This window comes from Pseudomonas sp. PDM17 (assembly GCF_014851985.1).
Lineage (GTDB): Bacteria > Pseudomonadota > Gammaproteobacteria > Pseudomonadales > Pseudomonadaceae > Pseudomonas.
Window position 1 is genome coordinate 113,066 of record NZ_JACVAT010000012.1, and the last position, 42,585, is coordinate 155,650.

General features: G+C 66.9%; 36 protein-coding genes (1 of these 36 running past the window's edge). 18 read left to right on the forward strand and 18 right to left on the reverse strand.

Going from position 1 to position 42,585, the window contains the following annotated elements; genetic code table 11:
- A protein-coding gene (locus tag IB256_RS29825) for an SDR family NAD(P)-dependent oxidoreductase (protein ID WP_192295305.1) crosses the window boundary here: on the forward strand, positions 1–269 show its final stretch. 481 nt of this gene lie to the left of the window's left edge; only the last 269 of its 750 coding nucleotides appear in the window; its start codon lies beyond the left edge, outside the window; its stop codon occupies positions 267–269.
- Positions 270–320: 51 nt separating this feature from the next.
- Here the strand turns inward: IB256_RS29825 and IB256_RS29830 are convergent, their stop codons facing one another.
- Positions 321–1,298 carry an alpha/beta fold hydrolase gene (locus tag IB256_RS29830; protein ID WP_192404945.1) on the reverse strand — a complete coding sequence of 326 codons (978 nt, stop codon included), beginning with the start codon at positions 1,296–1,298 and terminating at the stop codon, positions 321–323.
- A 720-nt stretch (positions 1,299–2,018) separates the two neighbouring features.
- On the opposite strand from IB256_RS29830, the gene IB256_RS29835 reads away from it, so the two are divergent.
- The 3 genes from IB256_RS29835 (at position 2,019) to IB256_RS29845 (ending at position 5,623) form a co-directional block, all read left to right on the forward strand.
- The gene (locus IB256_RS29835) at positions 2,019–3,398 is read left to right on the forward strand and encodes an APC family permease (protein ID WP_192404946.1); all 1,380 of its coding nucleotides are present in this window, start codon (positions 2,019–2,021) and stop codon (positions 3,396–3,398) included.
- A gap of 99 nt (positions 3,399–3,497) precedes the next feature.
- Positions 3,498–4,391: a LysR family transcriptional regulator gene (locus IB256_RS29840; protein ID WP_192295308.1), complete on the forward strand. Its 894-nt coding sequence runs from the start codon at positions 3,498–3,500 to the stop codon at positions 4,389–4,391.
- Positions 4,392–4,489: 98 nt separating this feature from the next.
- On the forward strand, positions 4,490–5,623 hold the full coding sequence (locus IB256_RS29845; protein WP_192404947.1) for a M14 family metallopeptidase: 1,134 nt from the start codon (positions 4,490–4,492) through the stop codon (positions 5,621–5,623).
- Here IB256_RS29845 and IB256_RS29850 read toward each other — a convergent pair.
- The 9 genes from IB256_RS29850 to IB256_RS29890 all read right to left on the reverse strand — a co-directional run bounded on the left by IB256_RS29850 (position 5,617) and on the right by IB256_RS29890 (position 16,268).
- The gene (locus IB256_RS29850) at positions 5,617–8,010 is read right to left on the reverse strand and encodes a TonB-dependent siderophore receptor (RefSeq protein WP_192295310.1); all 2,394 of its coding nucleotides are present in this window, start codon (positions 8,008–8,010) and stop codon (positions 5,617–5,619) included. The two genes, IB256_RS29845 and IB256_RS29850, sit on opposite strands and share 7 nt — an antisense overlap.
- A gap of 75 nt (positions 8,011–8,085) precedes the next feature.
- A complete protein-coding gene (locus tag IB256_RS29855; protein WP_081518412.1) occupies positions 8,086–9,000 on the reverse strand; it encodes a FecR family protein in 915 nt (304 codons plus the stop codon).
- Positions 8,997–9,509, reverse strand: coding sequence for an RNA polymerase sigma factor (locus tag IB256_RS29860; protein ID WP_081518411.1), 513 nt, complete (start codon positions 9,507–9,509; stop codon positions 8,997–8,999). The genes IB256_RS29855 and IB256_RS29860 overlap by 4 nt, the downstream gene beginning before the upstream one ends.
- A gap of 257 nt (positions 9,510–9,766) precedes the next feature.
- Positions 9,767–10,348 carry a DUF3237 domain-containing protein gene (locus IB256_RS29865; protein ID WP_081518410.1) on the reverse strand — a complete coding sequence of 194 codons (582 nt, stop codon included), beginning with the start codon at positions 10,346–10,348 and terminating at the stop codon, positions 9,767–9,769.
- A gap of 58 nt (positions 10,349–10,406) precedes the next feature.
- Entirely contained in the window at positions 10,407–12,278 is a 1,872-nt protein-coding gene (locus tag IB256_RS29870; protein WP_192404948.1) for a CocE/NonD family hydrolase, read from the reverse strand.
- A 61-nt stretch (positions 12,279–12,339) separates the two neighbouring features.
- Positions 12,340–13,164, reverse strand: a complete 825-nt coding sequence (locus IB256_RS29875; RefSeq protein WP_192404949.1) for a TorF family putative porin — start codon at positions 13,162–13,164, stop codon at positions 12,340–12,342.
- A gap of 242 nt (positions 13,165–13,406) precedes the next feature.
- A complete protein-coding gene (locus IB256_RS29880; protein WP_081518407.1) occupies positions 13,407–13,883 on the reverse strand; it encodes a DUF3237 domain-containing protein in 477 nt (158 codons plus the stop codon).
- Positions 13,876–14,991, reverse strand: coding sequence for an extracellular solute-binding protein (locus IB256_RS29885; RefSeq protein WP_192404950.1), 1,116 nt, complete (start codon positions 14,989–14,991; stop codon positions 13,876–13,878). The genes IB256_RS29880 and IB256_RS29885 overlap by 8 nt, the downstream gene beginning before the upstream one ends.
- Before the next feature lie 44 nt (positions 14,992–15,035).
- Positions 15,036–16,268 (reverse strand): serine hydrolase domain-containing protein, encoded by a 1,233-nt coding sequence (locus IB256_RS29890; RefSeq protein ID WP_081518405.1) that lies wholly within the window; start codon positions 16,266–16,268, stop codon positions 15,036–15,038.
- Positions 16,269–16,421: 153 nt separating this feature from the next.
- Between IB256_RS29890 and IB256_RS29895 the strand changes: the two genes are divergently transcribed.
- From IB256_RS29895 to IB256_RS29915, 5 genes are all read left to right on the forward strand, one after another.
- Positions 16,422–17,024 carry a TetR/AcrR family transcriptional regulator gene (locus IB256_RS29895; protein ID WP_081518404.1) on the forward strand — a complete coding sequence of 201 codons (603 nt, stop codon included), beginning with the start codon at positions 16,422–16,424 and terminating at the stop codon, positions 17,022–17,024.
- A 78-nt stretch (positions 17,025–17,102) separates the two neighbouring features.
- Positions 17,103–17,534: an acyl-CoA thioesterase gene (locus tag IB256_RS29900; protein WP_081518403.1), complete on the forward strand. Its 432-nt coding sequence runs from the start codon at positions 17,103–17,105 to the stop codon at positions 17,532–17,534.
- 66 nt (positions 17,535–17,600) lie between these two features.
- On the forward strand, positions 17,601–18,431 hold the full coding sequence (locus IB256_RS29905) for a p-hydroxycinnamoyl CoA hydratase/lyase (RefSeq protein WP_081518402.1): 831 nt from the start codon (positions 17,601–17,603) through the stop codon (positions 18,429–18,431).
- Positions 18,432–18,487: 56 nt separating this feature from the next.
- A complete protein-coding gene (locus IB256_RS29910) occupies positions 18,488–19,939 on the forward strand; it encodes an aldehyde dehydrogenase (RefSeq protein WP_192404951.1) in 1,452 nt (483 codons plus the stop codon).
- Between the two features lie 116 nt (positions 19,940–20,055).
- The gene (locus IB256_RS29915) at positions 20,056–21,912 is read left to right on the forward strand and encodes a feruloyl-CoA synthase (RefSeq protein WP_192404952.1); all 1,857 of its coding nucleotides are present in this window, start codon (positions 20,056–20,058) and stop codon (positions 21,910–21,912) included.
- Between the two features lie 103 nt (positions 21,913–22,015).
- On the opposite strand, the gene IB256_RS29920 is transcribed toward IB256_RS29915, so the two are convergent.
- From IB256_RS29920 to IB256_RS29935, 4 genes are all read right to left on the reverse strand, one after another.
- Positions 22,016–23,269 carry a thiolase family protein gene (locus IB256_RS29920; RefSeq protein WP_192404953.1) on the reverse strand — a complete coding sequence of 418 codons (1,254 nt, stop codon included), beginning with the start codon at positions 23,267–23,269 and terminating at the stop codon, positions 22,016–22,018.
- A 50-nt stretch (positions 23,270–23,319) separates the two neighbouring features.
- Complete coding sequence (gene mhpT, locus IB256_RS29925; protein WP_192295315.1) at positions 23,320–24,534, reverse strand: 3-(3-hydroxy-phenyl)propionate transporter MhpT; 1,215 nt, start codon at positions 24,532–24,534, stop codon at positions 23,320–23,322.
- A gap of 169 nt (positions 24,535–24,703) precedes the next feature.
- On the reverse strand, positions 24,704–25,186 hold the full coding sequence (locus IB256_RS29930; protein ID WP_081518397.1) for a MarR family winged helix-turn-helix transcriptional regulator: 483 nt from the start codon (positions 25,184–25,186) through the stop codon (positions 24,704–24,706).
- A gap of 71 nt (positions 25,187–25,257) precedes the next feature.
- The gene (locus tag IB256_RS29935; RefSeq protein ID WP_192404954.1) at positions 25,258–26,166 is read right to left on the reverse strand and encodes a LysR substrate-binding domain-containing protein; all 909 of its coding nucleotides are present in this window, start codon (positions 26,164–26,166) and stop codon (positions 25,258–25,260) included.
- Positions 26,167–26,336: 170 nt separating this feature from the next.
- Between IB256_RS29935 and IB256_RS29940 the strand changes: the two genes are divergently transcribed.
- The 6 genes from IB256_RS29940 (at position 26,337) to mrdA (ending at position 33,608) form a co-directional block, all read left to right on the forward strand.
- Positions 26,337–27,635: an NAD(P)/FAD-dependent oxidoreductase gene (locus tag IB256_RS29940; protein WP_192404955.1), complete on the forward strand. Its 1,299-nt coding sequence runs from the start codon at positions 26,337–26,339 to the stop codon at positions 27,633–27,635.
- 82 nt (positions 27,636–27,717) lie between these two features.
- The gene (locus tag IB256_RS29945; protein ID WP_192404956.1) at positions 27,718–28,824 is read left to right on the forward strand and encodes a polyamine ABC transporter substrate-binding protein; all 1,107 of its coding nucleotides are present in this window, start codon (positions 27,718–27,720) and stop codon (positions 28,822–28,824) included.
- Entirely contained in the window at positions 28,821–30,089 is a 1,269-nt protein-coding gene (locus IB256_RS29950; protein ID WP_192404957.1) for an NAD(P)/FAD-dependent oxidoreductase, read from the forward strand. The genes IB256_RS29945 and IB256_RS29950 overlap by 4 nt, the downstream gene beginning before the upstream one ends.
- Before the next feature lie 51 nt (positions 30,090–30,140).
- Positions 30,141–31,040, forward strand: a complete 900-nt coding sequence (locus IB256_RS29955; protein ID WP_192224472.1) for a DMT family transporter — start codon at positions 30,141–30,143, stop codon at positions 31,038–31,040.
- Between the two features lie 51 nt (positions 31,041–31,091).
- A complete protein-coding gene (locus IB256_RS29960) occupies positions 31,092–31,490 on the forward strand; it encodes a heme-binding protein (protein ID WP_192295320.1) in 399 nt (132 codons plus the stop codon).
- Between the two features lie 225 nt (positions 31,491–31,715).
- Positions 31,716–33,608, forward strand: a complete 1,893-nt coding sequence (mrdA, locus tag IB256_RS29965) for a penicillin-binding protein 2 (RefSeq protein ID WP_192295321.1) — start codon at positions 31,716–31,718, stop codon at positions 33,606–33,608.
- 48 nt (positions 33,609–33,656) lie between these two features.
- Here the strand turns inward: mrdA and IB256_RS29970 are convergent, their stop codons facing one another.
- The 4 genes from IB256_RS29970 to IB256_RS29985 are packed head-to-tail and all read right to left on the reverse strand — an operon-like array spanning position 33,657 to position 38,840.
- Positions 33,657–33,875: a formate dehydrogenase subunit delta gene (locus tag IB256_RS29970; protein ID WP_192224475.1), complete on the reverse strand. Its 219-nt coding sequence runs from the start codon at positions 33,873–33,875 to the stop codon at positions 33,657–33,659.
- Positions 33,872–36,808: a formate dehydrogenase subunit alpha gene (gene fdhF, locus IB256_RS29975; protein WP_192404958.1), complete on the reverse strand. Its 2,937-nt coding sequence runs from the start codon at positions 36,806–36,808 to the stop codon at positions 33,872–33,874. The genes IB256_RS29970 and fdhF overlap by 4 nt, the downstream gene beginning before the upstream one ends.
- Positions 36,805–38,364 (reverse strand): formate dehydrogenase beta subunit, encoded by a 1,560-nt coding sequence (locus IB256_RS29980; protein ID WP_192404959.1) that lies wholly within the window; start codon positions 38,362–38,364, stop codon positions 36,805–36,807. Before IB256_RS29980 ends, fdhF begins: the two co-directional genes overlap by 4 nt.
- A complete protein-coding gene (locus IB256_RS29985) occupies positions 38,358–38,840 on the reverse strand; it encodes a formate dehydrogenase subunit gamma (protein WP_192404960.1) in 483 nt (160 codons plus the stop codon). The genes IB256_RS29980 and IB256_RS29985 overlap by 7 nt, the downstream gene beginning before the upstream one ends.
- Before the next feature lie 384 nt (positions 38,841–39,224).
- On the opposite strand from IB256_RS29985, the gene IB256_RS29990 reads away from it, so the two are divergent.
- From IB256_RS29990 to IB256_RS30000, 3 genes are all read left to right on the forward strand, one after another.
- The gene (locus IB256_RS29990; RefSeq protein WP_081518385.1) at positions 39,225–39,593 is read left to right on the forward strand and encodes a c-type cytochrome; all 369 of its coding nucleotides are present in this window, start codon (positions 39,225–39,227) and stop codon (positions 39,591–39,593) included.
- Positions 39,594–39,609: 16 nt separating this feature from the next.
- A complete protein-coding gene (locus IB256_RS29995; protein WP_412547980.1) occupies positions 39,610–41,004 on the forward strand; it encodes a D-arabinono-1,4-lactone oxidase in 1,395 nt (464 codons plus the stop codon).
- A gap of 84 nt (positions 41,005–41,088) precedes the next feature.
- On the forward strand, positions 41,089–42,297 hold the full coding sequence (locus tag IB256_RS30000; protein WP_192295334.1) for a DSD1 family PLP-dependent enzyme: 1,209 nt from the start codon (positions 41,089–41,091) through the stop codon (positions 42,295–42,297).
- The last annotated feature ends 288 nt before the right edge of the window (positions 42,298–42,585 follow it).

The window sequence follows — 42,585 nt, forward strand, 5'->3', positions numbered from 1 at the left end:
CCCGCAGCTGGGCGGCGGAACTCAAGGGCCGCAACATCCGCGTCAACTGCCTGAGCCCCGGCCCGGTGCTGACCCCGATCATTGGCAAGATGGGCATCGGCGAGGCGCAGTTCGGCGCGTTCGAACAGCAGTTGGCGGGGTTGATTCCTCTGGGCCGCCTCGGCCGCCCGGAAGAGCTGGCGAACGCTGCGCTGTTCCTCGCTTCGGACGACAGCAGCTTCATCACCGGCGTCGACCTGTGTGTCGATGGCGGGCTGTCACAGCTCTGAACGGAAAAAGGCCCGGCGCGTCATGCGCCGGGCCTTTGTCTTCCAGCGGTTTCAGCCCTTGATGAAGGCCAGCAGGTCCGCGTTGATGGTGTCGGCGTGGGTCGTGCACATGCCATGGGGCAGGCCGGGATAGGTCTTCAACGTGCCGTGGCGCAGCAGCTTGATCGAGAGGCGCGCGGAGTCGTCGATGGGGACGATCTGGTCGTCTTCACCGTGCAGCACCAGGGTCGGCACGGCGATCTGCTTCAGATCATCGGTGAAGTCGGTTTCCGAGAAGGCCGCAATGCAGTCGTATTGGGCCTTGGCGCCGCCGTTCATGCCCTGGCGCCACCAGTTGTCGATTACCGCTTCGGAGACCTTGGCGCCCGGCCTGTTGAAGCCGTAGAAGGGGCCCGCCGCGACGTCGCGGTAGAAGTTCGAGCGGCTGGCGGCGAGCGCCTCGCGAAAGCCGTCGAACACCTTCAGCGGCAGGCCGCCGGGGTTCTTCTCGGTTTGCAGCATGATCGGCGGCACCGCGCCGATCAGCACCGCCTTGGCGACGCGGCCGGCACCATGGCGCGCGACGTAGCGGGCGACCTCGCCACCGCCGGTGGAGTGGCCGATGTGCACGGCGTTCTTCAGGTCCAGGTGCGCCGCCAGTTCCGCAAGGTCGGCGGCGTAGGTGTCCATGTCGTTGCCTTTGTCGGTCTGCGTGGAGCGACCGTGGCCACGGCGGTCATGGGCAATCACGCGATAGCCCCTGGCGAGGAAGAACAGCATCTGGTTGTCCCAGTCATCCCCCGAGAGCGGCCAGCCGTGGTGGAACACGATGGGCTGCCCGCTGCCCCAGTCCTTGTAGAACAGCTCGGTGCCGTCGCGCAGGGTGAGGTAGCCCGACCCTTGCTCCTTGCGGCGCGCACCCGTTGCGGCCGGGGCCTGGGCAACGCTCGCCTGGCCCGCCAGCAGGGGGACGGCCACTGCCAGGGTGGCGGCAGCTACACCGGCGCTCATCAGGGCGCGGCGGGTGGTTCCTTGGGTCTCGTCGGTCATGGTGAAAGCTCTCGTCAGGGGACCGCTAGCGCGGCGAATGGGGACCGGTCCGATGCGGCGCTCGAAGCGACCTGGCGGTCGTTTCGAAGACCGGATTGCCGGTAGACAAACCCTATTCGCTGGCCGGGGACTCTCACCATCGTCCATGGGTATCGCACCACCATACTTAGGTTTCGCGGGACTGCACCGGAGTGTGTCGGAGCCGATTCGAGCGCCTGTTTCGAGAGGTGGCGATAGGGGTTGAGGCAATCTCGCGCGACAGCCGGCCGGGTCGTCGGGTGCGCTCCGCACGGCCATTTTTTTCATTGGGCTCGAAGATATTTTTACTAATTTTCCTCGGCGACGAGCTGAAGCACCATGCGCCCCCATTCGAACAACAACGTCCTTCGAGGCGGCCAGCAGGAGTGCCCAGGTGCAAGCGTTCAACGAGTGGCGGCAGTGTTTTGCAGCGCAGACTTTCATCGACGACGCAGTGAACGGCGACTCCGGTTCTGCCACGCGGGAGGGCGTGCGTTCGGCGCAATGCCTCCCGGTTTTCCCGGCCCCGCATACCTGCCGGGGCGCCCCGAACGACCTACGCTGAATTCCTCCCGCAGCGGCTGCCCGAAGCTTCGCTCCGGCTGAATCGCCGGGCGCCCGTCCGCTGCCCAGGAAGCCTCGACCGGCATCACGCCGTTCCAGTCCAACGAGCGCCCGTCGCTCGCCGTCCATGAGTCAGCCATGAAAAAAACAACAAGCACGTCCGCTACTTCCTTGCCTGCCCATAAAACCCACGAACCGTCTGCACGGTCCTTCCGCAAATCGCTGGGCATCCCGGCGCTGGTGCTTTTCGGCCTGGCCTACATGGTGCCGCTGGCGGTGTTCACCACCTACGGCCTGGTCACCCGCATGAGTCAGGGCCACCTGCCGACGGCCTATCTCTTCACGCTCGCCGCGATGCTGCTGACCGCCTACAGCTACGGGCGCATGGTGCAGGCGCACCCTTATTCGGGCTCGGTCTACAGCTACACGCGCAAGACCTTCGGCGCAGCGTTCGGCTTCCTCGCCGGGTGGACGCTGCTGCTGGACTACATCTTCCTGCCGCTCTTGAGCTACCTGCTGATCGGCATCTACATGACCGACTATTTCCCCTCGGTGCCGCTGTCGGTATGGATTCTCGGATCCATCGTGCTGGTGACCCTGCTCAACCTCGTCGGCATCGAATCCATCACCCGCGTCAACTGGGTGCTGATCGTCGCGCAGATGGTCTTCGTGGTGGTATTCATCGCGCTGTCGCTGAGCCATCTGGGGGCCCAGGCAGAACCCGTGCCGCTGGTCCAGCCCTTCTATGACGAGCACTTCAGCCTGCCGCTGGTGATGTCCGGCGCGGCGGTGCTGTGCCTGTCGTTCCTCGGCTTCGACGCCGTGTCGACCATGGCCGAGGAGACCCCCGAACCGCGCCGGCAGATTCCCGCGGCGATCATGCTGGTGACCCTGATCGGCGGCGTGCTGTTCATCGTCATGGCCTACTTCGGCCAGCTGGTATTCCCCGAGTGGCAGGCGCTCACCGATGCCGACTCGGCTTCGCTGGACGTGCTGCGCCGCATCGGCGGCGAGTGGCTGGTGACCTTCTTCACCGCTACCTACGTGGCCGGCTGCTTCGCCTCGGCGATGGTGTCCCAGGCCAGCGTTTCCCGCGTGCTGTTCGCCATGGGCCGGGACGGTGCGCTGCCCCGCGTGTTCGGCAAGCTGGTGACGAAGAAGCGCGTGCCGGCCACGGCGATCCTGCTGATCAGCCTGCTGTCGCTGATCGCCCTGTTCGTCACCCTGGATACGGTCGCCAACATGATCAGCTTCGGCGCGCTGTTCGCCTTCTCTGCAGTGAACCTGGCCGTGATCAAGCACTATCTGGTCGACCAGCGCCTCACCGGCAAGGGCAACTACCTGCGCTACGGCGCGCTGCCGGCGGTGGGCTTCCTCAGCACCATCTGGCTCTGGTCGAGCCTGTCGGGGATGTCCTTCATGATCGGTTTTGCCTGGATGGGCCTGGGCCTCGTCTGTCTGGCCAGCGCCACGCGGATGTTCCAGCAGCCGCTGCCGGACCTGAACATGGCGGAGTGATCGACGGTCTGCACGAAGCCGGGCGTTGCCCGGCTTCTTTCATGCAGGCCCGATACTGGTTAAGGTGGCGCGACTTCGAGGAACTGGTCGGATCTCGCCATGAAACTGCATCAATTGCGCGCCCTGCGCACCATCGCCGAGAGCGGCAGCATCCAGGAAGCCTCGCGGCTGCTCGACGTCACCCAGCCGTCGCTGTCCAAGGCGGTGAAGGAGCTGGAAGGTGAGCTGGGTGTGCCGCTACTGGTCCGCTCCAATCGTGGGGTGACGGTCACGCCTTATGGCGAGCGGCTGGTGAGCATGGCCCGACTGGTCACCGAGGAAGTGCGCCGCGCGCGTGACGAGATCGATACCCTGAAGGGCGAGATGGCCGGCCGCGTGGCCATCGGCGTGTCGCCGGTGACGCCCAATCGCGCCTTCGCCAACTGCTTCCGGCGCTACCGCGAGCTGTACCCCAACGTGCAGCTGCAGATCTTCGAGCTGCGTTCGCTGCAGTTGTTCGAAGGGCTGAAGGAGGGCCGGCTGGACCTGGTGCTGACCACCCAGCCAGTGGCGGAGCAGGCCGACGGGCAGGTCTGGTGCGAGCTGGCGCCGCAACCCTCGGCGCTGGCGGTGCGCAAGGGCCATCCGCTGGCGGGGGCGCAATCGCTGCACGAGCTGCTCGACCTCGAATGGCTGCTCTCCGACCCGCTGGAAGTCGCCCTGGCCGGGCAGTTCTTCCGTGAACGGCAGGTGGCGCCACCCAAGCGCATCACCGAATGCTCCTCGTCGCTGCTCTATCTGGAGCTGGCGGCCAACACCGATGCGGTAAGTTTCTGGTCGCAGCGCATGCTCGGCCTGCCGATGGTGGCCCAGGTGCTGGAGCCCTTGCGGATCGCCGAGGCTACGCCGGTGGCGAGCATCTCGTTGGTCACCCGGCCGCAGGAGCTGATGACCCGCGAAGCCCAGTTGCTGGCCGAGGAAATGGTCGCCGCTTTCCGCGCGGAGCAGGCATAACCAGCCTCAATGCTCATGTGTAGAGATCATTACTCCGCGCTTTCGCGCTGATGCATCCTGCCGGCCGCCATCTGCCCCAGGAAACGGCCGGAGTTCCCATGAATGCATCGTCGTATTTCTCCCAGAGCTACGCCCAGGCGCGCGGCAAGTTCCTCGACGCCTGCGCGGCCGCCAGCCTGCTGGTGGAGTCCCACGTCCACCCGCTCACCGGGCGCGACGGCGAGACGCTGGCGGTGGACGTCGTCCGTGAAGGACCGCTGGATGCCAAACGCCTGCTGATCATCAGCAGCGGTTGCCATGGCGTCGAAGGCTTCTGCGGCTCGGGCGTGCAGAGCGCCCTGCTCGCCGATGCGGCATGGCGCGAGCACGCGCGCCGCAACGACTGCGCGGTGCTCTACCTGCATGCCGCCAACCCCTACGGGTTTTCCTGGTGGCGCCGCTGGACCCAGGAGAACGTCGACCTCAATCGCAACTTCCGTGACTTCACCCAGGCGGCGCCGCAGAACCCCGGCTACGCGCAGCTGGACCCGGTGCTCGCGCCGCGTCGCTGGCCCAGCCCGCTCGGGCGCCTGCGTCTGCTCGGCTACGCGCTGCGCCATGGCCGCTGGGAGTTGCAGAAGGCTATCTCATCCGGCCAGGCCAGCCATCCCGATGGGCTGTTCTTCTCCGGCTCGCAGCCGACGTGGAGCAACCGCACCGTGCGCGAAGTGCTGCGCCAGCATGGCCGGCAATGCCGCGAGATGGCCTGGATCGATGTGCACACCGGCCTCGGCCCGAGCGGCTACGGCGAGTACATCTACTCGGGAGATCCGCGCCCGGAAGCGCTGGTCCGTGCCCGCGCCTGGTGGGGCGACGAGGTGCGCTCGACGGAGGAGGGCAACAGCGTCTCGGTGAAGCTCAGCGGCAAGCTGGTGCATGCGGCGTTCGAGGAATGCCCGCAGGCGCTGCTGATTTCCATGAGCCTGGAGTTCGGCACCGTGCCCGGCCCGCAGGTGCTCGAAGCGCTGCGCGCGGACCAGTGGCTGCACCGCACGCCCGATGCGCCGGCGGCCAAGGTGCGGCGGATCAAGCAGCAGCTGCGCGATGCCTTCTACATCGACACGGACCAATGGAAGAGCGCGGTGCTGAGGCGCGCTCGGGACACGGCCTGGCGCGCGGTGGAAGGGTTGCGCAGTGAAGTTCCGGCGGAGTTGCGTTCCCACCCTGAAGGTGGGAACGCCAGCGCTCAATAGGTGCCGCGCAGGGTCAGCATCAGGTTGCGCGGCTCGCCGTAGAAGTTCGAACCCCAGGCACTGTCTACTCGCTCGTAGTACTTGCGGTCGAAGAGGTTGTTGGCGGTGAGCGTAGAGCTCAGGTGCTCGTTGAACCGGTAACCGAGCTGGGCGGTGGAGACCGCATAGCCGGGCTGCACGAAGTCGGTGTTGTTGCGGGTGTAGAGCGTCTCGCTGACCACGCGGGTGCCGCCGGCCACATGGAAGCCCTTCAGCGTGCCGTCGAGGAATTCGTACTTCGACCACAGGTTGAAGTTGTGCTTCGGCGTGATGGTGCTGAAGGTGTCGCCGGAGCTCAGGCCGTTGTTCGGATCGTCGTCCAGCAGGCGGGTCATGGTGAAGGCATAGCCGGTGACGATGCTCCAGTTGTCGGTCAGGTTGCCGGTCAGCTCGGCTTCCCAGCCCTGGCTGCGCACCTTGCCCTGCGCCTCGTAGGCGTTCACCGGGCTGCCGGACCACTGGGCGCGGTTCTCGTCGTAGATGCGGAACAGGGCGACCGAGGCATTCAGGCGGCCGTCCATCAGCTCCTGTTTCAGGCCGACTTCGTACTGCTTGCCCTTGTGCGGCGCGATCATCTTCTCGCCGCTGGCGTCCGTCTCGCTCTGCGGCTTGAACACGCTGGTGTAGCTGGCGTAGGCGGCCAGGGTCGGGGTGAGCTTGTAGATCAGCGCGCCGTAGGGAATGACCTTGGCGTTGGTCTGGGTCGAGGGCGAACCGAAGTTGTTGAAGAAGGTGTTGGCGTTCTTCGCATCGGCGTCGTACCAGGTCACGCGGGAGCCGAGGATCACGTCCAGCTCGTCGGTCACGCTGAGCTTGGTGCGGCCGTAGAGGCCGTATTGGCGGCTCTTGGTGTAGTTGAAGTTGGTGTGCGGCATGTCCAGGCGCGGCAGGTCGTTGGCGCCGTCGATGCCGATCGGTACCTCGTCGGCATAGCCATCGTTGTCCAGGTCCACCGAGCCATAGGTGAAGGCCTTGTCCAGGTGCTGGTACTCGCCGCCGAGGGTGAGTTCGTGGGTGCGGCCGGCCAGGCTGAAGGGCGTGGTGACGAAGCTGTCCAGGCCCAGCGTCTTGATCCGCTCGTAGTACGAATAACGTGCCGCGTCGGCGGTCTGGGTATCGGGATTGACCACCCAGGTGGTCCAGCTGAATTCGCGCTGGGGCAGGCGTGCGTCGCGATAGGTCAGTGAGGTCTTCCACTGGCCACCGTTGTCAAGGGTGTGGTCGAGCTCGGAGAAGGCCTCCCAGGTCTCTTCCTTCATGCGGTTCCACTTCGCATCGACGTAGGTGGAGCGCGGCACGTCGAGCAGGGTGCCGTCGGCATAGGCCGGCAGGCCGAAGGCCGGAGTGGAATTGTTCTTCTGGTAGGCACCGCCCAGCGACAGGGTGGTGCTTGGGTCCAGGTCCATTTCCAGGCGCCCGTAGAACATCGGGCGTTCGTTCTGCACGTAGTCGACGAAGGACTTGTTGTGCTCATAGGCCATGACCGAGCGACCACGGATCGTGCCTTCGTCGTTCAGCGGACCGGTGACGTCGACCATGCTGCGGTAGCGGTCCCAGGAGCCGGCGGCCATTTCCCCGCTCAGGCCGAACGTTCCCAGCGCGCGCTTGCGCACCAGGTTGATGGTGCCGGCCGGCTCGCCGGACCCGGCGTACAGGCCACCCGGACCACGCAGCACTTCGACGCGGTCGTACATGGCCAGGTCGAAGCTGGTTGCCATGTCGCCCTGGCCGGTGATCTGCGACACCCCGTCGACCTGCACCTGATCGACCAGGAAGCCGCGCATGTACACGTCGTTGAGGCTGGAGCCGGTGTTGTAGGTCTTCACCGTGGCGCCGGTGACCTGACGCATCGCGTCCTGCAGGTTGTTCATGTTCTGGTCATCCATGCGCTGGCGCGTGATGACGGTGACCGACTGCGGGGTTTCCAGCAGCGACTGCTCGCCCTTTCCGATGGTGATGGCCCGGGTGGCATAGGAGTGCGAGCCTTCGGTGGTAGAGCCCAGGCTGCGACCGCTGACGGTAGTGGAGGAGAGGTCCAGTACGTCGGAGGAACCGCGGCGGACGATCAGCCATGCACCGCCCTGCTGACGGACGCCCAGGCCTGAGCCAGCGAGCAATTCGTCCAGTGCGCTGCTGAATTCGTAGTCGCCTTTGATGGCGGGGGCGGTGCGCTCCGCCACCAACTGGTCATCCATCGCCAGGGTCACGCCGGCGAGGTTCGCCAGTTGCTTGAGCGACGTCGCCAGGGACTGCCGGGGAAGGTCCAGCGCTACCGGCGCGGCGAACGCATTGAGGGAGATTGCCAGGGCGCTGGAGACCGCCAGGGACTTGAGGGAAATGGGCTTCATGGAAAAGCTCGTCAGGGACTGGGATAACCAATGACGGAGCTGCGCGAAGAAACCCCTACCTGGTGCGGATGAAAATCAGCGAGGAAGTAGCAGCGTGGCGCCGCCGCTTTGCTCGATGCGGATATCGGCCAGCTCGGGCAGCAAGGCGAGGAAGCTCTCCACATCGGCCAACTGGACCACCGCAGTGATCGATTGCGTGGCCGGCTGCAGTGCCTTCACCGGTGTTTCCCGGTAGCGCGACAGCGTGATGGCGATCTCGCCCAGGCTGGCTCGCTCGAACTGCAGATTGCCTTTGGCGAAGCTGAAGGCACTGATGGCCGAACGCTGCAGGGGATGCAGTTTTCCCCCAGCATCGAGCTCACCCACCTGGTCACGCTCGAGCACCATGCGCTGGCCGGCACTGGAGAACTCGACCCGTCCCTCGGCGACGCTGACGCGCACCTGCGGCTCCAGCCGCTCGACGACGAATCGCGTGCCGAGTACGCGTACCTGGGCGGCGCCGGCATCGACCACGAAGGGGCGCGAGGGGGCATGCTGCACGCTGAATATCGCGCGGCCTCGCAGCAGGAAAACCTGGCGGGTCGATTCGCTGAACAGGACATGTAGCCGGGTGTCGGCGTCGAGGAAGACGTCGCTGCCATCCTCCAGCGTGATGTGGCGTTGCTCGCCGATGCCGGTCATCAGCATCTGTTCACCCTGGCGGCTGCGCATCGACACCAGCCAACCGGCGGCGACGGCCAGCAGCAGGCCGCCCATTGCACCGTTGCGCACGAAGCGCCGGCGGCTCAGGTTCTCCATGGCGCCGGCCAGCGCCTGGGTTTGCGGGGTGCTCGAGAAGTTGCCCCAGAGCTCGCTGAAGGCCTGGTACTCACGGGCGTTCTGCGGGTCGGCGGCAAGCCAGCGGGTGAAGGCCTGGCGCTCGGGATGGTCGCCGGGCAGGTCCAGCAGACGGGTGAACCAGCGCGCAGCCTGGTGTCGGCTGCTGGTCATGAGGCCAGTTGCTCGCGGGCATCGCGCAGATTCAGCAAGGCACGAACGAGGTGGCGCTCCACCATGGAAATATTGATGCCCAGCATGCGGGCGACTTCCACCTGGCGGTGACCTTCGATCCGCACCAGCCAGAAGACTTCCCGGCAGCGCGACGGCAGGCACTCGAGAATGCGCTGGATGGCTACCAGACGCTGCTGCAGATCGGCCAGGTGTTCGGCGGAAGGCGCGAACTCGGCATCCTCACGGGTATCCATCCAGGGCTCGAGGTCCCCCTCCGGCAGGGGGTAGAAGCGCGAGGCGTCACGGTAGTGATCGATCAGGACGGAATGTGCGACTCGCCGCAGGTAGGCATTGGGCTGGTCGATGGCGGTGCGTTGGCTGGCAAGGACGAAACGGATGAAGGCGTCGTGCAGCACGTCATAGGCGAGCTGCATGCATTGGGTCTTGCGGCTCAGGCCCAGCAGGAGGTCGGTATAGGCCCAGCGCAGATTGATTCCGTTCCATTCCATGCTGCAGGCCTCATCAACCGTGGCTTCCAGTGTCTGGCGGCGGAGTCTACTGATTCATCCTGAGGCTGTAAATGCAATTGATTAGCATTTGATGTGATCGCGGCGAGCGGTCTGTGTCTCGCACCCGGTTACTTCTGGCAGGCGCAGGGCTGAGTTGGCTGCGTCCGCAGTGACAGCGACCCCGCCCCTGGCGCAGGTCGGGATGGAAAATCGGGCGCAAGCCAAAGGAGCTGGGGAACGCTTGCGCCCTGGCGGCATCAGGCGCCGCCGACCTTGTAAACGCTGATCAGCACTTCATGTTCGCTGACGCCGTCGATGGTGCCGACGAACACGTAGTCGTTGAGCCAGGCGTGGGCGCCGGGCTGGGTCCTGAACCTGGGCGAGGTGCGGCAGTAGAAGTCGCTTTCCTTCATATCGCGCAACTCCAGGCCCTTGGCCTTTTTCGCCAGTCCCGATTCGTTGAGGCGCCAGATGCCGCCGTTGTCGATGATGATGATCTGGCCGTCGTCGGTCTTCAGGCGGTACAGCGCGTTGATCAGCGTTACGCCGTCCTCGCGGGTCACCGACATGTCGGCGCCGCCGGGCACCACGCTGCCCTGCATACCCTGGCCGTTGAAGGTGCCGCCGATGATCGGGTAGTTGATGCGCTGGCCGTCCGGACCCTTGCCCATGTCCTCGCGCGGGCCGAGCTGGACGTCGATCTGCATGACCAGTTCGTGGGTCAGTCGATTGGGGATCTTTTCCTTGAGCTCGGCGGCCTGGGCGAGGGGCAGGGCGACGGTCAGCACCGCCAGGAAGAGGGCTTTCTGCAGACGTGAAGCGGCGTGTCGAATGGTCATCGATTCGAATCCTTTACGTGAGTGGTGCCGCCCCCGCCGGGCAGGGGCGGCGTGTCAATCAGAAGGGCGGGAAGGACGACAGCGGGTCATGTCGGCAGGGCTGCTTGAGCAGCGTGCCGCACTGGGGCAGGTCTTCCGGGATCTTCACGCCGCTCAGCTCGCCCAGGACCAGGCGCGAGGGATGCTGGGCGTCGTGGTAGACGCTGTTGCGGCTGGCCAGCGAGTAGTAGACGAAGCCGTAGCCGCCGGTGTTGGACGGGGCGTCGATCCAGATGCGCAGCTTCGAGCCCTTGCGGAACGGGTGGGAGAACGGTGGGATCTCCACCCGGCCCAGCGCCGGCACGTTGGGCAGCATCGGCTGGATGCCGTCCGGGTCGTTGAGTTGCTGCGGGCGCAGTTCGCTGGACTTGCTCTCGTCCAGCTGGCGGTTGGACATGCGCAGCCAGCCGCGCTGGACGAAGACTTCCTGCTCGTCCGGGCGGACCTCGGTGATGGTCACCTGCAGGTCGGTATCCGGGGCGAGGAAGGTGGACAGCCAGATGTCCGCGCTGGCGCTGCCATAGCTGAGGAAATCGCGCTCGAACTCGTCGCTGGTATAGGCAACGCTGCCTTGCTTCCACAGCGGGTGCTGCCAGCCCCAGGCGTGGTCCTTGAGGTAGGTGTTCACCTCCGGGCCGGGGATCGGGTAGATATACGCATCCGGCGCACCGGTTCCTTTGCCACCCTCGATCAGCTTGCCGTCTTCGCTCAGGGCGAAGCTCACCGGTTTCACCGGCAGCGGGTAGTGGTCACGGGCGATGCTCCAACCCGGACGCGCGGTCTCGTTGGGCTGGTGGCGGCCCTCGCGGTTGTCGGCGACGGTTTCCTGCCAGATCTCCAGGTGTTTGCTCTGTTCGAAGCCGTTCTGCTCGCCCTTCACGAAGTGGTCGAGGAAGGGGTAGAGCTTCTCCTGGCGGAAGCGCTCGGACTCATACAGGTTGTGCCCGCCGCTGGTCTGCAGCATCCACAGCTGCTTCGGGTCCAGGCGTTCCTGGTAGAAGCCTTCGCGCGCCAGTACGGCCTCGTCCTGCCAGGCCTGCATGGACAGCACCGGGACCTGCACCAGCTGCGCACGGTCGCGCGGTGCGCGCTGCTTCATCCACTCGTCATGCTGGGGGTGGCGGATCAGGTTGTACATCAGCGAGGACTTGACCACCTTGGCCTTGTTTTCCTCGACCTGCGCCAGGCAGCGCTGGTCACCTTCGCTCTGCGCGCTGGCCTTTACCGCGTCCCAGCGCATGTCGACGAACCAGTGCCACGACGTGGTGAAGCCCTGGTTGGGGACGCCGCCGAGGGACCAGCTGTCGGTGTAGGCGTCACCCAGGATCATGCCGGGGGCGATGGCCTTGAGGCCCTGTGGGCGCTCCGAGGCGGTCATCAGTTGCGACATGCCCGCCCAGGACCAGCCGAACATGCCGACGCTGCCGTTGGACCAGTTCTGCTGCGCGGCGAATTCCACGGCGCTGCGGCCGTCGGTGCCGTATTCCGGGCCGAGGAAATCGAAGGTGCCCTGGGAGCATCCGGTGCCGCGGGCCTGTACGCCCATCACGGCGTAGCCACGCTCGACCAGGTCCTTGTCCATGGCGACCGAGAAGGTCTCGTTGTCGGCCAGGTAGGCCGAGCCGCCGATGCTGCCGGAGTCGTAGCCGCTGTAGCGGACCAGCACCGGGAACTTGCCGTCGCCCTTGGGCAGCAGCACGGAGTAGCGCAGTTCGGTGCCGTCGGCGGTCTTGATGTAGCCGGTCAGGCGTTTGCCCCAGAAGGGCTGGAAACTGCGGTCCGACGGTGGCGGGCCGTCGCCCATGGGCGGCTGGGTGCTGCAGCCGGCCACCAGCAGGGCCAGGCTCAGGACGCCCAGGCTCAGGGGGCGTACGAGGGCTTTCTTGTACATGTCTAACCTCGGATCGTGGTTCGCGTCGGGGCGTGCCGTGGCACGCCGGGTTCAGTCGGGTTCAGAAGCGCTTGCTGGCGGAGAAGACTACGGTGGCCTGGCAGTCGCCGCCCTTGCCGAAGTTGTTCTTGCACTCGGCTTCGGAGAGATCGGTGTCGATGTAGGCGGCCTTCCACTCCAGGCCGTAGGCGCGTTTGATCAGTGCCACGCCCCAGTCGCTGTAGCCACTGCGGTAGTCGCCGCTGCCCGAGCGCCAGGCCTGTTCGTCCGACGTCCAGGTGTGGCCGTAGCGTACGTTGAGCTTGGTCTGCCAGGGCAGGTAGAAGTCGTACTCGGCCCAGCCGATGGTGCGCTCCTTCGGCCGCGTGGTGATGGCTGCGGTCCTGGGCAGCACGCCCCAGTCGATCAGCTGGTCCACCTGCTTCGCAGCGGCGGCGCGGGCGGGTGGGTTCTGCAGGTCGTCGGCGTATTTGATGCCGATGGTGGCGTTGCGGTAACCCAGGGTGCCGATCCACTCGCTGAAGTTGATCCAGCTGTCGCCGGGGTATTCGTAATTCACCCAGGTCAGCGAGAAACGCGTGTTCTCAGTGATCGGCCGGGCGATGCCGACGTAGTAGTCCCACTCGCGGTTGCTCTGGGTGCCCATCTCGACGTTGGTGGTGAAGACGCCGGCATACAGGCCGCTGATCTTGTGCACCAGGGTCACGGAGGTCAGCAGGACGGGGCCTTCGTCCTGATCCAGGGACAGGCCGCCGACGCGGTAGTCGCTGGCCAGGCCGACGTTGACGTCGAGGAAGGTTTCCGGGGTCAGGTCGATCGCCTGGGCCTGCAGGGCCAGGGCCAGCAAGGCGATGCCGGACAGGCCCGATACGACGGGGTGGTTCATGGCTGGTTCTGCTCCGTTGTTGTGATTGAAATGGCAGAAGTAAGCGGTGCTCTGCTTTGTTGTTCTTGTGGGGAGCACCCGCGCGGTGGCGCTTTCTCCGGGCCGCACGAAGCCGCTGGCGCGAACGATACGGTTCGGCCCGGGAGCGTCGTGGTTGGGGAGGGGGTGACTCGGCGTCGCTTTTTTACGGGGTCACGCTCGGGTTTTCGGTTCTCCTGTTCGGGTGCCTTGTGTGGAATGGGTCAGTGGATACGGAAACACTCGATCTGTACGCGGTTGGCCGCCGGGTAGCTGACCTGCCCGACAAACAGGTGGCGACTCATCCAGGCGTAGCGCGCATCCTTGCTGTGAAAGCGCGGCGCGCAATGACAGCGGTAGTGCTGCGGGTCGATCGGCCAGTGTTGCGCGGCCAGTTGCACGCCGGCTTCGCTCAGCACCAGCAGGCCGGTGTTATGCACCTCGATGAGCGTGCCGTCGTTGCACAGCAGGCTGTAGCGGGCGTCCAGTTCGCCGCAGCCGTCGTGGCGCTCCAGGTAGTAATCGGCGCCGCCGGGCGGGATGCATCCGGCGAAGCCTTTGCCATCCGGATTGCTGCCGGTGAAGCGGCCGCCCAGTATCGGATAGTCGATGCGCCGGCCCTGCGCGGTCGCACCGCGCAGCAGCTCGTCGCCGATCTCCACGTCCAGATGCAGCGTCGGGTGCAGTCCTGGTTCAGACACTGGAGCGAATCCGGTTCCAGATCCGCGTCAGCTGGCGCAGCGCCTGCTTGTGCGGCGGCTCGGCCTGGAACAGCAGGTGGCGCTGGTCATCGGGCACGAACAGGTCGTGGTCACCGAGCAGCTTCGGGTCCACCAGCGGCAGGCTCGCTGGAGTCGGGTTGGGATAGCCGATCTGGTTGGTGACCCGGGCGATCACCTCCGGGCGCAGCAGGAAGTCGATGAAGGCGTGGGCCTGGGCAACGTTCTTCGCCCCCTTGGGGATCACCATGTCGTCGGACCACATCAGCGTGCCCTGGCGCGGCAGGGCCAGGCGGATGTCGTTGCCGTTGTCCGCCGCGTGGGCCATGTTGCGCGCCGCGAGCATGCCGCCGGACCAGCCCAGGGCCACGCAGATGTCGCCGTTGGCGAGGTCCTGCGGGTACTTGGCGGAGTTGAAGTAGCGCACGTAGGGGCGGATCGACTGCAGCACCTTCTCGGCCCTGGCGTAGTCCTCGGGGTTGCTGCTGTTCGGGTCCAGGCCCAGGTAGTGCAGGACGATGGGGATGACCTCGTTGGCGCTGTCGAGGAAGGCCACGCCGCACTTGGACAGCCTGGCGATGTTCTCCGGCTTGAACAGCAGGTCGTAGTCGCGCATGTCACTGTCGCTGCCCAGGGCGGCGTCCACCTTCGCCTTGTTGAAGCCGATCAGCGTGGTGCCCCAGAGGTAGGGCACCGAATAGCGGCTGCCCGGGTCCAGGGGTTCGCGCTGGCGCATGAAGCTGGCGTCGAGGCCGGAAAAGTGCGGCAGGCTCTGGCGCTTGAGCGGCTCCAGGGCGCCGGCGGTGATCAGCTGCGGCACCTGGCTGCTGCTGGGGAAGGCCAGGTCGTAGCCGGCGGTGCCGGTGAGCAGGCGCGCCTCGAGGGTCTGCGGGCTGTCGAAGACGTCGTAGATGATCTCCACGCCGGTCTCGTCCCTGAACTGCTGCAGCACGTCCTTGGGCAGGTATTCGATCCAGTTGTAGATGCGTAGCTGGCCGCCCAGTTTTTCGGCTGTCTCCTGGGCCTGGGTCCCGGCGGCGAGGCTGCCGAGCAGCAGGGCGGCGGCGCAGTTCTTCAGCAGGCGGTGCATGGTGGTCTTCCGTGTGAGCTGGGTTGGGCGCATGGCGTCGGGCCTCAGAGAGCAGCGGCGAGGGCGCGGATCAGGCGCAGGCTGTCGAGGTCCAGCACGCTCTCTGCTTCGGGAAGCGAGGACTGCTTGACGATTACCACCTGGCGCTCGAAGTCGATATACAGGGACTGGCCGTGGATGCCTACCGCCAGCAGCGCTTCGCCCGGATACACGTACCACTGGCTCTTGTAGGTGGCGCCGGGGCTCCACTGCGAGAACACCTCGTTGGCGGCGTAGATGGCCGGGTCGCCACCGGCCAGCACGGCCTCGATGGCCTTCCCGGAGAGCAGCTGGCGGCCGTTGGCGCGGCCGCCGCGCAGCACCATCTCGCCGTAGCGCGCCATGTCGCGCAGGGTCGCGTTGAAGCCAGCGCCGGCAACGTTGCGGCCCCAGGGGTCGGCGACGAAGAAACCGTCGCGTTCGCAGCCCAGGCCCTGCCACACATCGCGCAACTGCTCGGCGCAACTGCTCCCGCTGGCCCGCTCCATCACCCAGGCCAGCGCCTCGGTGGTGGCGGTCACATAGTGGAAGAAGCCGCCGTGCTCGCCGCTCTTGCGGGTGGCGGGGAGGTATTCGTAGAGCGAACCGAAAGCCTGCACGCCGAGCGGCGGCGGGGTCAGGCCGCAGGCGTAGCCGAACTGCGAGCTGCCGGATGCGGGGTCGTCGTAAACCTCCTGGTAATCGATGGCCACGGCCATGTCGAGCAGCTGGCGCACGGTCGCGTCGCCGAAGGCGCTGCCGCGCAGTTCGGGCACGTAGTCCAGCGCCAGGCGACGATCGTCGAGGCGGCCGTCTTCCACCAACTCCTGGGCCAGCAGGCCGACCAGCGACTTGGTGACCGAGAACATGATGTGTCGTTTGTGCGCTTCGTGGCCGTTGAAATAGCGCTCCTGCACGACCTCGCCGTCCTTCATCACCAGCCAGCCATCGGTGCAGGTGGCCTGCAGATGTTCCTCCAGGCTCACACGGCGGCCGCTGGCGCCTTCGAAGTGGAAGTCATCGAGGCGTACCGCGCCGCGCTGCAACGCAGAGGGTGCCTGATCCCCGCGCTCCACACTGACGCTCGGGCGGATGCGCCCCAGGTTGTGGAAGGCCCAGCGGTTGTACGGCGGGCGCATGAAGTTGTGCCAGGTGACGAGTTGCTCCGGCGCCGGCGGAAAGCCCTGCATCAGCGTGGGTTGCGCAGGATCGGCGGCGGCGTAGGCGCTGGCCAGTGCCTGGTCGAGTTCGGCGGTCATGGACTGATCTCTTGTTGTCGTGGTGCGGTGTGGTGGTACAAGTTTTTATCGATGTAAAAACTTATAGTCAAATAAAATATTTGATCGGAATTGAAAATATCCTAGAATCAGCCACTTGCAGCGTGACGGTCACCGACAGAGGGAGGAGGGCAGTTGAGCGGATTGCGGGAAAGGCAGAAGGAACAGCGGCGCGATGCGATCACCGCAGCGGCGCTGGCGCTGTTCGAGGCACAGGGATTCGCGGCCACTACCGTGGAGCAGATCGCCGGTCAGGCCGGGGTGTCGACGCCTACGGTGTTCAACTACTTCGGCAGCAAGCAGGACATCCTCCTGGCCGTTGTCGAGCGCGCCGACCGCCAGGCAGTGACCGAGGCCCGGCTGCAGATGCCGGCCTTCGACAATGCAGTGGACGCCATGTGCCACCTGGAGTCGCTGATCGTCCGCCACGAGCTGCAGGTGCTGCCGATCTCCATCTGGCGCGAATTGCCTCCGCTGGGGCTGATGGCCACGCGGCCGGAGGCGGTGGCTACGCTCAATGCCCATCTCGCCGGCGAGATCGCCGTGCTGCTGCGTGACTTGCAGGCGCGCGGCCTGCTCAGTGCGAAGGTGGACGTGGAGTTCGTCGCCTGGTTCCTCAACGACTACTCCTCGATGCTGTTCATGCGCCTGGTGCAGGACGAGAAGCCCGACCTCGCCGCCCACAGCGCACGGGTGCGCCAGCTGACCCAGACCCTGTTCGACGGCCTGGCACCCTGATTCGACGTTGACGCTGCCGTGACTCGTCCATATCGTTAATCGTGTTAATTAACTTTCACGCGGAACGAGACTGAACATATGGCCAGCGTCATCCACCTCGAAGTCAGCTGGGGCGATTGCGACCCAGCGGGCATCGTCTTCTATCCGAACTATTTCGCCTACTTCAACCGTGCCACCGATGCCTTCTTCGGCGGCCTCGGCGTGCCCCTGGGCGAAGCCATGAAGCGCCACGGTATACTCGGCTGGCCGATGCTGGAAACCCGCTCGAAGTTCCTCAAGCCCAGTAGATTCGCTGATCTTCTGTCCATCGAAACCGACCTGGTGCGCCTCGGGCGCAGCAGTTTCGCGTTGCGCCACCGGCTGCGCGGCGCCGATGGCGAACTGCGTGTGGAAGGGCATGACGAGCGTGTCTGGGCGCGGGACGAAGCGGGCGTACTGCGCGCTGAACCGATTGCTCCCGCCGTCCGCGAACGGCTCATGGCGGTGTTGGCGGTTTGTGAAAATAGTTAATTGACATAACTATATTTCCCGCATAGCTTGTTTTCCACCAAGCACAACAAGAGCAAAAGGTGAGACATGAACAAGTACGAAGGCCGCTGGCAGACCGTCACCGTTGAAGTGGATGCCGGCATCGCCTGGGTCACCCTGAACCGTCCGGAGAAGCGCAACGCCATGAGCCCCACGCTCAACCGCGAGATGCGCGACGTACTGGAGACCGTCGAGCAGGACGCCGATGCCCGTGTGCTGGTGCTGACCGGTGCCGGCAGCGCTTGGACTGCGGGGATGGACCTCAAGGAGTACTTCCGCGAAGTGGACGCCGGCCCGGAAATCCTCCAGGAACGCATTCGTCGCGACGCCTCCGAATGGCAGTGGAAGCTGCTGCGCCTGTATTCCAAGCCGACCATCGCCATGGTCAACGGCTGGTGCTTCGGCGGTGGCTTCAGCCCGCTGGTGGCGTGCGACCTGGCCATCGCCGCGGACGAGGCGGTGTTCGGCCTGTCGGAAATCAACTGGGGCATCCCGCCGGGCAACCTGGTGAGCAAGGCCATGGCCGACACCGTGGGCCACCGCGAGTCGCTGTACTACATCATGACCGGCAAGACCTTCGACGGCCGCAAGGCAGCGCAGATGGGCCTGGTCAACCGCAGCGTGCCGCTGGCTGAATTGCGCGACGCGGTGCTGGAACTGGCCGCCGACCTGCTGGACAAGAACCCGGTGGTGCTGCGCGCGGCGAAGAACGGCTTCAAGCGTTGCCGTGAGCTGACCTGGGAGCAGAGCGAGGACTACCTTTACGCCAAGCTCGACCAGGCCCAGCTGCGTGATCCGGAGCATGGCCGCGAGCAGGGGCTCAAGCAGTTCCTCGATGACAAGAGCATCAAGCCGGGCCTGCAAGCCTACCGCCGCTGAGCAGCCGCCGCGGGGCCCGTGCCCCGCGGCCAGAACAACGACAAGAGGAACGCTGCATGAACCAAGTCTCGCTGTTGATCGGCGGCCGCGCCTTGCCGGCCAGCGATGGTCGCACCTTCACCCGGCTCGACCCGCTGAGCGGCACCCCCGCCAGCGTCGCTGCCGCTGCCACCGTCGACGACGCCGATGCCGCCGTAGCTGCAGCCGCTGCGGCCTTTCCCGCCTGGTCGGCGCTCGGCCCCGGCGAGCGCCGCACGCGCCTGCTGGAAGCCGCGCGGCTGATGGAGTCGCGCAGTGCCGAGCTTATCGCCGCGGGCGCACGGGAGACCGGCGCCATGGCCAACTGGTATGGCTTCAACGTGCATCTGGCGGCTGGCATCCTGCGCGAGGCCGCTGGCATGACCACGCAGATTCTCGGCGAGGTGATCCCCTCCGATGTGCCCGGCTCGCTGTCCATGGCCATGCGCCAACCGGCCGGCGTTGTGCTTGGCATCGCCCCCTGGAACGCTCCGGTGATCCTCGCCACGCGTGCCCTGGCAATGGCGCTGGCCTGTGGCAACACCGTGGTGCTCAAGGCTTCCGAGCAGTGCCCTGCGGTACACCGGCTGATCGGCCAGGTGCTGCACGACGCGGGACTGGGCGACGGCGTGGTCAACGTCCTGAGCAACGCCCCGGCAGACGCCGCCGTGCTGGTGGAAAGGCTGATCGCCAACCCGGCGGTGAAGCGCGTCAACTTCACCGGCTCGACCCGCGTCGGCCGAGTCATCGGCGAGCTGTGTGCGCGCCACCTCAAGCCGGCACTGCTGGAGCTGGGCGGCAAGGCGCCGCTGCTGGTGCTGGACGACGCTGACCTGGATGCAGCCGTCGAGGCGGCGGCCTTCGGCGGCTACTTCAACCAGGGGCAGATCTGCATGTCCACCGAGCGGCTGATCGTCGACCGGAGCGTCGCCGACGACCTCGTCGCGCGCCTGGCGAAGAAGGCCGCCAGCCTGCGCGCCGGCCATCCCGCCGACCCGGCTTCGGTGCTCGGCAGCCTGGTGGACGGCGCATCCGCGTTGCGCATTCGCGGGCTGATCGACGATGCCGTGGAGAAGGGCGCACGCCTGCTCTGCGGTGGCGACTTCGAAGGCGCGGTGATGCAACCGGCGCTGCTCGATGGCGTGACCGCGCAGATGCGCCTGTATGCCGAGGAATCCTTCGGCCCGGTGCTCTCGGTAATTCGTGTGGACGGCGACGAAGAGGCCCTGCGGGTGGCCAACGACAGCGAGTATGGCCTGTCGGCGGCGATCTTCAGCCGTGACCAGGCGCGTGCGCTGAACCTGGCGCGGCGCGTCGAGTCGGGCATCTGCCACATCAACGGGCCGACCGTGCACGACGAGGCGCAGATTCCGTTCGGCGGGGTCAAGGCCAGCGGCTACGGCAGCTTCGGCTCCCGTGCCGCCATCGACCACTTCACCCAGTTGCGCTGGATCACCCTGCAGACCGCGTCGCGCCACTATCCCATCTGACCGGCTGATTCGGGCTGCGGATACCAATGCCCGGCAGGACGCCGGGCAGAACAAGAACAATATTCCCGCCACCGCGCCGTTGGGCGCGGTGGCGTGCCTTTACGGAAGACGCTCTCATGAATGTCGCATCCAACTCCCCTGTGGGCTACCGGCGGGTCGCCATCGGCCATCCGCAGGTGGAGGTCCGCCGCAAGGCTGACGGCACCCTCTACCTGCGTGCCCGCGAAGCCCTCGCGCCGCTGCCCGAACGCCTGCTGGAACGCCTGCAGCACTGGGCTGCCGAGCGCCCGCAACAGACTTTCGTTGCGGCCCGTGATGACGCTGGCCAGTGGCGCCGCATCAGCTATGCGCAGATGCTCGACAGCACCCGGCGCATCGCCCAGAACCTGCTGGCATACGGGCTTGGCCCGGAGCGGCCGCTGCTGATCCTCTCGGGCAACGACCTGGAACACCTGCAACTGGCCTTCGCCGCGATGTACGCCGGGATTCCCTATTGCCCGGTGTCGCCGACCTATTCGCTGGTGTCCCAGGACTTCGCCAAGCTGCGCCACATCGTCCAGTTGCTGCAGCCGGGGCTGGTGTTCGCCGCCGATGCCGGGCCCTACGCCCGCGCTATCGAAGCGGTGCTGGATGCCGAACTGCCGCTGCTGTTCGGTCGCGGTGATGTGCCGGGAAGGCGTTGCCGACCTTTCGCCGAGCTTCTGGACGCGGACGATTGCAGCGAGGCGGATGCCGCCTTCGCCGCCACCGATGGCGAGACGATTGCCAAGTTCCTCTTCACCTCCGGTTCGACCAAGCTGCCCAAGGCGGTACCGACCACCCAGCGCATGCTCTGCGCCAACCAGCAGATGCTGCTGCAGACCTTCCCCGAGTTCGCCCGGCAGCCGCCGGTGCTGGTGGACTGGCTGCCGTGGAACCACACCTTCGGTGGCAGCCACAACCTGGGCATCGCGCTGTACAACGGCGGCAGCTTCTACATCGACGGCGGCCGACCAACACCGCAGGGCTTTGCCGAGACCCTGCGCAACCTCAAGGACATCTCGCCGACGGCCTACCTCACCGTGCCGCGCGGCTGGGAGGAACTGGCCAGTGCGCTGGAAAGGGATGCCGACCTGCGCGAGCGCTTCTTCGCGGATATCCGCCTGTTCTTCTTCGCCGCTGCCGGGCTGTCCCAGGACATCTGGGATCGCCTCGACCGACTGGCTGAAGCCCACTGTGGCGAGCGCATCCGCATGATGGCTGGCCTAGGGATGACCGAGGCCGCACCGTCCTGCACCTTCACCACCGGGCCGCTGTCGGTGGCCGGTTATGTCGGCCTGCCGGCACCCGGTTGCGAGGTCAAGCTGGTGCCGGTGGAGGGCAAGCTGGAAGCGCGCTATCGCGGGCCTAACCTGATGCGCGGCTACTGGCGCAACCCTGAGCAGAATGCCGAAGCCTTCGACGAGGAGGGCTACTACTGCTCCGGCGATGCGTTGCGTCTGGCGGATGAAAGCAACCCGCAGCTGGGGCTGATGTTTGACGGCCGCCTGGCCGAGGACTTCAAGCTGTCCTCCGGGGTGTTCGTCAATGTCGGGCCGCTGCGTACCCGCGCTGTGCTGGCCGGGTCGCGCTATGTTCAGGACGTGGTGGTGCTGGCGCCGGACCGACCGGGCCTGGCGCTGCTGGTGTTTCCGCGTCTGGCCGAGTGTCGTTCGCTGTCCGGTCTGGGTCGGGAGGCCAGCGATGCCGAGGTGCTGGGCAGCGCGCGGGTGCGTGCCTGGTTCGCCGACTGGCTGGCGCAGCTCAACCTGCAGGCCACCGGCAACGCCAACTACTTCGGCTGGGTGGCGCTGCTGGACGAGGCGCCCTCGATCGACAAGGGTGAAATCACCGACAAGGGCTCGCTCAATCAGCGCGCGATCCTCGCTTCGCGTGCGGAGCTGATCGAGCATCTGTACCGCGGCGAAGACCCGAGGGCGATCAGCGCTTCCTGAGCCGGCGACAATCGAACGGGCCACCCTGTGCAAGCAGGGTGGCCCGTTGTCGTTTCGGGGAGAAAACCGCCGCGCCATGGGGCCCGACGGTTGGGGTTGCGGGTCAGTTGAACGCGGCGGGGCGCGGGTTTTCCAGCAGCACGGCCATACCCTGGCCACCGCCGATGCAGGCCGAGGCGATGCCGTAGCGCTGGCCGCTGGCGGCCATCTGGCGGGCCACGGTGTGTGCCAGGCGCAGGCCGGTAGCGGCCAGCGGATGGCCCAGGGCAATGGCGCCGCCGTGCCGGTTCAGGCGCTCGTCGTCCAGTTCCAGTTCGCGCTGCACGGCGAGCACCTGGGCGGCCTGGGCCTCGTTTATCTCGATGTGGCCGATCTGATCCAGGCGCAGCCCGCTGCCCTGCAGCAGGAGGCGAATCGCCGGGGCCGGGCCGATGCCCATCACCGCCGGGTCGACACCGATCACCGCTGCCGCGCGCAGGTGTGCCAGCACGGGGCGGCCCGCTGCGGCGCTGGTCGACATCAGCAATGCGGCCGCCGCGCCATCGACCACCGCGCAGCTGTTGCCGGCGGTCTGCACGCCTTCGGGATAGATCGCGCCCAGGCGCGCCAGGGCCTCGGCGGAGGTTTCGCGGATATGACTGTCCTGGGCGGCTTCAGCGTTGCGTCCGAACAGCTTCAAGTGGCGCGGCGCCAGGCCCGCCTGCTCGAAGGTCTGCTCACGCACCTCCTCGATCTCGCCGGCGAACCAACCGTCCGCCTGCGCCTGCAGGGCGCGCTGGAAGCTGCGCAGGGCGTAGGCGTCCACCTCCTCGCGGCGCAGGCCGTGGCGGCGAGCGAGGTTCTCGGCGGTCTGCATCATGCTCAGGCCGACGGCCGGGTCGAACAGGGCTTCCCAGAGGAAGTCCTTGAACTCCACCGGCTGGCCGAGGGCGAAACCGCCGCGATGGCTGTAGCTGGCGATGGGATTGCGCGACATGGATTCGCCGGCCACGCAGAGCACGCTGGTGGCCTGACCGCGCTGGATCTGCTCGGCGCCCTGGCGCAGCAGCTCAAGGCCGGTGCCGCAGATACGCTGCACGCCCAGCGCTGGCACCTGCTGCGGCACGCCGCAGTACAGGCCGATGTGGCGCGGCAGCATGTAGGCATCAAAGCTGGCCTGGGCCATGTTACCGGCCAGCACGCTGTCGATGTCGGTCGGGTCCACCGCGCTGCGGCGCAACAGGCTGCGCCCGGCGAAGATGCCCAGGTCGGTGGGTGAGACGGCGGCGAGGGCGCCGCGATAGTCGATCCAGGGAGTGCGTACGGCTTCGACGAGCAGGGCATCGTCGAAGGCGCTGAAAAGTCCGGGCAGGCTCATGGGGTTTCCTAGGGCAATGTGGCCCGTGGGCGCGCCCACGGGCGTGGGGGTTATTCGTGGGTCGGCCGGTGGCGCAGCAGCAGGATGATTCCCGCTGCGGCGATCAGTACGCCGGGCGCGGCGAGGCCCATCAGGCCGGCAGTGCCGCTGCCGCTGGCGAGCATCTGCCCGGCCAGCAACGGGCCGCCGATGGAGCCCAGGCGGCCGACGGCAACCGCCGAGCCGACGCCGGTGGCGCGGATGCCGGCGGGGTAAAACTGCGGCGCCAGGGCATAAAGCACCAGCTGCGCGGCCAGCACGAAGAAGCCGGCGGCGAAGCCCGCCAGCAGCATGCCGGCGAAGCCTTCGAAGGAACCCAGCGCGGCCAGGGTCAGCAGGATGCCGCCATAGATCAGCGCCACCAGCAGGGCCGGTCGCCAGCGATCCAGCAGCACGCCGGCCAGCACCGAGCCCAGCGCCATGCCCAGGTTCAGCAGCAGTTGTACGCTGCCGGCCTGGGGGCGGCTGAAGCCCTGGCCGATCAGCAGCGAGGGCAGCCAGTTGAGCAGCAGATAGACCACCATCAGGGTGAAGAAGCAGCTCAGCCACAGCAGCAGTGTCGGCACTGCCTGCCCGTTACCGAACAGGCCCTGTGCCATGCCCGTGCGTTGCCCCTCATCGACCTGATGCTGGTAAGCCGCCGATTCCGGCAGCCGCAAGTGGAGCAGCGGCGCTACCAACAAGGGCGCCCAGCCGCCAAGGTGGAACACCAGTTGCCAGCGCTCCGGCGTGGCGAACATGCCTGCCAGCGAGGCCAGCGCACCTCCCAGCGGCACGCCGCAATACATCAGGCTCACCGCCGTGGCCCGGCGGTCATTGCTGGCGGACTCGGAGGTGAGGGCGATCAGGTTGGGCAGCGCGGCGCCCAGCCCCAGGCCGGTCATGAAGCGCGCCAGCAGCAGGCTGTCGAGGTTCCAGCTCTGGGTGGTGAGTAGCGAGAACAGCCCGAACAGTGCGACGGCAACGGTCAGTACACGCTTGCGGCCGATGCGGTCGGCCAGCCAGCCGCCGGCGAAGGCGCCGGGCAAAAGGCCGAGGATGCTGGCGCTGAACACCCAGCCGAGCTGCGCCTTGTCCAGCCCGAAGTGGGCGGCGATGCCCGGGCCGGCAATGCCCGCCGACTGGATGTCCATGCCCTCGAGCAGGGCGACGATGAAGCACAGCAGGATGGTGAGTGGTGTGGCGGCGCTCGGGCGCGCTGCGGAAGCGGGTGTGGTATCGCTCATGCCGGGGATGCTCTTCTAGTTGTTGTTCGGCGGAAACTAGTTAATGAAATTAACTAGTTTTGCGATGCTAGGAGGCTTGGCGACATTCGTCAACGGCACGCTCCGCCCTCCGGCAGGGCCGGTGAACGGAGTCGGGCAAATAGAGGCGGGGAGTAGAGTGCCGGCTGGATCAGTCGGCGCCGTGGATCTTCTGCAGCAGAGCGAGCAGCTGTTCGCGCTCGGACTCGGAGAGGCGGGAGGTGGCGGCGAAGTCGCTTTGCAGGGCGACTTCCTTGAGCTGCCTGAGCAGCGTTTCGCCGGCCTTGCTGAGGAACAGGCCGTAGGAGCGCTTGTCCGGCTTGCAGCGCACGCGCACCGCGAGGGCCAGGGTTTCCAGCTTGTTCAGCAGCGGCACCAGTTGCGGTGGCTCCACGCCCAGCGCGCGCGCCAGGTCGGCCTGCATCAGCCCCGGGTTGCTGTCGATTATGGCCAGGGCGGTGAACTGCGCCGGGCGCAGGTCGAACCTTGCCAGCTCGTCCACCAGGTGCTGGAAGACGATCAGCTGCGCACGACGCAGGGCGTAGCCGACGTAGTTGTCCAGCGGAGAGGCCGGCGCGACGGCGCCTGCGCCCTGATCTTCGTCGCCCTCGGGGGCGCGGCTCTTCTTCGTCATGGCAATAAGGTTTCTTCTGTTAACTAATTTGGGCGATTGTCGCACCACTTCTGCCGGCAGGCCAGAGCGCTTCAGTATTCCAGTTGATTGCGCTGCTCCTCGAACCAGTCGAGCACCGGCTGGCAGGCCGGGTGCGCGGCGCCGCTGTCGCGCAGCCAGAGGGCATAGCGGCCGCCAGTTTTCAGCGCCTCGCCGAAGGGCACGATGAGGTCGCCGCGCTGCAGGGCGTCGTGGGCCAGCAGGCGGTCGGTCATGGCGACGCCCAGTCCGCGGGTGGCGGCGTCCAGCGCGAGGTCGTCGAGGTTGAACAGCATGTGCTTGAACGAAGTTGGCGGCGGTGCGGCCTGGGCGCGCAGCCACTGCGGCCATTCAAGGCCGCCGCTGGAGGCGTGGATAAGCGGGTGGCGCGCCAGCTCTTCCAGCGAACGCGGCGGCGCCTGGCCGTCATCCAGGCGTGGGGCGCAGACCGGGATCAGGTATTCGTCATACAGCGGCATCAGCGTGCGGCCCTGCGGGTCGCTGCCGCTGGGCAGGTAGAGCACGTAGGCGTCGCAGTCGCCGCCGTCGTCCACCACTTCGCCGCCCACCGTCTCGATGGACAGGCATAGCTCCGGGTGCCGCGAGTAGAAGGAGCTCAGGCGCGGCAGCAGCCAGCGCACCGCCAGCGAAACGAAGATGCGGATGCGGAAGGGCCGCTCCGCCGAGGCCGGGGCGAGGCGCTCCTCCAGGCGCAGCAGTTGCTGGAGCATGCCCTCGGCCACCGCGTGCACTTCGCGGCCGGCGTCGGTCAGCGCCACCTTGCGGCTGGTGCGATCGAACAGCGGCACGCGGTAGTACTCCTCCAGTTGCTGCACCTGTCGGCTGATGGCGCTCTGGGTCAGGTGCAGCTGTTTCGCGGCGGCCGTAAAGCTGCCGGAGTCGGCGACCTGTACCAGGGCCTGCAGTGCCTGCAGGGAGGGAACGCGAAGCAGTTTGTCCATGACCCTTCCGTGCGCGATCTATGCGCCGATCTATGCGAGATGGGAATACCAGGATGAAAAATGAGCGTTGGTGCCTCCAGCGTAACTGCCCGTAGATTCTGGGCATGACGCGCCGTCAGGGAAATCGCTTGGATACGCCCGGCGCATGGATTGTGAAGGAGTGCCGGGCAATGAACAATCACTGTGGCTGGATCGCCCTGGCGGGCGAGTTGCCCGCACGGCCGACGCTCAGCGGCACCGAGCGGGCGGACTGGCTGATCATCGGTGGCGGCATCACCGGATTGTCTGCTGCCCATGCACTGGCGGCGCGATTCCCGCAGCGGCGCGTGGTGTTGCTGGAGCGCCAGCGCATCGCCCAGGGCGCCTCGGCGCGCAATTCCGGGTTCGTCGTGGCCCATGAACTGCCTGCCGCCAGCGAACGCCTCGGGCAGCCCGGCCACGCCGCGTACCAGGTCGCCTCGCGCATCGGCATCGCAGCGGCGCAGGAAGTCCGCCAGCACATCGCCGCGCTGGGTATCGACTGTGAGCTTTTCGAAGACGGCTATCACTTCGCCGCCCACCAGCCCGAGCACCTGGGCGATGTCGACGGTATCCTCGCCACGCTGGCCTCGGTCGGCGCCAGCGCTCGCTACTACGAAGGTGCGGCGCTGGAGCAACGGCTCGGCAGTGGCTTCTATGCGCGGGCCATTCATTGCTCCGGCGGTAACGCGCTGTTGCAACCGGGGCGCTATGTGAAGGGCCTGGCGGAGAACCTGCCGGCGTCGGTGGAAGTCTTCGAGCAGAGCGGCGTGACCGACCTGCGCCGCAGCGGCCAGGGTTGGGTGGCGCGTACCGAGCAAGGCGAAGTGCATGCGCCACAGGTGCTGGTCTGTCTGGGCGCCTTCATCGCCCGCGCCGGTCTGCACGACAGCGGGGCCTTCCCGCTGGAACTGAGCGCCAGTATCACCCGCCCGCTGGACGAGCCGCGCTGGCAGTCGCTGTTCGGCGAGCGCCAGTGGGGCGTGCTCGCGCCGTTGCCCGGCGGCGGTACCGTGCGCCTGCTGCCGGGCCGCCGGCTGCTGATCCGCAACACCGTCGAATACCGTCATCGCGACCTCGACAACCACGCGCTGGCCGAGCGCCGTCGCCGTCATCTGAGCGGTTTGCAGAAGCGTTTCCCCGGCATCATCGAAGCCGACATCGCCTACAGCTGGACCGGCCACCTCAGCGGCACCCGCTCTGGCGAGCCGTACTTCGCCCGCGTCGACCAGGGCTTGCACGCGGTGGCCGGCTGCAATGGCTCGGGCGTGGCGCGCGGCACCCTGTGGGGCCGCCTGCTGGTGGAAATGGCCGTGGGCGACAGCTCGCCCGTGATGGCCGACGTGCTGGCGCAGGCAAGCCCCGGCTACCTGCCGCCCAGCCCGTTCTTCGATATCGGCGCCTCGCTGCGCATGGCCTGGGAAGTGCGCCGCGCACGCGCCGAGGCCTGATTCATCGCTTTACCCCCGCACGACAATCCATGAAGACCATCTCCAGAAAACTATCGCCAAGAACAAAAAAACCGAGGGCAGCATGATCAATCGTTCCAAGACTCCGGCCAGCTTCACCCTGGCAGGCCTCGCACTCGCAGCAGTGACCGGCACCACCCAGGCGGCGCAGACCGTCACCATCGCCAACTGGAGCGGCTACATCGCCGAAGACACCCTGGCGAACTTCACCAAGCAGACCGGCATCCAGACTACCTACGACCTCGTCGACAGCAACGAGACCACCGAAGCCAAACTGATGACGGGAGCCAGCGGCTACGATCTGGCCAGTCCGTCCAACCACTTCCTGCCGCGCCTGATCAAGGCCGGCGCCATCCAGGAACTGGACAAGAGCAAGCTGCCCAACTGGAAGAACCTCGACCCCAAGCTGATGAAGATCCTCGAGGCCAACGATCCGGGTAACCGCTATGCCATTCCCTACCTCTGGGTGACCGTCGGCATCGGCTACAACGAAGACAAGATCAAGGCCATCTTCGGCAACACCGACGTCACCCACAGCTGGCAGCTGCTGTTCGATCCGAAGAACGCGGAGAAGCTCGCCCAGTGCGGCATCGCGGTGATCGACAACGCCACCCAGATGGTGCCCATCACCCTCAAGGTGCTCGGCCGCGACCCGGCGAGCCAGAACCCGGACGACTTCAAGGCCGCCGAAGCCGCACTGCAGGCGGTGCGTCCGTCGATCCGCTATTTCCACCAGTCCAAGTACGTCAGCGACCTGGCCAACGGCAACATCTGCGTCGCCATCGGCTTCAGCGGCGACGTGCTGCAGGCCATGACCACCGCCAAACAGGCCGGCAACAACGTGAAGATCGGCTACAGCCTGCCGCGCGAAGGCAGCACCATAGCCGTAGACACCGTGACCATTCCCAAGGGCGCGCCGCACCTGGACAACGCCTACGCCTACATGAATTACCTGCTGCAGCCGGAAGTGATCGCCAACATCAGCAATGCCGTGCAGTACCCCAACGGCAACGCCGCCGCGACCCAGTACGTCGACGCGGAGCTGCGCAGCAACCCGGCCGTCTACCCGCCGCAGGAAGTGCTCGACACCCTGTTCCCGATCAAGACCCTGTCGCCGTCCGGGATGCGCATGAGCACTCGCCTGTGGACCCGCGTGATGAGCGGCAAATGACCCAGCCCAACGACCTGCGCCGCCACGCCCTGGTGGTCGGCGCCGGCGTGGTCGGCCTGGCCACTGCGCTGCAACTGCAAAGCCGCGACTTCCGCGTGACCCTGCTGGACCGCAATCCGCCAGGTCTCGCCACCTCGTTCGGCAATGCCTGCACCTTCGCCACCTACTCGGTGGAGCCGGTGGCCACACCCGGCATCTGGCGCAAGGCGCCGGGCATGCTGCTGCGCCCGGACAGCCCGCTGGCGATCCGCCCGGCCTACCTGCCGCGCATCGCGCCCTGGCTGCTGCAGTTCCTGGCGGCCTCGCGGCGCGATCGCGTGGAAGCTATCGGCCATGACCTCAACACCCTGCTGCGCCCCTGCATGGGGGCCTGGCAGGGTCTGTTCGACGAGACCGGCGCCAACGACCTGATCCGCCACGACGGCTCGCTGTACATCTTCGAAGCCCATGAGCGCGGGGACGCGCAGGCCATGGTGGATTACCACCGGCGCTTCGAGGTGCCGATCCGATTCGTCGAGGGCTCCGAACTGCGCGAGCTGGAACCGGCGCTCAACGCCCGCGCGAGCTGCGCGGTGGAGCTGCCCGGCGTGAGCCGCACGCTAGATCCCTATGCGCTGAGCCTGCGTCTGTTCGAGCGTTTCCTTGCCAGGGGCGGCGAGTTCCGCCGTGGCGAGCTGCTGGGCCTGGAGCCGGCCGGGCAGGGCAGGGATGCGGTGCAGGCGCAACTGACGAGCGGCGAGCGACTGGCGGCCGACCGCGTGGCGCTGTGCACCGGCGCCTGGTCGAGGACTTTGGTGGACCAGTTGGGAGACAGCGTGCCGCAGGACACCGAGCGCGGTTACCACGTGCTCTTCGGTCACGCCGGGCAGGTGCTCAATCGCCCGGTGTGCTGGGGTGCCGGCGGCTTCTACATGACGCCCATGGCGCAGGGCCTGCGAATTGCCGGCACGGTGGAGTTCGCCGGGCTGGATGCATTGCCGAGCCCGGCGCGCTACCGCTACCTGACCCGTGGCGCGCGGCGCTTCCTGCGCCTGCAGCACGAGCCGGTGTCGCAGTGGATGGGCTTCCGCTCCTCGGTGCCGGACAGCATGCCGGTGCTCGGCCCGTCCCGGCGCCTGCCGCAGGTCTTCTACAACTTCGGCCACGGCCACATCGGCCTGACCCTCGGCGCGATCACTGGCCAGCTGCTCGCCGAGCAGGCCAGTGACGTCGTCACCAGCGTACCGGTGACGCCCTTCCTCGCCAGCCGCTTCGGCTCTCGCTGAAGCACGGGCATTCACCGCGGACATTCACCTCGAACAACAGGAGATCACGACATGCCCCAGCTGACCCTCGTCGCCCCCCGCAGCCATGCCATGCGCAGCGTGGGTCTGATGCTGTTGTCGATGTTCTGTTTCGCGGTGGTGGATGCGCTGGCCAAGGTGGTGGCGCTGAAGTACCCGGCCAACGAGGTGACCTTCTTCCGCATGGCCTTCGGCGTGCTGCCGGCGTTTCTCCTCTGCCTGCGCGGCCGGCCGCTGGCGCAGCGCTGGCGGCAACTGGACGTGCGCGGACAGAGCATCCGCGCGGTGACCCTGCTGGGCTCGTCGGCACTCTTCTTCGCCGGGCTGCCCTACGTGGCGCTGAGCGAGGCCATCTCCATCGCCTATTCCGAGGCGCTGCTGGTGATCGTGCTGGCGCCGCTGCTGCTGGGCGAGCGCCTGTTGCCCCGCAACGCGCTGGCGGCGGTTCTGGGCTTCGTCGGTGTGCTGATGGTGGTCAAACCGGATAACGCCGAGGCCAGTCTGGTCGGGCCGGGCCTGCTGGTGGCCAGCGCCTTCTTCGGCGCGCTGTCGATGATCCAGATCCGCCGCATCCGCGAGACCGACGATTCCACCACCACGGTGCTGTACTTCACTGTGGTTGGCACCCTGGTCACCGGCGCCACGCTGCCGTTTTCCTGGAGCACGCCAAGCCTGCCGGACCTCGGCTTCATGCTCGCCCTCGGCCTGCTCGCGACCCTCGGCCAGCTGCTGTTCACCATCGCCGTGCGCCGCGCCCATGCCGCCACGCTGGCGCCGTACACCTACACCAGCATCATCTGGGCGAGCCTGTTCGGCTACGTGATCTGGGGCGAGGTGCTCAGCCTGCTGTCGCTGGTCGGCATCGTGCTGATCGTCGGCAGCGCCGTGGTCGTGGCGGTGCTGGAGCAGCCGCCGGAAGGCTCTGTGGTCTGACTTTCCCCGCTTCCCACCCGGCGCGATGCGCCGTTTCACGAGAGAGATTGCATGCAACACAAAGCCGTACTCGACCAGACCGACGTCACCCGTATTGTCGCCGCCGCCACCGACGAAGCCCGGCGCCAGGGGTGGGCGGTGTGCATCGCCGTGGCCGACGACGGCGGCCACCCGCTGGCGCTGGTGCGCCTGGACGGCTGCGCCCAGGCCAGTGCCTACATCGCCGCCGAGAAGGCGCGCAGCGCGGCGATCGGCCGGCGCGAAACCCGCGAGTACGAGAACATGGTCAATGGCGGCCGCACGGCCTTCCTCAGCGCGCCGCTGCTGACTTCTCTCGAAGGTGGCGTGCCGATCCTCGTGGGCGGGCAGGTGGTGGGCGCGGTCGGCGTTTCCGGCGTCCGCGCGGAACAGGACGCGCAGGTCGCCAAGGCGGGGATCGCCGGGCTCTGAGGGCGCGCAGGGGAGCGCCTCGACTACCGGTCAGAATCCGGCCTGCCAGTCTGGTACCATGCCGCGCCGGTGTGCCAGCTGGCGCGTGATGATCCCGCGTCTGGCGATGCCCGCTTCCTTTCGCTCCCACTCTGCTGCAAACAGGCCGCATCGATCGGAAAGCTCCCCTGCACGGCAGGGGCGAAGCGCTTTTCACCGGGTCGATGGGGACCTTCTGGAATCCCGATGCACGATCCGATCAAACTCAAGGACCACCAGCAGGAGGCGACGCTGGTCAACCGCCGCCTGATCGCCTGCGGTGCGCTCGTGGCCCTGATGAGCGTGACCCTGGTGGCGAGGATGTACTTCCTCCAGGTCACCGACTACGCGACCAACGCCACCGTCTCCGAGAACAACCGCATCCACGTCCTGCCGATCCCCCCGGAGCGCGGGCTGATCTTCGACCGCAACGGCAAGGTACTCGCCGAGAACCTGCCCAGCTTCAACCTCACCCTGACCCGAGAGCGCGCCGGCAATTCACAGGCGGTGCTGGACCAGGTGACCGATATCCTCCACCTGAGCCCCGAGCAGCGCCTGCAGTGCGACAAGGCGCTGAAGAAGAGCCGCCATCCCTTCGAGCCGGTCGCCATCCTGCATGACCTGAGCGAGGAGCAGATCGCCCTCATCGAGGTCAATCGCTACAAGCTGCCGGGTATCGATGTGGATGCCGAGTTCGTTCGCCACTATCCCTACGGCGAGCACTTCGCCCATTCGGTCGGCTTCGTTGGGCGCATCAACGAGCGCGAGGCGGCGCGGCTCGACAGCACCGAGTACCGCGGCACCGAGTACGTCGGCAAGACCGGCATCGAGCACTTCTACGAGCCGCAGCTGCACGGCCACGTCGGCTACGAGGAAGTCGAGACCAATGCCCAGGGCCGCGTCATGCGCGTGCTGAAGAAGGTGCCGCCGGTAGCCGGCGAGAACATCGTGCTGGGCCTGGACGTGGACCTGCAGGTGGCCGCCGAAAAGGCCCTGGGCGATCGCCGCGGCTCGGTGGTGGCGCTGGACCCGAACACCGGCCAGGTGCTGGCGATGGTCAGCAACCCGAGCTTCGACCCGAACCTGTTCGTCAACGGCATCAGCTCGGCGCAGTACGCGCAGCTGCGCGACTCCATCGACCGGCCGCTGTTCAACCGGGCGCTGCGCGGGCTGTATTCGCCGGGCTCGACCATCAAGCCGGTGGTGGCCATCGCCGGGCTGGATACCGGCACCATCACACCGGCCACGCGGGTGTTCGATCCGGGCTACTTCCAGCTGCCCAACTACGACCACAAGTACCGCAACTGGAACCACAGCGGCGACGGCTGGGTGGACCTGAGCACGGCCATCAAACGCTCCAACGACACCTACTTCTACGACGTCGCGCACAAGCTCGGCATCGATCGCATGCACGATTACCTGACGCGCTTCGGGTTGGGCAGCAAGGTGTCCATCGACATGGCCGAGGAATCCCCCGGCCTGATGCCGTCCCGCGAATGGAAACGCGCCACCCGGCGCCAGGCCTGGTTCCCCGGCGAGACAGTGATCCTCGGCATCGGCCAGGGCTACATGCAGGTGACGCCGCTGCAGCTTGCCGAAGCGACCTCGCTGATCGCCAGCAAGGGCGCCTGGCACCGGCCGCGGCTGGCCGAATCGGTGGGCGGCGAAGACGTCGTCGATGCCAACCCCATGCCCGACATCCACCTGAGCAATCCCCACGACTGGGAGGCGGTGAACTACGGCATGCAGCTGGTGATGCACGATCCGGGCGGCGGCGCGCGGGCCGCAGGGCAGGGCGCGCAATACCGCATTGCTGGCAAGAGTGGCACCGCGCAGATCGTCGCGATCCGCCAGGGCGAGCGCTACAACCGCCTGAAGACCAAGGAGCGCCACCGCGACAACGCGCTGTTCGTCGGCTTCGCCCCGGCGGCCGAGCCTTCCATCGTGGTCTCGGTGACCATCGAGAACGGCGAGGCCGGCGGGCGTGTGGCCGGGCCGGTGGTGCGCGAGATCATGGATGCCTGGCTGCTCGATGCGGACGGCAAGCTCAAGCCGCAGTACGCGGTGCCGGCCGAGACGGCTTCGGGCAAGCACGCCTGAGGTCTGCCGCACCCGACCCGGCGCACGGGCCGGGTGCGGTGTGGTCGGTCAGGCTTGCGCCGTTTCCGTCAGCGCCGCCTGCACCAGGGCATGCAACTCGGTGCCGGGATGATTGACGTGCCAGTCCTTCAGGTCGCGGCGCATGGCCGGCGTCCAGAAGTTCTGCAGGTGCTGCTGCACGCCGTGGACCGCCAGGGCATGGTCCGATTCGGTGGAGAAGTACTGGCCGATCTGGTTGGCCATCTTGATCAGGTTCTCGACGCTCATCGACGGACCTCGACTTTCTCGACTTTCTCGACTTTCTCGGCTTTTTCGGCCTTCTCGCCTTGGGCGTGGCGGCGCTCCTTGAGCAGGCGCCGCTGTTCGTCACTGAACGCCTGGTAGCGCTTCTGCCATTCCGAAGGCTGGAACACGCGCACCACCTCCACCGCCGTAACCTTGTATTCCGGGCAGTTGGTGGCCCAGTCGGAGTTGTCGGTGGTGATCACGTTGGCGCCCGATTCGGGGAAGTGGAAGGTCGTGTAGACCACCCCCGGCGCCACGCGCTCGCTGACCCTGGCGCGCAACACCGTCTGCCCGGCGCGGCTGCCCACGCCGACCCAGTCGCCGTCGCTGATGCCACGGCTCTCGGCGTCGCTGGCGTGGATTTCCAGGCGGTCTTCCTCGTGCCAGGCGACGTTGTCGGTGCGTCGGGTCTGCGCACCGACGTTGTACTGGCTGAGGATGCGCCCGGTGGTGAGCAGCAGCGGGTAGCGGGCGTTGACCTTCTCCTCGGTGGGCACGTAGCCAGTGAGCATGAAGCGCCCCTTGCCGCGCACGAACTGCTCGATGTGCATGGTCGGGGTACCGTCCGGTGCGGCATCGTTGCACGGCCACTGCAGGCTGCCATGGCGGTCCAGTTCGGCGTAGCTGACGCGGGTGAAGGTCGGCGTCAGGCGGGCGATCTCGTCCATGATCTGCGAAGGATGGGTGTAGTTCATCGGGTAGCCCAGGGCATTGGCCAGGGCCACGGTATCTTCCCAGTCGGCCTTGCCGCCGAGGGGCTCCATCACCTTGCGCACACGGGAGATGCGCCGCTCGGCGTTGGTGAAGGTGCCGTCCTTCTCGAGGAAGGAGCTGCCCGGCAGGAACACGTGGGCGAACTTGGCGGTTTCGTTGAGGAAGATGTCCTGCACCACCACGCACTCCATGGCGGAAAGGGCGGCGGTGACGTGCTGGGTGTTGGGGTCGCTCTGGGCGATGTCCTCGCCCTGGCAGTACAGCGCCTTGAAGGTACCGCCAAGCGCCGCTTCGAACATGTTGGGGATGCGCAGGCCGGGGTCGGGCTGCAGGGTCACGCCCCAGGCCTGTTCGAACTGGCTGCGCACCGTCTCGTTGGAAATGTGCCGGTAGCCGGGCAGTTCATGGGGGAAGGAGCCCATGTCGCACGAGCCCTGCACGTTGTTCTGCCCGCGCAGCGGGTTCACCCCAACGCCCTCGCGGCCGACGTTGCCGGTGGCCATCGCGAGGTTGGCGATGCCCATCACGGCGGTACTGCCCTGGCTGTGCTCGGTGACACCCAGGCCGTAGTAGATCGCCGCGTTGCCGCCGGTGGCGTAGAGGCGCGCGGCGGCGCGGATCTCTTCGGCGGGCACGCCGCACACCGGGCCGAGCACTTCCGGGGCGTTCTCCGGCAGGCTGACGAAATCGCGCCAGCGGATGAAGTCACTGGCTTCGCAGCGTGCGTCGACGAAGTCCTGCTTGACCAGGCCCTCGGTGACGATGACATGGGCCAGCGCGTTGAGCATGGCGACGTTGGTGCCGGGGCGCAGTTGCAGGTGCAGCTCGGCGCGGGCGTGGGGCGAATCGACCAGGTCGATGCGCCGCGGGTCGATGACGATCAGCTGCGCGCCCTGGCGCAGGCGGCGCTTGAGCTGCGAGCCGAACACCGGGTGGGCGTCGGTGGGGTTGGCACCCATCACCAGCACCACGTCGGACTGCATCACCGAGTCGAAGCTCTGGGTGCCGGCGGATTCGCCCAGGGTCTGCTTGAGGCCGTAGCCAGTGGGCGAGTGGCAGACCCGCGCACAAGTATCGACGTTGTTGTTGCCGAATGCCGCGCGCACCAGCTTCTGCACCAGGTAGGTCTCTTCGTTGGTGCAGCGGCTGGAGGTGATGCCGCCGATGGAGTCGCGCCCGTATTTCGTCTGGATCCGGCGGAATTCGCTGGCGGCGTAGGTGACGGCTTCGTCCCAGCTGACTTCCTGCCAGGGGTCGCCGATGTGCTTGCGGATCATCGGTTTGGTGATACGGTCCGGGTGCGTGGCGTAGCCCCAGGCGAAGCGGCCCTTGACGCAGGAGTGGCCGTGGTTGGCCTGGCCGTTCTTGTCCGGGACCATGCGCACCAGTTGGTTGCCCTTCATTTCCGCGCGGAAGGAGCAACCCACGCCGCAGTAGGCGCAGGTGGTGATGACGGCGCGTTCCGGCTGACCGATCTCGACCACGCTCTTTTCCATCAGCGTGGCAGTGGGGCAGGCCTGCACGCAGGCGCCGCAAGAGACGCATTCGGAGTCGAGGAAGTTCTCGCCCCCGGCCGCCGCCACGCGGGACTCGAAGCCGCGCCCTTCGATGGTCAGGGCGAAGGTGCCCTGGGTTTCCTCGCAGGCGCGCACGCAGCGGTTGCAGACGATGCACTTGCTCGGGTCGTAGTCGAAGTAGGGGTTGGAGACGTCTTTCTGGTCCTTCAGGTGGTTGGCGCCGTCGTAGCCGTAGCGCACCTCGCGCAGGCCGACCTGGCCGGCGACGGTCTGCAGTTCGCAGTTGCCGTTGGCCGAGCAGGTCAGGCAGTCCAGCGGGTGGTCGGAGATGTACAACTCCATCACGTTGCGCCGCAAGTCAGCCAGCTTCGACGTCTGCGTGCGCACCACCATGCCTTCGCTCACCGGCGTGGTGCAGGAGGCCGGGTAGCCGCGCATGCCGTCGATTTCCACCAGGCACATGCGGCATGAGCCGAAGGCTTCCAGGCTGTCGGTGGCGCAGAGTTTCGGGATGGTCGTGCCCAGCAGGGCGGCGGCACGCATCACCGAGGTGCCGGCGGGCACGCTGATCTCGCGGCCGTCGATGCTCAGGCTGACCTGCACGTCGCTGTCGCGCGCGGGTGTGCCGAAGTCGATGTCGCTGGCGCTGCCAGCAGACGAGGAGGGATCGAAGTAGTTGATCACTGGTCGGCCTCCGAAGTCGCCAGACCGAAGTCGGCGGGGAAGTGCTTGAGGGCGCTGGCCACGGGGAAGGCGGTCATTCCGCCGAGGGCGCAGAGCGAGCCGTATTGCAGGGTGTCGCAGAGGTCGCTGAGCAACTGCGCCTGTTCTTCGCGGGCGCTGATGTCGGTGGCGGCGATCAGCCGGTCTACCACCTCCACGCCACGGGTCGAACCGATGCGGCAGGGCGTGCACTTGCCGCAGGATTCCTCCGCGCAGAATTGCAGGGCGAAGCGTGCCATGCGTGCCATATCCAGGCGGTCATCGGCCACCACCACGCCACCGTGGCCGAGCATGGCGCCGACGGCGGCGAAGGCTTCGTAATCCAGCGGGGTGTCGAACTGCGACGGGGGCACCCAGGCACCCAGCGGGCCGCCGACCTGCGCGGCCTTCAGCGGGCGGCCGCTGGCAGTGCCGCCGCCGTAGCCCTCCACCAGCTCGCGCAGGGTCAGGCCGAAGGCGCGTTCCACCAGCCCGCCGTGACGGACGTTGCCGGCCAGCTGGAAGGGCATGGTGCCCAGCGAGCGGCCCATGCCGAAGTCGCGGTAGAACGCTGCGCCCTTCGCCAGAATGATTGGCACCGAGGCCAGGGTGAGCACGTTATGCACCAGCGTCGGCAGGCCGAACAGACCCTGCAGCGCGGGCAGCGGCGGCTTGGCTCGGACCACGCCGCGCTTGCCTTCCAGCGAGTCCAGCAGGGCGGTTTCCTCGCCGCAGATATAGGCGCCGGCGCCGGCGCGCACTTCCAGCTCGAACGTGCGGCCGCTGCCACAGACGTCTTCACCGAGGAAGCCGGCGTCGCGGGCGAGCTTCAGTGCCTGGTTCAGGGTGGCGATGGAGTCCGGGTATTCCGAACGCACGTAGAGGTAGCCCATGCTTGCGCCGACAGCGAGGCCGGCGATGGCCATGCCCTCGATCAGCAGGAAGGGATCGCCCTCCATCAGCATGCGGTCGGCGAAGGTGCCGGAATCGCCTTCGTCGGCGTTGCACACCACGTACTTCTGGCTGCCGGCGGCATCGCGCACCGTGCGCCACTTGATGCCGGCGGGGAAGGCCGCGCCGCCACGGCCGCGCAGGCCGGAATCGAGCACCGCGGCGACGACCTCGGCGCCGTCCATGCCGATGGCGCGGGCCAGGCCTGCGAAGCCGCCGTGGGCGCAGTAGTCGTCCAGCGACAGCGGCCGGGTGATGCCGGCGCGGGCGAAGAGCAGGCGTTGCTGGCTCTTCAGGTAGGGCAGCTCTTCCACCAGGCCCAGGGCCAGCGGATGGCTGGCCGGGTCACCGCCGAGCGCATCGAGCAGGGCTGGCACGTCGTCGACCGTGAGCGGGCCGAAGCCCAGCCGGCCGGCGTCGCTCTCCAGCTCCAGCAGCGGCTCCAGCCAGTACAGGCCACGCGAGCTGGTGCGCTGGATGTCCAGCGGCAGCTGGCGGCGCTCGGCCTCGGCGACCAGGGCGTCGGTCACTTCGTCGGCGCCCACCGCGCGGGCCACCGAATCGCAGGGAACGAACAGCTTCAGCATGCGGCGTCCTCCCGGCAACCGTTCACCAGCTCGCGCAGGCGTTCGGCGGTGAGGCGCGCGTGCACCCGGCCGTCCAGTTCCAGCGCGGGCGAGCAGGCACAGGCGCCCAGGCAGTAGACCGGACGCAGGGCGATACGGCCGTCGGCGCTGGTGCCGTGGTCGTCCAGTTCGAGCTGCTCGCGCAACTGCGCGGCCAGGGCATCGGCGCCCCGGCTCTGGCACGACTCGGCCCGGCACAGGCGCAGCGTATGGCGGGCCGGCGGCGTGGTGCGGAAGTCGTGGTAGAAGCTGATCACCCCGTGCACCTCGGCGATGCTGAGGTTCAGAGCGTGGGCGATTTCCGGGAGGGCATCGTCGGGGATGTAGCCGACGCAGTCCTGGATGGCGTGCAGCACCGGCAGCAGGGCGCCGGGCGTGGCCTTGAGACGTTCCAGCACATCGTGGATCAGGGGCAGGTGAAGCGAATCATCAGGCATACAGCGCACCTCGACATCGCGGGCGCCTGCGATGGGCGGCGGCCCGGAATCCTTCGGCGGCGGCGAACCGGCCACGTCACGGTCTGCGTGGCTTTGCGGGGCGCCATCGTTCTTATGGGGTGTTGCCGTCCGGCCAGGCATCTGTGCGCGCCTGGTCCTCGACAGTAGGAAAGATTGCCATCCCTCTGGATTAGGGATAGCACTCGAACGACCCTGCGCATCCTGAAACCGACAAGGGACCCAAACCGCCACCTTGTCCGCTCAGAGCCCCCTTATTGGCCGGTAATGCCCTCAGGTGCGGCCGCTGCCCGCCTTAACCTGCCAGCTACCCATGACAACAAGAATCCGCGCCGTCGCCGCGCGCGGGAAGAAAAGGGGAGCACCATGCATAAACCCGCAACACCCTGGCTTGCGCTTGCCTTGCTGGCCCTGACCGGCCTGCTCGGCGGCTGTGGCGACGATGCCGCGCCGCCGGTGGCCCGCAACGCTGCCGTCCTGTCGCCCGCTGATCCCGCGCTGGCGAAGATCTATGACAGCAGCTGCAAGCTCTGCCACGCCAACCCGGCCTCCGGAGCGCCGCAGACCGGTGACGCGAAGGCCTGGCAACCGCGTGTCGCCCAGGGCGCCGACAGCCTGCTGGACCACAGCATCAACGGCTTCAAGGGCATGCCGCCGATGGGCATGTGCATGCAGTGCTCGGAGGAGGAGTTCCTCGCGCTGATTTCCTTCATGTCCGGCCAGTCGGTCCAATAAGCGCGGGGTTCCTTCGATGCCAATTCATCTCACCCGCCGTCAGCTGCTGCAGAACGCGGGCATTGCCGGCGCATTCGCGGCGCTGTCGAGCAGCCCGCTGGCAGCCGAGCTGGCCCGTGCGCCACGGCTGATTCCCTGGCGCAACTGGTCCGGCGGGCAGAGCTGCCTGCCGGCGGCTCGCCTGGCGCCACAGAGCCTTGACGAACTGGTCCAGGTCATCCGCCAGGCCCAGGGCAAGGTCCGTCCGGTGGGCTCGGCGCATTCCTTCAGCGCCCTGGTGCCCACCGACGGCACGCTGGTTTCGCTGGCCTATTTCAATGGCCTGCTCGGCCACGACGCCGACACATTGCAGGCAGAATTCGCCGCCGGCACGCCCATGTCGCTCATGGGGCCGGCGCTGAAGGAGATCGGCCAGGCGCTGCCGAACATGTCGGACATCGACTACCAGACCCTGGCCGGGGCGATCTCCACCTCGACCCACGGCACCGGCGTTGGCTTTGGTTCCTATTCCTCCCACGTCACCGGCCTGCAACTGGTGACTGCCAGCGGCGAGGTGCTGGACTGCGACGCCCAACGCCATCCCGAGGTGTTCAACGCCGCACGGGTGTCCCTCGGTGCCTTCGGCATCGCCACCCGCGTGCGTCTGCAGAATCGCGCGGCCTTCCGCCTGCATGAACGGCAGTGGATCGCCAGCACCGAAGAACTGCTGGAGGACGTGGAAAAGAACACCCGCGAAAACCAGCACTGGGAAATGCAGGTGCTGACCCATTCCGACTACGCGCTGTCGATCGCCCTCAACGAGACCACCGACCCGGCAACGCCGCCGCTGGACCCGGCCAAGGAGGGGGGCAACGAATACGTCAGCATCATCGAGGGCCTGGACAAGTACGGCAGCGACTTCCCCGTGGCGCGGCGCTTCCTGCTCAACAGCCTGCGCCACATCGCCAGTTTCGACGACCGCATCGGCGACTCCTACGACGTCTTTGCCAACGTGCGCAACGTGCGCTTCAACGAGATGGAGTATTCGGTCCCGGCCGAACATGGCCCGGCCTGCCTGCGCGAGATTCTCAAGCTGATCAACGACAAGGACCTGCGCACCTGGTTCCCCATCGAGTACCGCTACGTGAAGGCCGACGACATCCCGCTGAGCATGTTCGAGGGGCGCGACAGCTGCTCGATCTCCGTGCACCAGCACTACAGCATGGACCACCACAATTTCTTCGCCGCCGTCGAGCCGATCTTCTGGAAGTACGCCGGCCGGCCGCACTGGGGCAAGCTGCACACGCTGAACGCGCGCACGCTGCAACCGCTGTATCCGCGCTGGAAGGAATTCACCGAGGTGCGCCGCGAGCTGGACCCGCAGGGCAAGTTTCTCAATGCCCACCTGTCATCGATCCTGGGCGTGGCCTGACAAGGAAGAATCACCATGAAACGACGCAACTTCATCGTCGGCGCGGCGGGGGCGGGCGTGTTGCTCGCCGGTGCCGGCGCCTGGCTGCGACCGAGCGACCACGGCGCGCCCTATGACGACTACTTCGCCCGGCTCAACCGCGAGCTGCGCGAGCACGGGCCGATGCGCCCGGTGATGCTGATCGACCTCGACCGGCTGGATCACAACGTCGACGTGGTAATGCAGTCGGTGGCCCGCACCGGCAAGCACCTGCGCGTGGTGGAGAAGTCCCTGCCGTCGCCGCAACTGCTCGATTACATCGCCAGGCGCGCCGGCACCCGGCGGATGATGTCGTTCCACCAGCCCTTCCTCAACCACGACGCCGAGCGCTTCCCCGATTCCGACCTGCTGCTGGGCAAGCCACTGCCGGTGGGCTCGGCGCAGCAGTTCTATGAGAACCTGCGCGGTCCCTTCGACCCGACCACCCAGCTGCAATGGCTGCTCGACACCCCCGAACGCCTGCAGCAGTACCTGGCGCTGGCGCAAGGGCGCAACACCCGGCTGCGGGTCAACATCGAACTGGACGTCGGCCTGCACCGCGGCGGCGTGGCTGATCACGAAACCCTGGGCCGGATGCTCAGGATCATCGGCGCCAACCCGCAGCACCTGGAGTTCGCCGGCTTCATGGGCTACGACCCCTTCGTCGGCATGGGCGTGCCCGAGGTCCTCGGCTCCTCGGAAGAACTCTTCGCCAAGGTGATGACGCTCTACGACGGCTTCGTCGACTACGCCCGCACCCAGCACCCGACGCTGTGGAAGCCGGGCCTGACGCTCAATACCGCCGGCAGCCCGAGCTACAAGATGCACGAGAACGAACGCACCAGCACCGAGGTGTCGGTGGGTTCGGCGCTGGTCAAGCCGACCCACTACGACCTGCCGTCGCTGGTGGAGCACCAGCCCGCCGCCTTCATCGCCACGCCGGTGATCAAGAGCACCGGCCCGGTGCAGATTCCGGCGCTGGACGACAAGTCGAAGCTGTTCTCCTGGTGGGACCCGAACCAGCGCGAGACCTTCTTTGTCTATGGCGGCAACTGGATGGCCGAGCCCGAATCGCCCCGTGGCCTGCAATTCAACGGCCTGTACGGGCGCAGTTCCAACCAGGAGATGGTCAACGGCTCCAGCGCCGTGGGCCTGAAGGTGGACGACCAGGTGTTCCTGCGGCCGACCCAGTCCGAGTCGATCCTGCTGCAATTTGGCGACCTGCTGGCCGTGCGGGGAGGGCGCATCGTCGAGCAGTGGCCGGTCTATAGCTGAGTCTCTGAGCGCGCTCCTAAAAGCCTCAGGTCATCGGCCTGAGGCTTTTTCTGTCTGCAGCCGACTCACTAATTCGGTTTCGTGCGACCGCACCGATGCCTGTACTTTGGGTTGACGAATGATCAGACGCCCTTTACGGACCGGGCTGACTGACAAGGCCGCAGCCTAACTGGTGGGATCGACGTTCTCCCCGGAACGGACGCCCGCCATGCTCATCGATGCCGCCCACCGCTTCTTCGATCACAGTCGTCATACGCTTAGTATCAGGGACGTCACCGCGCCGCTCGA

What these genes read in the sequence shown, in the direction of transcription:
- IB256_RS29830 (WP_192404945.1), bottom strand. Translation starts at nt 1,298, where the DNA reads ATGACCGACGAGACCCAAGGAACCACCCGCCGCGCCCTGATGAGCGCC.
- IB256_RS29835 (WP_192404946.1), top strand. Translation starts at nt 2,019, where the DNA reads ATGAAAAAAACAACAAGCACGTCCGCTACTTCCTTGCCTGCCCATAAA.
- IB256_RS29840 (WP_192295308.1), top strand. Translation starts at nt 3,498, where the DNA reads ATGAAACTGCATCAATTGCGCGCCCTGCGCACCATCGCCGAGAGCGGC.
- IB256_RS29845 (WP_192404947.1), top strand. Translation starts at nt 4,490, where the DNA reads ATGAATGCATCGTCGTATTTCTCCCAGAGCTACGCCCAGGCGCGCGGC.
- IB256_RS29850 (WP_192295310.1), bottom strand. Translation starts at nt 8,010, where the DNA reads ATGAAGCCCATTTCCCTCAAGTCCCTGGCGGTCTCCAGCGCCCTGGCA.
- IB256_RS29855 (WP_081518412.1), bottom strand. Translation starts at nt 9,000, where the DNA reads ATGACCAGCAGCCGACACCAGGCTGCGCGCTGGTTCACCCGTCTGCTG.
- IB256_RS29860 (WP_081518411.1), bottom strand. Translation starts at nt 9,509, where the DNA reads ATGGAATGGAACGGAATCAATCTGCGCTGGGCCTATACCGACCTCCTG.
- IB256_RS29865 (WP_081518410.1), bottom strand. Translation starts at nt 10,348, where the DNA reads ATGACCATTCGACACGCCGCTTCACGTCTGCAGAAAGCCCTCTTCCTG.
- IB256_RS29870 (WP_192404948.1), bottom strand. Translation starts at nt 12,278, where the DNA reads ATGTACAAGAAAGCCCTCGTACGCCCCCTGAGCCTGGGCGTCCTGAGC.
- IB256_RS29875 (WP_192404949.1), bottom strand. Translation starts at nt 13,164, where the DNA reads ATGAACCACCCCGTCGTATCGGGCCTGTCCGGCATCGCCTTGCTGGCC.
- IB256_RS29885 (WP_192404950.1), bottom strand. Translation starts at nt 14,991, where the DNA reads ATGCACCGCCTGCTGAAGAACTGCGCCGCCGCCCTGCTGCTCGGCAGC.
- IB256_RS29890 (WP_081518405.1), bottom strand. Translation starts at nt 16,268, where the DNA reads ATGACCGCCGAACTCGACCAGGCACTGGCCAGCGCCTACGCCGCCGCC.
- IB256_RS29900 (WP_081518403.1), top strand. Translation starts at nt 17,103, where the DNA reads ATGGCCAGCGTCATCCACCTCGAAGTCAGCTGGGGCGATTGCGACCCA.
- IB256_RS29905 (WP_081518402.1), top strand. Translation starts at nt 17,601, where the DNA reads ATGAACAAGTACGAAGGCCGCTGGCAGACCGTCACCGTTGAAGTGGAT.
- IB256_RS29910 (WP_192404951.1), top strand. Translation starts at nt 18,488, where the DNA reads ATGAACCAAGTCTCGCTGTTGATCGGCGGCCGCGCCTTGCCGGCCAGC.
- IB256_RS29915 (WP_192404952.1), top strand. Translation starts at nt 20,056, where the DNA reads ATGAATGTCGCATCCAACTCCCCTGTGGGCTACCGGCGGGTCGCCATC.
- IB256_RS29920 (WP_192404953.1), bottom strand. Translation starts at nt 23,269, where the DNA reads ATGAGCCTGCCCGGACTTTTCAGCGCCTTCGACGATGCCCTGCTCGTC.
- mhpT (WP_192295315.1), bottom strand. Translation starts at nt 24,534, where the DNA reads ATGAGCGATACCACACCCGCTTCCGCAGCGCGCCCGAGCGCCGCCACA.
- IB256_RS29930 (WP_081518397.1), bottom strand. Translation starts at nt 25,186, where the DNA reads ATGACGAAGAAGAGCCGCGCCCCCGAGGGCGACGAAGATCAGGGCGCA.
- IB256_RS29935 (WP_192404954.1), bottom strand. Translation starts at nt 26,166, where the DNA reads ATGGACAAACTGCTTCGCGTTCCCTCCCTGCAGGCACTGCAGGCCCTG.
- IB256_RS29940 (WP_192404955.1), top strand. Translation starts at nt 26,337, where the DNA reads ATGAACAATCACTGTGGCTGGATCGCCCTGGCGGGCGAGTTGCCCGCA.
- IB256_RS29945 (WP_192404956.1), top strand. Translation starts at nt 27,718, where the DNA reads ATGATCAATCGTTCCAAGACTCCGGCCAGCTTCACCCTGGCAGGCCTC.
- IB256_RS29950 (WP_192404957.1), top strand. Translation starts at nt 28,821, where the DNA reads ATGACCCAGCCCAACGACCTGCGCCGCCACGCCCTGGTGGTCGGCGCC.
- IB256_RS29955 (WP_192224472.1), top strand. Translation starts at nt 30,141, where the DNA reads ATGCCCCAGCTGACCCTCGTCGCCCCCCGCAGCCATGCCATGCGCAGC.
- IB256_RS29960 (WP_192295320.1), top strand. Translation starts at nt 31,092, where the DNA reads ATGCAACACAAAGCCGTACTCGACCAGACCGACGTCACCCGTATTGTC.
- mrdA (WP_192295321.1), top strand. Translation starts at nt 31,716, where the DNA reads ATGCACGATCCGATCAAACTCAAGGACCACCAGCAGGAGGCGACGCTG.
- IB256_RS29970 (WP_192224475.1), bottom strand. Translation starts at nt 33,875, where the DNA reads ATGAGCGTCGAGAACCTGATCAAGATGGCCAACCAGATCGGCCAGTAC.
- IB256_RS29980 (WP_192404959.1), bottom strand. Translation starts at nt 38,364, where the DNA reads ATGCTGAAGCTGTTCGTTCCCTGCGATTCGGTGGCCCGCGCGGTGGGC.
- IB256_RS29985 (WP_192404960.1), bottom strand. Translation starts at nt 38,840, where the DNA reads ATGCCTGATGATTCGCTTCACCTGCCCCTGATCCACGATGTGCTGGAA.
- IB256_RS29990 (WP_081518385.1), top strand. Translation starts at nt 39,225, where the DNA reads ATGCATAAACCCGCAACACCCTGGCTTGCGCTTGCCTTGCTGGCCCTG.
- IB256_RS29995 (WP_412547980.1), top strand. Translation starts at nt 39,610, where the DNA reads ATGCCAATTCATCTCACCCGCCGTCAGCTGCTGCAGAACGCGGGCATT.